Here is a 55,931-nt window from a genome sequence, read left to right on the forward strand (position 1 = left end):
GCTCTACAATTTCTATCTGTGAAAATGGGTCAAAAATTATCCACAAAAGCTACTGGCGTGAACTATTTTAGTATTCTGCCCTGCCTTCGGGCAGGGCACTCAGAGAGAACCAGATGTATAAAATACGTGCATTTACCTTAATTGAGCTGCTGGTCACCATTGCGATAGTCGGCATACTGCTGACTGTTGGCGTACCATCCCTCAGCACAATGAACATTAATAGTGCAGCAGACCGGTATCGCGATGATCTACTGCGAGATATCAGCTTTGCCAGAGATTTCGCCGTCAATAATGTAACAACCATTGATACTGTATCGATTAGCCCAATCAACAATGACTGGAGTAACGGATGGCAGGTCATTTCTGATGGTGATGACGGTCTGGTTGTTCGTATACAAACAGGAAGCGCAACCACGCCTCTTGCAGCAACGGGCACTATAACCTCAACCTATACTTCAGGTACGCCTCTAGTATTTGACGATCAGGGACGGGTTACCAGTGCAGCTGGGAGCTTTACTATTAATGTTCCGAATTGCACGGGTAACCGGGTGAGAACCATTTCCATTACATTTATGGGGCAGGTTCTGGTTCAGGAGGCAGCATGTTAGAACAAAAAGGCATCAGCCTTATTGAAGCGATGGTCGCCGTTGCCGTAACCTCCGTAGCTTTGGTTGGTTTAAGTTCTTTACAGATTGAGGCAAATAAATCTGCAATTGATGCCGGTGGAAAATCCCATGCGCTATTTATACGGGAAGGAATTATCAGCAGGGTCCAGTTTAATTCAGAAGCCGCGGCCAACTATGACACTGCCGCCATCCCCCTGAATTGCAATGTTCCTGCGAAAATATGTTCAAATTACCACGATGGTCGCAATCGGGTTCTGGCAGATCCTAGCTGTACTGCAGAAGAAATGGCGACATATGATCTCTGGGAGGTCCGCTGCAATATGGGAATCAGTGTACCGGGCAGTATCACCACACGGGCGCAATCTATCAATTTTCTGCCAAACCCTATTATATCGGTAACTGTCGATGGAACAGACATGGTGGCAACCGTCACCTGGGACTCAACTACAGAAAGACAGGATGCAAACGGCAATAAAATTTACGCAAGCAACAGTCCACTTGCCACAGAAACCAGAAGAGCCAGTGTGAGTGGGAGGTTTGAACCATGAGAAGTTCTTTCAGAAAGAACCGTGGCCTGGGATTAATGGAACTCTTGATCGGGGTATCCGTCGGCATGATGGTCACTTATTTCGTGATGAATATAATGGTGACCTCTAACCGCAGCGCTAATCAATCAAATTCTGCAGCACAATCTCAGGAAACCGGTCGGTTTATATTGCACTGGTTAACCAAAGAAATTCATCGTGCCGGCTATACTCCGAATGAACAAGAAGGCCGTACCACTCCTATGGCGCCATTATGCGGTGGTGCAGCAATACCTCCTGCTGCTGGAGCAGCCTGCAGCTTTGAAAGCACAGATCTGAGCGATCGCCTTGCACTCAGACGCCTTTACAGAGGCGCAACAACACCACGCGATGCACAAGACTGTACCGGTGTAAATCTGGCACTGGCGGATGACACTCCTTTGGTCGATGTTTATTGGGTTGAACCAAATTTTGCCGGTGCTGGTATAGATGATAACTTTAATGATGTATTCCGCTGTGTTACCTACAATGAGAACACAGGCGCTGTCGTTGCTCCGGCGCAAACACTGGCGGTCGGAGTTGAAAATATGCAGATACTCTATGGTGAACGCGATGGGACGGGAAGACGCTATGTATCAGCGGATCAGGTCAATGACTGGAACAATGTTCATGCGGTCAAACTCAGCATTCTGACACGATCTTTTGCCGATCAGGCACAGCGTGCACAGATACGCAGCTTCGTCTTACTGGATGCCACACCATTAACATTCAATGATACTATTGCACGGCAAATACAATTGACGACGGTGTTTTTGACGAATGAAAATTAATCTAGGCACAACCGGCAAAAATAAATACTCTGGCTTTACCCTGATGGAGTTGATGGTAACCATTGCCATTATCGGTATTCTTGCGGGAGTTGCATTACCCACTTATTACGAATATATGCTCAAAAGCTATCGCACAGAGGTCGGCACAGACGAACTGGGGCCAATTTTATCAGCTCAGGAGGAGTTTCGTCGCGATACCCTGACTTACACAACGAACCTGATGGATCTGGGGCTGCCGAGCAACCCCTATACTACACCGAATCAACGTTTCCGTATCAGTGCCCGACAGTGTGTACTCAATGGGAATGCAATGCCATTGACGCAGTGCGTTGAAGTCGAAGCAACCGCCTTAGGGGACCAGGTGGACGATGGTGATGTTATTTTCAACACCTTAGGCACAAGAAATCACCGCCTCAAAGGCGGTACTCTTGAAGAGTTTTAAATTTCCTGTAACCGCAACTCTTTCGGCAACGAAAACACCACATTTTCCGGGCGGCCCTGCATTTCCTGCGGGGCTTCTCCGCCCAGAACAACCAGCTTGTTAACCACTTCACGCACCAGTACTTCCGGAGCTGATGCTCCCGCGGTAATACCAACGGCTTTCACATCTTCCAGCCACTGTGGTTGGATTTCTGCGGCGTTATCAATCAGGTAAGCTTTCGCTCCCATACGCTCACCCAGCTCACGCAAACGGTTCGAGTTGGAGCTGTTCGGAGAACCGACCACCAATAACAAATCACAATCGGCGGCCAGATTTTTCACTGCATCCTGACGATTTTGCGTGGCGTAACAGATATCATCTTTACGCGGCCCCTGAATATTGGGGAACTTTACCCGCAGAGCATCAATTACACGCGCAGTGTCATCCATAGATAACGTCGTCTGCGTTACATACGACAATCTGTCCGGATTATTTACCGACAGGGCTTCCACATCTTCTTCGTCTTCGACCAGATAAATATGTCCGCCCTGAGCATAATCATACTGCCCCATTGTGCCTTCAACTTCCGGATGACCTTTATGGCCAATCAGAATGCACTCACTGCCATCGGCGCTGTAGCGGCTGACTTCCAGATGTACCTTAGTCACTAATGGACAGGTCGCATCAAATACGCGCAAGCCACGATCTTCTGCGGTTTTTCGTACCGCCTGAGACACACCATGGGCAGAAAAAATAACAATGCTGTTATCCGGCACCTCATCCAGTTCATCGACAAAAATAGCACCACGTTCGCGCAGGCCATTCACCACAAATTTGTTATGCACCACTTCATGGCGCACATAAATCGGTGGTTCAAATAAATCGAGCGCACGGTTAACAATATCGATAGCGCGATCAACACCAGCACAAAAACCCCGTGGATTAGCGAGTTTAATCTGCATTCTGAACCTCAAGAATCTGCACTTCAAACTGCAGGGTTTTACCCGCCAGCGGGTGGTTGAAATCAACAGTTACCCAATCGCCTTCCACTTTGCTGATAACGCCTGGCAGTTCTGCTCCCTGAGCGTCAGCAAAAGAGACCATTAAGCCCGGTGCAACCGGCATATCAACAGGGAAGCTGTTGCGCTTCATTTCCTGCATATTCTGCGGATTCGGCTGACCAAAGGCTTTTTCCGGCGGCACGCTGAAGGTCTTATGATCGCCGGTTGCCAGTCCCAGTAAATACTCCTCGAAACCTGGCAGCAGATTACCATCGCCCAAAACAAAGTTAACCGGGCTACGTTCAAAAGTTGAATCAACAATCTGTTCATCGTCGATTTTCAACGCAAAGTGCATTGTGATTTTACTGTCTGCTGCAATGATTCCGACGGACATAATAACTACTCAATAAAAACTATATTTCAGGAAGCCTGACGACGTTCCTGCCAGGTCTCGCGCACAACATCCAATGCCATCATCACAGCACCGACGGTAATTGCCGAGTCAGCCAGATTAAAAGCCGGAAAATACGAACGATCCCAATGTACGGAAATAAAATCGATCACATGACCATACACCAGGCGATCAAATAAATTGCCCAAAGCACCGCCTAAAATCAGCGCCAGCGCAACCGGCATCCAGATTTGTGTACGCGGTAAACGTTTCAGCCAGACAATCAGCATGACACTCACGCCAAGTGAAACAGCGGTAAAAAACCAGCGCTGCCAGCCAGACTCATCAGCGAGAAAACTGAAGGCCGCCCCACGGTTATACAGCAGGGTAAAATCCAGTACGGGCAATAAATATACCGGACGGCCATACGTCAGCATCATTTCGGCCAGCTGTTTGGTGGCGATATCCAGTACGAATACCGCCAGTGCCAACCAGAGCCAGATTAATGCTGAGCGGGACTGCTGAGAATTCGGCATTTATGCAAAACGACGGACTTCGCCATCGCCCTCCACGTTTTCCACACAACGGCCGCACAGCGTCGGATGCTGAACATTCTGACCAATATCATCGCTGTGGTGCCAGCAGCGCTCACATTTGTCATGTGCAGACGCTTTAACCTGTACTCGCAAACCTGTCAGCTCGGTTTCAACACCGGCTTCGGCGTTGAAATCCAGCACCTGAACACCGGAAGTAATGAGCACGAAACGCAGTTCATCACCCAGTTTTTCCAGCTGAGTTTTCAGTTCAGGCTGCGCGTAAATTTCTACTTCGGCACTCAGGCTGGCACCGATGATTTTATCGGTACGGGCTTTTTCCAGCACACCGTTCACTGCGATTTTAGCGGCGATAATATCGCCCCAGAATGCATCATCAAAGGTGCTGGCTCCGGTGTCAGGGAAAGCGTTGTACCATTCGGCCAGCATAACCGATTCCTCGCGCTCACCGGCCAGACAGCTCCAGATCTCTTCTGCTGTAAATGACAGAATCGGAGCAATCCAGCGGCTCATCGCTTCCAGCACGTGGTACAGAGCCGTCTGCGCACTACGGCGTGGCAGACCATCGGCTTTACAGGTGTACTGACGGTCTTTAATCACATCAAGATAGAAACCACCCAGCTCCGTCACACAGAAATTCATCAGTGTTTTGGTCAGGCCTTTAAAGTCATAGTTGTGGTAGTAACCAATAACTTTGTCCTGCAACTGGCGGGTATAATTCACCATCCAGGCATCCAGCGGCAGCAGTTCATTTCCGGCAACCATATCGGTCTGCGGGTTAAAGCCATTAATATTGGCCAGCAGGAAACGACAGGTATTACGTACACGACGGTATGAATCCGCGCTGCGTTTGAAAATGTCCTGAGACACCGTAATTTCACCGGTGTAATCAACATCACCAACCCACCAACGCAGAATATCGCCCCCGTATTGTTTAATAACCTCGGCAGGCTCGATCGTATTACCCAGCGACTTGGACATTTTGTGGCCATTACTGTCGACCGTAAAACCGTGCGTCAGCACACTTTTATAAGGTGCTTCACCGTACGCGGCGACACTGGTCAGCAAGGAGCTCTGGAACCAGCCACGATGCTGGTCTGAACCTTCCATATAAAGATCAGCCGGTGCCCGCAATCCTTTACGCTGACGCAAAACCGCGCTGTGAGATACACCGGAATCAAACCATACATCCAGCGTATCGGTGACTTTTACATAGTGTTCGGCATCAGCGCCTAACAGCTCAGCGGCTTCGAGTTCAAACCAGGCATCAATACCTTTTTCTTCAACTTTCAGGGCCACTTTTTCAATCAAGGCCGCAGAATCCGGATGCAGTGCACTGGTTTCTTTATGCACAAATAACGCAATCGGCACGCCCCAGGTACGCTGACGGGAAATACACCAGTCAGGGCGGTCGGTCATCATGCTTTCGATACGCGCCTGACCCCAGCTTGGCTTCCACTCGATATTTTCATTCACTTCATGCAGGGCTTTTTCCAACAATCCGGCCTGATTCATGCTGATAAACCACTGCGGCGTGGCGCGGAAAATAATCGGCGTTTTATGACGCCAGCAATGCGGATAGCTGTGAGTAATTTTCGCTTTTTTCAGCAATGCGCCTTTTTCTGCCAATAACCCCAGCACACGGAAATTACCTTTATCGGCTGTACTTAATCCTGCCAGCTCCAGCGCATCCAGAGCCGCGTTGCTGATAAAGTTACCGGCGCCATCAACCAACATATCGTCAGATTTAACGTCAAAACGTTTAGACACCACAAAGTCGTCCGCACCATGCATAGGTGCGGTATGCACAGCTCCGGTACCGGACTCTGCTGTTACGTGATCACCGGTAATGACAGGCACATATTTCGCACCGCCGTCTGCCGCGGGCATAAACGGGTGTTGTACAACGAAAGGAGCTGTTGCCTGCCCATCCAACTGGCCAAAAACCGAACCTTTAGCCGTGGCTATCACTTCAAAACCATCGGCCGCGATACCGTAGCGCTGCATGGCATCGTTCACCAGATCGGCGGCCAGCAGCAGAATTTCATCCTGTTCTTTCAGCAATACCAGCGAGTATTCCAGCGTCGGGTGTACAGATACGGCTTCGTTAGCCGGCAGCGTCCATGGTGTGGTGGTCCAGATCACAATACTGATCGTTTTTGCCGCCAGAGATTCATCAGCAGCAAAAGCCTGCAGCAATGCAGTGCTGTCCGCAAAGGCGAATTTCACATCGATAGCGATGGATTGTTTATCCTGATATTCCACCTCAGCTTCGGCTAGTGCAGAACCACAGTCAGAACACCAGTTAACCGGTTTAAAGCCTTTGTGCAGATGGCCGTTATCGATGATTTTACCCAGCGTACGGATGATGTCGGCTTCGAATTTAAAATCCATGGTCAGGTACGGGTTTTCCCAGTCCCCCAGTACCATCAGGCGTTTGAAATCGGCGCGCTGGCCATTCACCTGTTCCATCGCATATTCACGGCAATGCTTACGGAATTCACTGGCGCTGACATTCACGCCAACCTTGCCGACTTTTTCTTCTACTTTTAATTCAATCGGCAAGCCGTGACAGTCCCATCCCGGTACGTAAGGTGAGTCCTTACCGCTGAGCGTCTGCGACTTCACGATGATGTCTTTTACGATTTTATTAATGGAGTGACCCAGGTGAATCTTGCCGTTCGCGTACGGCGGGCCATCGTGCAGAATAAACTGATCACGGCCGGCACGGGCTTCACGAATTTTCTGGTACAGGCCAATCTGCTCCCAACGGGCGAGCATTTCCGGTTCACGCTGTGCCAGATTTCCGCGCATCGGGAAGTCGGTATCGGGCAAATTCAGCGTCGCTTTATATTGGCTTTCCACTTTATCGTTCATAGCTGCGTCACTTTTCTGAAAGTCTGAATTCGGTTCAAAATCGGGATGAATCAGGCAAGGCGGCAAAATAATGTCTGGCCGCTGTTTTATCGGCCGCAATGGCCTGCTTTAGTTCATCCAGACCAGAAAATTTCTGTTCTTCACGGATTTTATGTAAAAACTCCACCGTTAAATGGCGGTGGTAGAGATCGCCCTGAAAATCCAGCAGGTGTACTTCCAGCGAAGGTTCCGGCTCTCCGCTGACGGTGGGCTTAACGCCGCAATTGGCCACGCCCTGATATTTCTGCCCTGTAGCCTCATCAATAGTGCACACCGCAAATACACCACTGAGCGGTAATTTACTGCGCCGCACCATCACATTGGCCGTTGGCGTATCCAGCATACGGCCCAGCTGACGGCCAAAGGCGACACGGCCCGACATGCGGTAAGGGTGTCCCAGCAGATGCGCGACACGCGCCAGATTATTCGCGGCCAGCTCGCTGCGTATGCGGGTACTGCTGACCCGCTCGCCGTCCACCTCAAAGGTGGAAGTATCCTGCACACAAAAGCCATGTTCTTTGCCGGCCAGGGCCAGCGCCTGATAATCACCGCTGCGGTCACAGCCAAAACGGAAATCATCGCCGACGATCAGGTGCTTAACGCCTAAGGCAGAAATCAGAATATCGCGGATAAAGGCATCCGCCGGCATAGAGCGCAGTGTCTGATTAAATGGCAGGCACAGCACATAATCCACGCCCTGAGCGGCCAGATCCTGCAGTTTCTCACGCAGATTAGCCAGACGTGGCGGTGCCACCTGAGGCGCAAAAAACTCCTTCGGCTGGGGCTCGAATAACATCACCAGGGTTGGCACCGAGTGTTGCTGCGCGACCGCTTTAAGCGCCCGCAGAATCCCCTGATGGCCAAGATGCAGGCCATCGAAATTACCGATCGTAACCGCACAACCGCTGAAGTCTTCCGGAATGTTATGAAGCCCACGCAATAAGCGCATCTACAACCACTACCCGCCGAATACAAAGGGCCGGATTATAGCCAAATGACTGCTCAGGGAACAGCCATTTGGCCAGCCCTGTGATTTCAGAAAACTTCGCCGCGCAGATGGCGCAAACGCAGACCCGCTGCAATCAGCAGAGCAAAATACAGGGCAATACCGGAGACAACGATCAGCGCCATCCAGCCGGCACGCAGTGAAGGCGACCATTCCAGCCAGCTCTGCGCCGGCCCCATCAGCCACCACATAAGTGTCGCCAGAGCACCATTAGCCAGCGCTAACTTGCCGGCAAAAGACCACCATCCAGCCTGCGGCTGATAGACCCCCTGCTTTCGCAGGCCGCGGTACAGCATATACACGTTAAAATAGGCCGACAGCGAGGTCGCCAGCGCCAGACCCGCATGAGCGAACGGGAAAACCAGAATCAGGTTCAGCACCATATTCACCACCATCGCCTGAATACCGATTTTTACCGGGGTTTTCGTATCCTGACGGGCGTAATAGCCCGGCGCCAGCACCTTAATCATCATAAAGGCCAGCAAACCACTGCCGTAAGCCTGCAGGCTCAGACTCATCTTGCCGACATCGTAGGCCGTCACTTCTCCATGGAAGAAGATGGTCGACATCAGCGGCGTCGCCAGCAGCACCAGCGCCAGCGCTGCCGGCAGCGCAATCAGAAATACCATACGCACCGCCCAGTCGAGGGTACGGGAAAAGCTGTCCTTTTCATCCGCAGCATGACGACCCGACAGCGCCGGCAGAATCACCACACCGATAGCGATAGCAAAAACGCCCAGCGGCAGGTTGTTCAGGCGATCGGAATAATACAGCCAGCTCACCGAGCCGCTCTCCAGAAAAGACGCCAGCAGAGTATCCAGCAGCAGATTGATCTGACTGACCGATACACCAAACAGCGCCGGCACCATCAGACTGCCGATACGCTTAACGCCTTCATCTTTGGGCTGATATTGCGGGCGCACCAGCAGCCCCAGCCGCGCCACAAACGGCAGCTGAAATACCAGCTGCACCAGACCAGCCAGACACACACCCCAGGCCAGCGCAAACAACGGCTCTTCAAACCAGTCGGTCATCACCAGCGTGGCGAAAATCATGCACAGATTCAGCAACACCGGAGTAAACGCCGGTACCGCGAAACGGCCGTAACTGTTCAGTACGCTGGAAGCAAAGGCCGTCAGCGAAATAAACAACAAATAAGGAAAAGTGATACGCAGCAGATCGGCGGTTAAAGCAAATTTTTCCGGATCATTACGGAAGCCCGGCGCAAAAATCCAGGGCAGATAATCCGCAAACAACAGCGCCAGCAGTGTCACCGCCAGTAGTGCCGTTCCCAGCACACCGGAAGTACGGGCAATCAGCAGCTGCACTTCTTCCAGCGGCCGCAGGCGGCGGTATTCGCTCAGCACCGGTACAAAAGCGACGGAGAAAGCCCCTTCGGCAAACAGACGGCGGAAGAAATTGGGAATTTTAAAGGCAACAAAGAAAGCATCGGCGCGGGCACCAAAATACTGCGCCACTACCACATCACGGATCAGCCCCAGCACCCGGCTGAGCAGCGTCATCAGGCTGACAATCGACGACGAACGCAGCAGGCCCAGACCTTTACCGGCTGGCTTCTGTTCGGCGGGAGTAGAGTCTTGCGGTTGCGTCATACGAGTCTCCATTTACCTGCGCGTATCATACGCAGCTACACCGGAAAGTCTGTAGGAAAGTCAGCCGGGCCTGGCCATATCCGCGCAGCAAACGACAGAAACAAAAAAACCCGCAAAAGCGGGTTTTTCGTCCGAACCGGAACGTTAATCAGAGATTAACCTTTCAGTGCGAAAACCTTAGCATTCAGACGACTCTTGATACGTCCAGCAGTATTCTTGTGCAGAATACCTTTGTTCACCATTTTGTCGATGTAAGGTTGAGTCTTAGTAAACGCAGCCTGGGCTTGGTCATAGTCGTTAGTCGCAACAGCAGCGTGTACTTTCTTAATGTAAGTACGCACCATTGAGCGCAGAGCTACAGTACGAGCACGACGTTTGATAGCCTGACGGGCGCGTTTACGAGAACCAGCGGAATTTGCCACAGTCGGCTCCTCAAAATTGGTTTATCAATCAAATCTAAGAGGGCCGGGATTATCCAGACATCCCGCCCCAGTGTCAACAAGGGCACCGCTTAAAAAGCAGCCCCTTCCCTTAATGATCAGTCGATGATCACTTTTGCAAAAGACTTCACCAGCGAATCCACGGCTTTCATCTGCTCCAAATACACTTCCAGCTTATCCAGCGGTAAGGCACAAGGGCCATCACACTTGGCTTCAGCCGGATTCGGATGCGCTTCCAGAAACAGACCAGCAATCCCCAGAGCCATACCGGAACGTGCCAGCTGGAACGCCTGCTGACGGCGTCCATCGGCAGAATCGGCACGGCCACCAGGACGCTGCAACGCGTGCGTGGCGTCGAAAATAACCGGCGCCATGGTCTTCATATCGTCCATACCCAGCATATCCACCACCAGGTTGTTATAACCGAAGCTGGAACCACGCTCACATAACATGACGCGCTCATTACCGGCTTCAGCAAACTTCTTGATGATATGGCGCATTTCATGCGGCGCCAGGAACTGCGGCTTCTTCACGTTAATGGCCGCACCGGTTTTGGCCATAGCCACCACCAGATCGGTCTGACGCGCAAGAAACGCAGGCAGCTGGATAACATCCACCACTTCAGCCACAGGTGCGGCCTGATAAGGTTCGTGTACATCGGTGATCAGTGGTACGTTAAAGGTCTTTTTGATTTCTTCAAAAATCTTCAGACCTTCTTCCATGCCCGGACCACGGTAGGAATTGATCGAGGAGCGGTTAGCCTTGTCAAAAGATGCTTTGAACACATACGGAATACCCAGCTTTTCCGTTACTTTTACGTAGTGTTCACAGATCTGCATTGCCAGGTCACGGCTTTCCAGCACATTCATGCCGCCAAACAAAGTGAAAGGCGCGTCATTACTGACGTTAATACCGGCTACGTTTACGGCCTCGATCATGTTATTCCTCTGCTTATTTTTACTTTTGCTTAACGCACAGCCCAAGTGCTGCGCCAAAGTTACAAGACTACCAGATTATCGCGGTGAATAATCTCCGGCTCGGCAATATAACCCAAAGCCTGCTCCAGCTGCGCTGTCGGTGTGCGCACGATTTTCTGCGCATCAGACTGGTTGTAGTTAACCAGACCTTTAGCCACCAGATTGCCCTGCTCGTCTTTACAGGCCACTACCTGGCCACGTTCAAACTTACCACCAACCGCCACCACACCAATCGGCAGCAGACTGCGACCACCTTCGCGCAAGGCTTTAATCGCCCCGACATCCAGCACCAGCTCACCATGGGTCTGTAAATGCCCGGCAATCCACTGCTTACGCGCCGCCACCGGCTCTTTATCAGCCAGTAACATAGTGCCCAGCACTTCACCGGCCCGCAGACGGGTTATGACGTTATCAATGCGGCCACCGACAATCACGGTGTCCGCTCCGGAACGCGCCGCCAGTTTGGCCGCACGGATCTTGGTGATCATGCCACCACGCCCCAAGACACCGCCGCCACCGGCCATCGCCATATACTGCGGATCAGAGGCACGGCCTTCGGCGATCAGCTCAGCATCCGGATCGGAACGCGGATCAGCGGTAAACAGGCCCAGCTGATCGGTCAGAATCACCAGCACATCGGCTTCCACCAGATTGGCAACCAGCGCCCCAAGGGTATCGTTATCGCCGAATTTGATTTCGTCGGTAACCACGGTGTCGTTCTCATTGATCACCGGCACCACACCCAGACTGAGCAACGTGCGCAGGGTACTGCGGGCATTCAGGTAACGTTTGCGGTCGCTGAGATCGTCGTGCGTCAGCAGAACCTGTGCGGTAGCGCGCTTGTGACCGGCAAAAGCCGTCTCATAGGCCTGCACCAGCCCCATCTGACCGACCGCTGCTGCAGCCTGCAGCTTATGCACTTCATCCGGACGCTTGCTCCAGCCCAGACGGGTCATGCCTTCTGCCACCGAACCCGATGATACCAGCACCACTTCGTGACCCTGCTGCAGCAATGCTGCAATCTGATCCACCCAGCTCTGCATACCTTCACGATTCAGACCACGGCCATCATTGGTCAGCAACGCGCTGCCAATCTTAATGACCCAGCGCTTCTGTTGCGCCAGCTTCTGCCGGGTTTCCTGCCACTCCACAGCCGTCATTGCTTTCTGCCTGTTGCTCTCTGCGACTGCTCTTTCGAGCGTTATGGTTAGCCGCGATTATTCGCGGGTATAAATAACTTCCACGTCGTAATCGTCATCATCATCGTCATCCTGATCCAGCTCACGCTGCTGACGACGGCGCTCGTGCAGATACTCGATATGCTCACGCGCTTCGGCCTCAACTTGTGCACGCTCTGCCTGTAACTGCTCGGCAAACTCTTCATCTTCCTGGGCACGTAAACGACGCTGCTCAATGTATTCCATGATGTCGCAGCTGATTTTAAACGTACCCTCGCGGTTAATCGCGGCAATACGGTATACCGGCCCCTGCCACTGCAGGCGGTCGATAACGTCCTGACAACGCGCTTCGCGTTCTTCTTCCGGCACCAGATCCAGCTTATTCAGCACCAGCCAGCGGTCACGCTGCGCCAGACCAGGAGAAAACTGCTCCAGCTCGTTGCTGATGGCCTGTACGTTTTCCGCAGGATCGGAGTCATCGAAGGGTGCCATGTCGACGATATGCAGCAATAAGTGAGTACGCACCAGATGCTTGAGGAAACGCGTCCCCAGACCGGCACCATCAGAGGCCCCAGGAATCAGACCCGGAATATCCGCCACCACAAAGCTACGGTGCGCTTCGACCGATACCACACCCAGATTCGGCACCAGCGTGGTAAACGGATAATCCGCCACCTTTGGCTTGGCTGCAGAAACGGCACGGATAAAGGTCGATTTACCGGCATTCGGCAAACCCAGCAGACCTACGTCAGCGAGCACTTTCAGCTCCAGCTTGAGGTTGCGTGATTCACCCGGCTGACCCGGCTTGGTTTGGGTCGGAGCCTGGTTGGTACTGGATTTGTAACGGGTATTGCCCAGACCATGGAAGCCGCCACGGGAAACCATCAGCAACTGACCATGTTCGGTCAGGTCGCCCAGCGTTTCACCGGTGTCTTCATCAATAGCCGTCGTTCCGACCGGAACTTTCAGATAGAGGTCAGCACCTTTATAACCGGTACAGTTACGGCTGGAACCGTTCTTACCGTTTTCGGCCTGATAATGGCGCGTGTAACGGTAATCGATCAGGGTGTTCATGGCGTCATCGGCTTCCAGAAAAACCGAACCACCATCACCGCCGTCACCACCGTCCGGGCCACCTTTAGGGATGAACTTTTCGCGACGGAAGCTCATACAGCCATTGCCGCCCTTGCCCGCCTGAACGGTAATTCGCGCCTCGTCGACGAATTTCATGCCTTATATCCTCTTGAATGCAAACAAAAACGCCCTGACTTCAAAGTGAACTTTGCAGCCAGGGCGCTCGGGTAAGTCGTGCAGCGATTAAGCGGCTGGAACGATACTTACAAACTTACGGTTTTCCGGACCTTTTACCTCGAAGGTAACAACGCCGTCTGCAGTAGCAAACAGAGTGTGGTCACGGCCAACTTTAACATTGGTACCAGCGTGGAAACGGGTGCCACGCTGACGAACGATGATGCTGCCTGCTTTTGCAGCCTGGCCACCAAACAGTTTGACACCAAGGCGTTTACTCTCGGAATCACGACCGTTACGGGTAGAACCACCAGCCTTTTTGTGAGCCATTGCTTTTCTCCTGTTTTGGGGTCACTGCAACACTGCGGATGCGGCGGTTTGGCAAACCGGCACGGACCCCGGACTTAATTCAGATAATTAGCCAGCGATGCTGGTGATTTTCAGTTCAGTGAACCACTGACGGTGGCCCATTTGCTTCATGTGGTGCTTACGACGCTTGAACTTCAGGATCTTCACTTTCTTGTGACGACCGTGAGCAACGACTTCAGCAGTCACTTTAGCGCCTGCAACAACAGGAGCACCGATCTTAACGTCATCGCCGTTACCGATCAGCAAAACTTTTTCCAGAGCAACGGATTCGCCGGTAGCGATTTCCAGTTTCTCAACTTTCAGGGTCTGGCCTTCTTCAACACGGTACTGTTTACCGCCAGTTACTACTACAGCGTACATACTGTAATCTCCACATGAGCCCATAAACGGGCACTTACTTGGCTGCTACTTTCACGACCTGCTTCTACTGGCAACGCTCTGGTTTCCATATGGCAGGGAGCAGAATTTCGGGGCGCGAGACTATACCCCAGCTTATTCACGCGCGCAAGTCACAATCCTATTGGGCGGTAAGCCTGCCATCCGGCTGACATCAGCAGCGAAAACTCCCGGCCAGCGGCGACAGCAATTACAGGCCAAAAAGTAAAAATATGCTGAAAAGCCGGTTTCAGGCGGCCAAAAACTGACTTTTTCACCCGCTATCGTTGTCAGCCCTTCCAGTACATCGCTACACTGCACGCCTTCAGCCGCTCCGGTTCTGCCTGCAAGCTCCGCCGGAGTCGAGCGCCGTTTTTTATAAGGCCCTTAATTCATGCAGATACAAGATATTCTCGCTGTCGTCAGCGACGAATTTCAGGCGGTGGATCGCCTGATCCATACCCAACTGGCATCGCGCGTTCCCCTGGTTGAAAAGATCGCCGACTACATTGTCAGCAGCGGCGGCAAACGCATTCGCCCGCTACTGGTACTGATGACCGCCAAAGCATTCGGCCAGTGCAACGAGCAAGCGGTTAAGCTGGCCACCGTGATTGAGTTTCTGCACACCGCCACCCTGCTGCACGATGACGTGGTCGATACCTCGGACATGCGCCGCGGCAACCCGACCGCCAATGCCAAATGGGGCAACGCTCCCAGCGTACTGGTCGGTGACTTCCTGTACAGCCGCGCCTTTACCATGATGGTTGAACTGGGCTCTCTGCCAACGATGAGCATCCTGTCGAATGCCACCTGCGTGATCGCTGAAGGTGAGGTTCTGCAACTCACCAACGTAAAGAACCCGGACACCAGCGAAGCGCAGTATATGGATGTTATCCATGGCAAAACGGCGATGCTGTTTGAAGCCTCAACCCATGCCGCCGCCGCTCTGCTGCAGTGCACTCCCGAGCAAAGCCGTGCCATGCAGGAGTATGGAAAGGAATTGGGCATGGCTTTCCAGCTGATTGATGACGTGCTGGATTACGAAGGCGATGCCGAAGCCATGGGTAAAAACGTCGGCGACGATCTGGCCGAAGGCAAGCCAACCCTGCCGCTGATTCACGCCATGGCTCAGGGTAACGAACAACAGCGCAGCCTGATCCGCTCGGCGATCCGCAAAGGCGGCCTTGACGATATGGCCGACGTACTGAATGCCGTACGCGAACTGGGCTCGCTGGAATACACCCGTCAGAAAGCCTATGACTGTGCTGACCGCGCCCAGGCGCACCTGCAACTTTTGCCGGATTCAGAGGCCAAAGAGGCCCTGCGTGCGCTGGCGTTACTGGCGGTGAAGCGTAATACCTGACAGACGGACAATGACCCGGAGGTTATCTGTGGCGAAGTGGTTACTCTTGTGTATTTCTCTGTTCTGGCTGCCGGCGCAGGCTGGCTTGCTGGACAGCCTGACCGGTAACGACGAGCCGGACTTTCTGCCGGTCGAGCAGGCATTTCCGCTGACCACGCTGGTCGATAATGGCCAGCTACACGCCAGCTGGCACTCCGCCGATGGCTATTACCTCTACAAGCACCGCATCTTTATCCAGCAGGGTGAGCTGAAGGCCGACCCGGTGTACTACTCTCATCCGGGTAAAGAGAAAGAAGACGAAGCCTTTGGTCTGGTCACTGCATTTTATGGTGAGCTGGATACCCGCTTTGACCTGAGCCGGTTTCAGCCCGGCGAACTGGTATTGCATCATCAGGGTTGTGCCGACGCCGGCCTGTGCTATCCGCCGCAGCGCTCTCGCCTGACCATTACTCAGGCCGATATTCAGGCTGCACAAAACACAACGGCCAATGCCAACTCCGATACGGCGTCAGGCAACAGTGTCACAGACAGCACTGGCAACTACAAAGCGAACAACCAAACAAACGGCGCAGCAGACAGCTGGTTCAGCAACCGCTCCTGGGGCGCCGTTGTCGGTTTGTTCTTTCTGCTCGGGCTGGGGCTGACCTTTACCCCCTGCGTGCTGCCGATGGTGCCCATCCTGACCACGGTTGTTCTGGGTCAGAAGAATACCTCCGCCAGCCGTGGCTTTATGCTGTCATCCATCTACGTGCTCGGTATGGCGCTGACCTATGCCGCCGCCGGTCTGACCGTCGGTCTGCTGGGTGCCGGAGCCAATATTCAGGCCTGGATGCAAACGCCCTGGGTACTGATTCTGTTTGCCGTGCTCTTTGTGCTGCTGGCGCTGGCCATGTTTGGCCTGTATGAGCTGCAACTGCCTTCTGGCCTGCGTAATCGTCTGAACCAGCTGAATCAGAACCAGAAAGGCGGTCAGTGGCTGAGCGTCTTTATCATGGGTGTTCTCTCCGCTCTGGTGGTATCCCCTTGTGTGTCTGCTCCACTGGCGGGCGCGCTGGTTTATCTGAGCACCACCGGCGACGCTGTTTTGGGAGGCAGCGCATTACTGGCGCTTGGCCTCGGTATGGGCGCACCACTGATTGTGCTCGGCACCACCGGCGCTTCGTTCCTGCCTAAGGCCGGCGGCTGGATGAACCAGATCAAGGCATTCTTCGGCATTCTGCTGCTGGGCGTTGCCATCTGGCTGCTGAGCCGCATCCTTCCTGAGAGCATCAGCCTGCTGTTGTGGGCCCTGCTGGCACTGTTTTACGGCATCAGCCTGGGCGCACTGGAACCGGCCGCCAGCGGCATACAGCGGCTGGTTAAAGGTCTGGCCTGGGTGTTTTTACTCTACGGCATCAGCGCCTTTATCGGCGTATTACAGGGTAACAGCAACCCGCTGCAACCACTGAGCGGCGGTCTGGTTGCGGTTAACACTAACAGCACAACAGCGCACAGCTCAGCGTTCTACCGCAGCGATTCCGTTACCGATATCGAGCGCCGGATTGCTGCCAGCCAGCAACCGGTGATGCTCGATCTGTACGCCGACTGGTGCATCAGCTGCAAAGTGATGGAAGAAGAAATCTTTGCCGAGCCCGATGTGCAGCAGATGATGAAGAACGTCCTCTGGCTGCAGCTCGACGTCACCGATAACAGCGCCGAACAGATTGCCTTTATGCAGAAGCACGCGATCTTCGGCCCGCCAACCATTCTGTTTTTCAATCAGCAGCAGGAAATGCAATCCGCCCGTATTGTCGGAGAGCTGGACAAAGCGGCCTTCCTGCAGAAGGTTCAGGCCGCCGGTCTTACTCAACCCTGACTCAAGAAAAACAGAGCTCTTCTCCGTCCTGCGGAATATGTAAGCGTTCCAGAATACCTGCCCGACGTGCTGCCAGTGTCAGTGACTGGCGTGTCACCGGGCAGTGATCCAGAGCCTCCAGATGGTTTGCCACCACCACTCCCTGACTGAGGCGTGCAGCTTCCAGCGCTTCTTCCTGTCCCATGATGATATCGCCACCGATATCAAACCGTGCCCCTCCTGCCGGAATCACCGAAACCTGCGGCTGCTGCTCCGTCAGACAACGTTTCACTTCAGCTGTCAGCAGTGTATCACCTGCTATATACAGACTTGGCTCCTGCGGATAGCGAATCAGGTAACCAAAGCCATGGGCCATCATGCTGCCCACAATCCCGCGGCCGTGCACGCAGGGAACCGGCGTAATTTCGCCTTCCAGAAAAGACTGTGTTCCGCTTTGCAGCGGCTGAACGTTCAGCCCCTTACTGCGCAGAAAATCAGCATCTCCAGTCATACAGAATACTGGTATACCGCGCTCACGCAGCCAGCGGCTGCCAGCCCGGTCAAGATGATCAAAGTGCCCCTTCTGGCAGTGGGTAATCAGACAATGGGTCACTTCATTCAACCAGGCAGGGCTGCCATCCGGCAGCTCAACCAATGGGTTACGCCGACGGCTGAAGGTTGCATATTTCAGCGCAGGGATAGCCCCTTTGGGAGCCAGCATGGGGTCCACCAGAATGCGCTTGTCGCCCAGCTCAACAATCATGGTGGCATTACGGATCTGTCGTATTTTCATAGCGTTCTCCTCTCTGATTAAGGGCATTGTAGAGGGGGCCTGCACGCGCTAGCATGGCAAAAATCGACATAAAACAGACATTCTTAAGCAGATGAACATTGGATTACTGCTCTACCCTGATTGCATCCCTGCCGGCCTGTTCGCCTTTGCCGACCTGCTGACTGCCTGTAATCTGCGCCTCGGCAAACGGCAATTCCGTATAACCTGGCTGAGTGAACCCGGCGGTGCATTGCCGGTCGCCAATGGTCAGACGCTCGACACTCTGGCACTGGCGGCAAACCCACCGGATGCCCTGCTTATCCCCGGTGCCTGGCGTGATCGTCATCAGGTCATACAGGCAAGTGATCAGGCGCTGGTTCACACCCTGCAGCGGCTGCCGGACAACACACAATTATGGAGCTACTGTACCGGCGTTTGTCTGCTTGCCAGCAGCGGACGTCTGGATCAGCACAACGCCACAACAACCTGGTGGCTGAAAGATACAGTCAGTCAGGCTTTTCCACAGGTTCACTGGAGCCTGCAGCACAGCTGCCTGTTTGACGAGCATCTGGCAACGGCCTCGGGAGTTAACGGCTATCTGCCCATCGCGCTGAAGCTGATCAGCCGCCACTGCGGTGCTGCTCTCGCCGAAGAGATCCGTCGCTATATGGTGCTGCCGCGACCGAATGAACAGAACAACCCTTTTCAGCAACTTCCTCTGTTACTGCAACAAAGCGAGCTGTTACGCCGCATTATCCAGTGGGTGGAGCAAACTCCGGCACAACAGGTACAAACCTCTGCGCTGGCCGACCATCTGCACCTCACCCCGGCCACACTGGCACGCAGGGTTAAGCAGGAAAGCACAATGACCTGTGCGCAGTTGCTGCGGCTGATCAAACTGAATCAGGTCAGTGATCAGTTACAGACCAGCAACCGCAGCATCAGCGAAATCAGTCATATGCTGGGGTTTGTTGATGACAGCAGCCTGCGCCGCAGCTTTCGCCAGCTGACCGGCCTGACGCCAGGCGAGTATCGCCGGCAATTCGGCTGAGCCCTTGAAACTTCATTACCGAAGACGCATATAGATGGCATGTTTTCGCGGAGATTCCATCATGCATTACACCTGTCCATCCTGTGCGGCCATTAACCGCATCCCTGAAGATCAGCAACAAAAGCTGCAGGCCCAGTGCGGGCGCTGCAAACAGCCCTTATTCAACGGTCATCCGGTGGAGCTGAACGACAGCAATTTCCAGCGTTTTCTGCTGAAAAATGATCTGCCGGTGGTGGTGGACTTCTGGGCCAGCTGGTGCGGCCCGTGTCAGATGATGGCGCCGGTATTTACCCAGCTGTGCGGACAGATGCAACAACAGATGCGCTTTGCCAAGGTAAACACCGAACAGGCGCAGCAAACCAGCGCGCAACTCGGCATCCGCAGTATTCCGACGCTGATTGTTTATCATCAGGGAAAAGAAATTGACCGTCTGGCCGGAGCCTTACCGGCACCGCAGCTGCAACAGTGGTTGCAGGCGGCGCTGAATAAAATTCACTGATCTCAGACAGAGTCTTTGGCAGGCAGGCGCTTTCCGGCAATATCAGCCAGCGCCTGCAGCACCGGCTGCAGCGGGCCAGTGACATCTGCGCAGTTACGATACAGGCGCTCCAGCTGACCCATATGATTACGCACCAGCTGCGTCAGATGCTGCTCCTGATCCGGATCGAGATTCAGCAACAGCAGCTCTTCTGACAACTCCAGCTCCAGCTCCTGCACGGTTTCACGCGCACTGTTTAACCCCTGATCCTGACGCTGCTGCAAATGCTGCAGGGCATATTCCACATCGTCCAGTGCATTCAGCAGCGTCTGTTGCTGATGCAGTTTGTGCTCAGTCGCCAGCGACTGCAGCCTTGCATGTACACTGCTCATAAGAACGCACAGGTGATCTTTTATCCGGCCGTAGCGTGCCTCCTCCTGCCAGGGCACGTTCTTGATCAGCACGGATGCATTACCAAAGTTCACTATCATGCGTTTTTCCAGCTCGATAATACGCGCGCCTTCGCGGCAGCTCAGCAACAGCTCCGCTTCCAATGGCCGCACCTGCTCAGCATGCGAGACAAAACAGAACTCCGGCCCCGTCCAGCAAGCCAAAACAGTATTCAGGCCAAAGTTTTTCAGGCTGGCAATCAGCACAGAGGCCAGCTGCTGGCGGTTTTTACAGCCCATAACCTGCTCGATAAAGCGACTGATCTCTCCCTGCTCCGCCGAGTGAGTCATGGCTTCAAACGCCGCCTGGCGGGCATAATCGGCCGATGATTGCAGAATTTCCCGCTGCTCACTGCTGAGCAGAGCGCGTTCAACCTTGGCGCGCATCTCGTCAATATTAAAAGGTTTGCTGATAAAATCGTCGGCCCCGGCAGCATACCCCTGCAGACGCTGGTCAAGATCACTCTGACCGGAGACAAACAGAATCGGCGTATGGCGTGTTGCTTCACGAGCACGCAACAGACGACAGATTTCATAGCCATCACGGCCCGGCATCTGAATATCCAGCAGAATACAGTCCGTCTCCGGACGCAGACCATTCAGAAACCCTTCCGGATCGGTAAAGGACTGAACATCGTAGTTATCCAGCGCGCGCTCAAGCAACCTGACCATGCTGATCTCATCATCCAGCAGCGCAACGTTGTTACAACTCATATCCCTCTCCCTGAAATAATTAACGATTTGATCTGCATCAACTATAGCAAAGCCCCTGCAAACGACAGGGATTCGCCTGATCTGTATCAAGACGCTTTCTGCCAGAGCAGGCAATCTGAAAGCATCTGCAAAAGGAGGCCTGATAATGACAATTGAACACCACGACCTGCACAGCGAATTTCCGGACATGGGCGACCAGATCCGTTCCCTGAAAATGAAAGACCGTCACTTTGCCCGTCTGTTTGACGAGTACCATGAAGTTGACCGCGAAGTACGTAAAATCGAAGAAGCCGTTGAAGCGGCCTCCGATGAGCGCCTGGAAGGCCTGAAAATGCGCCGTCTGCATCTGAAGGACGACCTGTATGCGATGCTGAAAAGCGCCTGAACATTTCTGCCAGACACAAAAAAGCCCGGATTTTCCGGGCTTTTTTGTGGATAACGCATCACTTATCAGAAGTTTTTGCGTACACCGATAACGAAATTCAGATCGGAATCGTCTTTATCGTTATTGTCGCCATAAGGGGTGTCATCGCTGATAAAGTCAGCAGCGATAAACAGATCAATCTTGTGGAATTCAGGGAAATCGCGGGCCACTTCAACACGGGCAGTCAGCGCTTTATCGTCAGCGTCATCCACCATCAACATACCAACGGCTACGTCCAGGTACAGACGCTGCGGCAGGTGTTTTTCGAAAGTGACTTCCGGATACCAGTACTGAGCCTTTACGCCACGGTGCATATTGACAGACAGACCCTTGGCCGGGCTGGTACCCAGTTTGAATTCGGTTTCTTCACGACCCACATCGAACAGGGTGTTGTAAGTACGCACGCCCATATCGAGGTTAAAACCATCGAACTGGTTGTTGTAGCCGAAATACACGTCCATCTCGACCGGCATACCTTCGGCGCCATCCGGCTTATCAACATTGGAGAACCAGGCACCGGCATAGGCATTACCGTTTTTAATATCCGCACCACCCTGCAAGGCCGGACCATCATCAGTCTGGCTCAGGCCACGGAACAGGTAGTTTGAGACAAAAGCGGCGTTATACGTCACAGTGGCGGCGGATGCCGCAGACGAGAGTGCCAAAAAAGCCGGAATGGCCAGCAATGTAGTGCGTTTCATGGGGTTCCCTCAGTGAATTAAACAGGAACCCCTTGTCTACCACAGAGCGATTACAGAATCATCGCCCAGCGTTTCACAATCCAATAACGCTCACAGAAAGAGCCGCTACAGAATCACGGCCCACAGCATTTTACAATCCGCCAACGTCTTCCCCCTGCGCCTGCAGATCCGCATGGTAAGACGAACGCACCAGCGGGCCGCTGGTCACACGCAGGAAACCCAGACTCTTGGCGATATCACCCAGCTCTTTAAACTCTTCCGGTGTAGCAAAACGCTTAACCGGTGAGTGATTTTTACTCGGCTGCAGATATTGCCCCAGCGTGATGTGATCAATGTTATGCGCGCGCATATCCTTCATCACTTCAATCACTTCTTCGTTGGTTTCGCCCAGACCCAGCATCAGACCGGATTTAGTCACCACCTCAGGGCGGCGGGCCTTATATTCTTTCAGCAGCGTCAGAGACCACTGGTAATCAGAACCCGGACGGCATTCTTTGTACAAACGCGGCACGGTTTCCAGATTGTGGTTAAACACATCCGGTGGCGTTTCGCTGAGAATATCGAGGGCAATTTCCATACGGCCACGGAAGTCCGGTACCAGGGTTTCAACCTGAATCGCAGGGCTGTGCTCGCGGGTCAGGCGGATACAATCAGCAAAATGCTGGGCGCCGCCATCACGCAGATCGTCACGGTCTACCGAGGTTATCACCACGTATTTCAGGCCCATATCGGCAATGGCGGTAGCCAGATTGATCGGCTCATCCACATCAAGCGGATTCGGCCGGCCATGGCCCACATCGCAGAACGGACAACGGCGGGTACAGATATCGCCCATGATCATGAACGTTGCCGTACCGCCACCAAAACACTCACCGATGTTCGGGCAGCTGGCCTCTTCACACACGGTGTGCAGCTTGTGCTTGCGCAGCTTCTGTTTGATGTCGTTAATCTTCGGTGAGGCCGGAATACGCACGCGGATCCAATCGGGTTTACGCGGCAACTCTTCGGTAGGGATGACTTTGATCGGGATACGGGCGACCTTTTCAGCACCACGTAATTTTTCTCCCTGAACCACTTTCGCCTTATCTGTCATATCACGCTCCGGGCGCATCGCTGCCGGCACTCAATTCAGCCAGCAACTGTTGTTGTAAGGAAGCAATCACCGCCTCAATGCTCAGCGGCAGATCGGTTTCATTGCGCATCTGCGTCATCTGCATGCCGGCATAGCCGCAGGGATTGATACGCTGAAAGGGCTCCAGATCCATATCGATATTCAGAGCCAGGCCATGAAAGGAGCGGCCATTTTTAATACGCAGCCCAAGTGAGGCAATCTTGCGCTCACCGACATAAACACCCGGCGCATCTTGGCGCGGAGCAGAATCAATCTGCCACTCGCTGAGAGTGGCCACGATCGCACGCTCAATTGCCGACACCAGTGCCCGCGGTCCCCAGCCAAGGCGTTTGATATCCACCATCAGATAGACCACCAGCTGACCCGGCCCATGATAGGTAACCTGCCCGCCACGGTCACTCTGCACCACCGGGATATCGCCCGGCATCAGTACATGTTCGGCCTTACCGGCCTGCCCCTGGGTAAACACCCGCTCATGCTGCAGAAACCAGAGCTCGTCAGCTGTCTGTTCATCGCGCGCGGCGGTAAAGGCCAGCATATCGTCATACACGCGGGTGTATTCCTGCAGGCCCAGCTCACGCACAAGCACAGCCGTCATCAGATCACCATATGGATATAGTCATGGGCCAGCAGGTCTTTGTGCAAAGCCTGCAGCTGTTCGATCCCTGTGGCCGTGATATATACGGTCAGGGCACGGAAACGGCCATTGGAACTGTTGCGGATCTGAATGCGTTCAACATCGCATTCAGGCGCATGAATACGCACAATCTCCAGTACAACCTCGACATAGTCATCCTTACCATGACCGAGAATTTTTACCGGATAGTTAGCGCAGGGGAATTCAATTTTTGGAGCTTCAGGCTGACTCACGTTTATGGCCTCTCTGTACATCAGAGCCTTATATGGTTGTAACCCATACGAAATTCAAGTGCCATCGGACTTTGGCCAAAGACGCCACATTATTCAGCAGCCAGAAACACAAAAGCCAGCCTGAGCCAAAACCCAGACTGGCACGTATCGGCCGCGTTCAATCAGGCAAACAGGCGGGCAAAGAACAGCTTGATACTGCCCCACAGACGACCAAAGAAACCAGCTTCTTCAACATCAGACAGTGCAATTAACGGACGCTCAGCCTGTACTTCACCTTCCATGCTGACGGTCAGGGTACCAACCACCTGGCCTTTAACGATGGGGGCTTCAAGAAATTCATCGGTCAGGATATTCACTTCCAGCTCGCCTTTCATGCCGCGCGGCAGGGTCAGGTAAAGCTCTTTTTCCAGACCAATATCAGCGGTTTCGGTTTTACCCAGCCACACCGGATTAGTTTGCAGTACCTCTTCAGCGTTATAGACCTTACGGGTTTCGTAATAACGGAAACCGTAAGCCAGTAATTTCTGGGTTTCACGTGCACGGGCTTCTTCGCTGCGGGTGCCCATAACAACGGCAATCAGACGGGTGTTATCACGCACAGCAGAAGCCGCCAGACAGAAACCGGCCTCATCGGTATGACCGGTTTTCAGGCCGTCTACGGAAGGGTCACGCCACAGCAGCTTGTTGCGGTTTGGCTGACGGATGTCGTTGTATTCGTAATATTTTTCGGCGTACAGCTTGTAATAATGCGGATGGTCTTTAACGATATGCAACGCCAGCTTGGCTATATCGCCAGCGGTAGATAAATGCCCCTCAGCCGGCCAGCCGGTTGCATTTTCAAAGTGGGTATTGGTCATACCAAAACGTTCAGCGTACTGATTCATCCAGCCGGCAAAGGCTTCTTCCGAACCGGCAAAGTATTCGGCCACCGCAACGGATGCATCGTTACCTGACTGCACGATAATGCCACGCAGCAGATCAATCAGCGCAACTTCGGTACCTTCGCGCACGAACATTTTTGAGCCGCCTTTACGCCAGGCTTTAACACTGATCGGCACCTGAGTCTGCTCAGTGACATTGCCCAGTTCCAGCTCATGCACAGCAATATAGCTGGTCATCATTTTAGTCAGACTGGCCGGCGGTAAACGTTCATCAGCGTTATGTTCAACCAGAACACGGCCACTATCGGCATCCATCAGCACATAGGCACTGGCATCCAGATCCGGCGCTTTAGGCACGATTACTTCTGCCTGCACGGCAGAGGCAGTGATGGCAGAAATCATTACAGAAACTATCAATAGCAAATAACGCATAACAAATATTTAACCGTTGGGTAAACACGGGCGCGCATTGTAACACGCTGAACATTTTTTGCAGGGGGCAGAAAGAGTAACGACTGCTCCTGCTCCCTCCAATGTTCGTTTGCCCCTGTCGGGTGAATTAGCCGGGCCGCTGCCCGACCATGAGTGACCGTAAAAACCGGTGTTTGGTTCCATCGCCACAGACGAAAAAACGATATAAAAAAACCCGGCAAAAAAAACCGGGTTTTTATCTTCAGCGCGTAAGTTTAATCCCCTGCCTGACGCACCAGAGAGACTTCACGCGTTGGGTGCAAAGTCACAAACGGAGCGTTGTCAGCTACAGCCTGATAGCTGTGACGCAGACGGAACGACTTATCCAGACGGCGCAGACACAGTGTCAGGCGTACCGTCAACCAACGGTAATCCGCTTTATCCTGAGTATGAACAACCACCGATGCATCGTTATCCAGAATGGCTTTACAGACCGGCTGCAGACTATCGGCGATATCACGGTCACGGCTGGCAATCTGCTCGGCTGAAACCGGATAGCTGGCCATAGGCGCGGTATCTTCTTTCGCTTCACTCCACAACTCAGAAACTTCATTACTGCCGGCGCTGGCTTTTACCACAGGCTTAGGCGCTACGGGTTTAGCCACGGCGACAACAGGAGCAGCTTTAGCCGCTGGTTTGGCATCCGCTTTAGATTTAGCAGTGTTGGCCTTTTCTGCATCAGCCAGACGTTTTGCAGCGGCTGCTTTTTCGGCTTTTTCCGCTTCAGCACGACGCTGACGTTCCTCTTCCTGACGACGAAGACGCTCCTGCTCGGCTTTCTTCTTGTCCGCCGCAGCCTGACGTTTTTCTTCTTCCGCCTTACGCTTACGCTCGGCTTCTACCTTGGCTTTTTCTTTTTCTGCAGCTTCGGCCAGTTGTTTCTGACGCGCCAGCTCTTCTTTGCTCGGGCCTTTTTCTTCAGCACGGGCAACCACGTTCGGAGCACCTTTATAAAGCTTATCCAGTTTATCCTGGCTTTCTTCCAGCCCCGGAGTCAGTGCTGCTACCAGCCAGACTTTATCCAGATACCCCTGAGCCTTATCGTACTCTTTGGCTGCGATGGCTTTGTTTGCCAGCGCCACATAGGCTTCGCCCCACTGATAGGCCAGTGGCACAACACGGAAATCATAGGGAGCCTGCTCACGGAAAGCGTCGATACGCTCCAGCGCGTTATTGCCCGCCGGGCTGGATAAACGCTGTGCAGCAATATCGGCTTTGATGCTGCTCAGCAGCTGATCCAGGTTCTGGGTAGCGGCCTGGGAATTCATGGCCAGCAGTAGAGCAGTTACGGTAATCAGTCGTTTCATAATGAGCAGCTTTATTTTGTTATCGTTTTGTCGGGCATAAGCGGAGCCTGTTCATACTGATTAAACAGGCCTGTTATCGACTAAAAATATCTCAGGCAAGGCGCTGAGAGTGTGGCCTAACAGGTTAAGCGAACGAACAGCAACGCGGCATGAGTAATTTTTAGCCATAACCCTTCGGGCTGAGGCCGGTTTCCCCCATAAACCTCGTCGTTCGTCATTCATTTAGCCCGCTAATATCAGTCCTCTCTCCTTGTTCTGAGGAAAACTGGCTCTCAGCAGGCCTGATTCAATTAGTGTGAACAGGCCCGAGGCTGGTAAGATGCAAAGAATCGCCCTCTGATGTCAAGTTCCATCTGTCATTCACCTGTAATACGCGGAGAAAAAAACATGTGGCTACGCCTCGGTTCACTGTTATTTGCCGTTCCCGGCATTATTTTGCTGACACTGTACGGAATCGAAATGTCGGCCGTGACTGAATGCAGCCAAAGCGGTGGCTTTTACGACTTCATCAATGCCCGCTGTGCCGATCAGCCGCAACCACAGAGCAGTTACTATCAGCGCCACAGCACGCTGGTAAACCTGATGATGCTGCTGTCCGTACTCGGCACTTTTGCCATGGTTTGGGGCATGTTGTTAAAAGGCATGACCCGTCCGCAGCAACCATCCTGACAGGCCTTTTATCCGGCGCCCGATATCAGTATCAGGCGCCGCAACACTTCTTGTATTTCTTCTCGCTGCCACAAGGGCAAAGGTCGTTACGCCCCGTCTGCAGCGGCTGAAAATCAGCCTTACCATCCACATAACGCCAATGGCCATCGTCCGCTAAAGCAAAAGCAGAAACTTCGCTCAGGCTGAACCAGTCTTTGCCTTCGCAGAAACGCGCACTGAAACTGACCGTCGCTCTGTCGCCATCCTGCTGTGAATCATGCACCGTTAAGCCAAACCAGCGGGTATCGTTATCCAGCGGTAATTCTGCCGGGCGGGTGCGGCTGTCCCAGCTTTCGAGCAGATACTCCTGCAAGCCAAAAACAAAGGCGGTGTAACGCGAGCGCATCAGGGCTTCAGCGGTTGCAGCAGGCTGCCCCTGATGCAACGGCTGACAACAGTCACCATACAGACGGCCACTGCCACAGGGGCACAGAGCTTCTGCCTGACCGCTCATTGCAGACGCCCGCTGTCACCCTGACGCGCCAGCGACAACAGCTGACCAATCGCCTGCGCCAGCGATTCACTGCGCTGCGGAGAACGGAAGACTTCCATAAAGCGCTCGCGCATACCCGGTAACGCCAGCAAATCGGCGACCAGCGCATTAAAGGCACTGATGCCCTGTTCGTTAACCGCCAGGCATTCGAGATAAGCCAGCAGCAGTCCGCCCTGCAGATCACGCCAGCAACGGCTGCCCAGCGCGGCCAGCAACTCGACCGAACGGCTGTGCGGATGTTGCAGCAGCAATTGCAGCAACAGCACGCGCTGATCGGCATTAACGCTGTGCGATAACGCTCGGGCAAAGGCTGCCAGATCGGCCACCTCAGCACCACCAGCAACAACCTGTGACAGGCTGTCGTTAATCGCGGAGGTCAGCGCCTGACCCGGTGCGGCATTTTCAAGGAATCCCAGCACCACGTTGCGTGGCACTGCGGGTAAATGCGGCAGTGCATTACAGAGCAGCGTTTCGTTCTGCTCTTCCGCCAGGCGTGCAACCACTTCGGCCAGCCCCTGCAGGCCAAGCTGCTGCCAGTTGTCCCAGCCGATATCACCGCTCAGGTAAGCACGGGCGGTCGCGTAGTATTGGGTCGTCCCCTGCCCCAGCGCCTGCAGCGCCAGTGCATGAAAGTAGGCCATACGGTTAGCATCCGGTTTGTAGCTGCAGGGCGCATCGCCGTGCTTCTGATCCGGATACTGGGCAACCCGCAGCCAGTGTTGCAGGAAGGCATCACGCGGACCTGGCTGCAGAATGTTCTGCTCATCCAGCGGCAATTTCACAAACCAGATATTGTGCTGTCCCGGCTCATCGGGATTCCAGCTGAGAATGCCCAGCCAGGCATGTTTCAGATAGGGTACCGGATAGGGTTTCTGCATCTGTTCAAAGGCTTTGAAATCCGCCAGTGGCACTTCTTCGATGCGTCGCCCAAGATCAAATACGCGCATCTGCGCGCCACTTTTGGCTACCAGTTCAGCAATGGTCACAACTTCGCTCCACAACAATGGGCTGATGGCGATCAGCCCACAGAAAATTCAACGGCGGGCAGTTTACCAGTTTTTGCCCGGCAGCCGGGTATATCCGCGCTAATTCCGATAAACTGACGTTTTACCCCGCATAGCCTCAGGGCCACAGGAGTTGTTATGGGTCTCATTTTCGCCATTATGGCAGGCATGATTATTGGTGGTGCCCTGGTGGCATACCGGCTGAGTAAACGCTGGCAGCAGCAAGTAAAAGATGCCGAAAAAAGTCTGCAGGAGATTGCCGACCAGCATCAGCAGGAAGTGGCCGCTGCGCGCGAACTGAAACAGAAAGTCGCCGACCTGCAGTTTCAGCTTAATGAGGCACGTAACGAAGTACGGGCATTACAGGATAAGCAGTAAGACCTGTTATCAGCGGCCTTTCCGGCGCCGCAATACGCGACTGAGCAGCAGCGCGACCAGCGTTGCCAGTCCCAACCCCAGCAATAATTGCCAGGGTTGCAGTACGGTCAGGGCCGCCTTACCAAACCAGTAAACCGGCAGCAGATAAAACGCCGCCCAGGCGGCAGAAGACCAGCTGTTTACCCACCAGAAACGCCGTACCGGCATCCCGCACACTCCGGCCACCGCCGGTACCAGAGGGCGCAACGGGCCGATAAAGCGCCCAAGCGCAATACTCCAGACACCATAACGGGCAAAAAAGTGCTCAGCTGAGGGAAGCCAGTCAGAATGGCGGCGGAAGATATTCCAGTGCGCCAGCCGCGGGCCATACCAGCGGCCAATATGAAAACTCAGACCGTCACCACAGAATGCCCCCGCGGCTCCGGCAAGCCACCACCAGACAACGGGCACCCCCTGCTCAGCAGCCAGAATGGTTAACGCCACCAGCAGGGCCACACCGGGAATCAGTAAGCCGACCACCAGCAGCGATTCCACCAGCGCCAGCAGAAACACCGCCGGCAACAGCAGCCAGCCATGCTGCTCAATAATACCGGGGAAGTCTGCGAAAAAACCGGATAGTGCCGATTCCATCACAACCGCCCGGGCTGTTGCCGGTTGACCACGCGTGGACGCAGCAGGGTATTCCCCTGTATTCTCGTGTGCGTACACAACAACAATAAAAGACAGCTCATGACCTCTTCCACTTCCGCCACCGATACGTCCCGCATCAGCATCAGCGCTCACTATACCGGCTACATCTGGTACAAGCACGGCCTCTCCGCCCCCGGGTTTATTACCGGTATGGGACGTGTCGCCAACGCTGCACTCAGCCCGGTTAATGCCTTTTTACGTCTGGTGGCCGGTGCTGATATCGATACATTTTTACTGCAGCGGCACTCTGTTATTGATCATCAGGTCGAGCGCCTGATTGAAGAAGAAGGTGTGGAGCAGATTGTTGAAATCGCTGCCGGTCTATCGCCGCGAGGTTATCGCTTTAAACAGAAATATCCGCAGCTGACTTATATCGAAGCCGATCTTCCCGGCATGGCCAACCGCAAACAGGCACTATTGGCGGCCATTGGCCAGGCCAGTGGCCACAGCGTTCGGGCCTGCAATATTCTGCAGCAAAGCGGTGATGACTCTATTTCCGCCTTGCTGGCCAGCCTTGATCCGGCGAAAAAAACCGCCATCGTTACCGAAGGGCTGGTGAATTATTTTGATCTGACCACCATCCGCAGTGTCTGGGCACGAATGGCGGAAGGTCTGAAAGGATTTTCCGGCGGATTTTATGTCACCGATTTATACCCGGATTTTGCCGATCATCCGTCATACCGCTACGTAAAATTCGCGCAGAAACTGGTGGGATTTTTTACCCGCGGCCAATGGCCACTGCACTATCCATCGGATGCTGCCATTAAAGAAGGTTTTCAGCAGGATGGTTTTAACGAGGTACGGGTACACGACCCGGCGGAATTTTACGGCAAGCTGAACCTGCCACAATCAAAAACAAAAACGCTGGTGCGGATTATCCGCGCCAGCGTTTAAGTCACAGGCAACAACCGTATTGAAACCCTGTTAATCGGCAAACGCCGCCAGTTGCAGACTGGCGCGTTTCTGTTTCTTAAGTTTTGCCGATAAACGTTTTTCCAGATCTTTACTGTCTTCCCCACTCTGCAGACCCACCGCCGATGCGCTGATGGAAATCTCCGCAAAGGGTTTCCATGCCTGTTGCTGCAATGTGCGCTTAACCCTCTCCATCAGCACAATGGCGCCATCTTCCGGACAGTTCGGCAGCACCAGTACAAACAAATCATCGGCCAGACGGAATATTTCATCTCCGGCACGGATCTGGCGCTGAGTGCGTTCTACAAAGCGCGGCAGAAACTGCGACATCACCCGGTTGCCGTGAATATCAATCAGCTGACGGTAATCATCAATCACCAGTCCAATCAGGCTGACACTGTGACGGGTCGATTCACTGCGGGCAATCTCACGGGTCAGGGCATGAAAAAAGTGTCTGCGGTTATAAGCGCCGGAAGTCTGATCGGTCAGGGCCAGACGTTTCAGCGACCAGCCTTTTAACAGCGTTAAATAGGCAAAACACCAGGCAGAGCCGAGCAGCAATGAGTAATTGGTGCCGGTACGCAGCGCCAGCATAAAACCATGATCAAGCCACAGCAGCAGCGTCATCAGAACCGCGACCACCACATTAAATACGGTGGCCGGATACAGCGGCAGGCAAAAATAACTGAACAGCGGTAAGGCATATAAATAATGCGTCATCAGCTGCGGGTACTGCGGCAACTGATACAGCGCCAGTCCGGCCAGGGTAAAAATCAGCGGATAATTGACCCAGGAGAAGCTGTCACGGTCGCGGTTGATATAAATAAAAATGGCGCTGAATACAAACGCCGGGATGGCTATAGCGTTACTCAGCACCAACGGGTACAACCCCTGCCGGTACTGGTCGTACATCAGAATTCCAATGGCGACCGATGCCAGTAAATACACCACGGCCTGAAGTCTTGGCAGCAATTCGTCCTGTGATAAGTCAGCCAGCATGTAATGTCTCCATAACCCGGCGGATCAGACTGTGAGCATCGTCATCCGGTTGATAGGCCTCCACATGCACCGGCAGTTCTTTCAGTGCGGCAAACTTTTTATCGGCCATACAGCCCAGCAGCTGGGCTTTCAGCTCTTCAGAGTCCTGCGGATCACTGTGCGGCATAACAATCACAAAATCATCGGTATTCAGGCGGTAACAGGCATCGTATTTTCGCAGACACTTGCGCAGTTTGTTGCCGAGATAACTCAGTCGCTGTTCATAGTCTTCCACTTTCAGACTGTGCCAGGCCTCTGGTGTTGCCACCGCCATTAACATCAGGCTGCTGCGCTGACGGTCGGCACGGGTCATTTCTTTATTCAGATCCAGATATAACTGATGTTCGTTATAGACCTGCGTCAGAGGATCGGTATTCACAATTTCTGTCAGGGCACGGTTATTACGTTCGTTAATCAGTGCATACATCACCGAGAAGGTGTAACAGGCAGCGTAGGTAAACAGCATCTGCAAACGGCTGTAATTATCAAAGTCTTCCAGTACCAGTAATACCAGCACCGCGCTGTACGCGAGGGTAATGTAGCTTGCCAGACGGAAGGGAAACAAAAAGTAGGTGTACACCGGCACAAAATAAATCCAGTGCGCGACCTGTGCACTCTGATGCATACCAAACAGGGTAAACACCGATAACAGCCCCACCAGCACCCACTCCGGGTACGGTGAAGAACGCTGCTTACGGCGCAGTAGCAGGTAACCGGCATAAATCACCAGCGCCAGCGAAAAACCGGCGGCAATCATGGCGAACTGTTTTTTATCTTCGAGCAGATCGAGGGCAGCAATAATGCTCAATCCCAACGCCGCCAGCAGGCAATAAAGAACCTTCACCTGCAGCACGACCAGGCTGTGAAACTGCGTTTTTTCCATAACAGAGAGAATCCGTAGCTGAAATTACTGCACCGCAGAGGCTGCGGACGCTTTCATTGTAGTTGTTGGTGTATACTAGCGCACTTTCTCCCGCTACAGACTGTTCAGGTGTGATCGATGGATGTAATCGAATACATGCAGACCCTGGGTCAGAACGCCCGCCAGGCCTCCCGTGCCATGGCCCGCGCGTCGACTCAGGACAAAAATAAGGCGCTGCTGGCCATTGCCGACGCCATTACCACCCAGCGCGATGCTATCAAGGCCGCCAACCAGCGTGATATGCAGCGCGGCCGCGACAATGGCCTTGAGGCTGCCCTGCTCGATCGCCTGGAACTGACCGACGAGCGTATCGATACCATGATCGAAGGCCTGCATCAGGTCGCCACCCTGGCCGATCCGGTCGGTGAGATCACCGATCTGAAATACCGCCCAAGCGGTATCCAGGTAGGCAAGATGCGTGTGCCTCTGGGCGTTATCGGCATCATTTATGAAAGCCGTCCGAACGTCACTATTGAGGCCGCCAGCCTGTGCCTGAAATCCGGCAACGCTGCCATTCTGCGTGGTGGTTCCGAAGCCATTGAAGCCAACCGCACCCTGGCCGCCATTATCAGCGCCGGTCTGGAAGAAGCCGGCTTGCCGGCCAGTGCCGTGCAGGTGGTGGAAACCACCGACCGCGCCGCGGTCGGCGCGTTAATCACCATGCCGGAGTACGTGGATGTGATCGTGCCGCGCGGTGGCAAAGGCCTGATTGAGCGTATCAGCCGTGACGCCAAGGTGATTGTGATCAAGCATCTGGATGGTATCTGCCATGTGTATATCGACGAATTCGCCGATAAAACCAAGGCCATCAATATCGCCATCAACGCCAAGACACACCGCTACGGCACCTGTAACACCATGGAAACCCTGCTGGTGCATCAGGCCGTGGCCGCCGACATCCTGCCGGAGCTGGCCGAAGCCTATGAAGCCCTTGGCGTGGAACTGCGAGGCTGTGAGCGTACCCGTGAACTGCTGACCGATATTAATGCCGCGACGGAAGAAGACTGGCATACCGAATATCTGGCGCCGGTACTGGCGGTGAAAATCGTCGACGATATGGACAGCGCCATCGACCATATCAACCACTATGGCTCACACCATACCGACACCATCGTCAGCGAAAACTACACGCTGGCACGGCGCTTCCTGACCGAAGTCGACTCCAGCTCGGTGATGGTCAACGCCTCAACCCGCTTTGCCGATGGTTTTGAGTACGGCCTGGGCGCCGAAATCGGTATCTCGACCGATAAAATCCATGCCCGCGGCCCGGTCGGTCTCGACGGTCTGACCTCACAAAAGTACGTAGTGCTGGGTAATGGCGAAGTCCGTAAATAAGCCGCCCGCCACGCAGCCAACCGCCGGGCAATCGTCCGGCAGCCGCCGCAAACGCTGGGCACTGCTGGGCGGTACCTTTGATCCGGTTCATATCGGTCATCTGCGTATCGCCGTGCAATTGCGCGATCTCGGCTTCGAAAAAGTCCTGCTGATTCCCAACCGCATTCCGCCACACCGGCCCCAGCCACAGGCCAGCGCTGAACAGCGTCTGGCAATGCTGCTGCTGGCATGCCGCAATCTGGATGGGATTGAACCGAGCAACATCGAGCTTGAGCGTGATGACCTGAGCTACAGCGCCATCACCGTCGCGGCCCTGCGCGCCGCTTATCCGGACGTCGGCTTTACCTGGGTCATGGGGCAGGATGCCTGGCAGGGATTCGAACACTGGCATCAGCCGCAATCACTGCTGGATGAAGCCAATCTGCTGGTCATCAGCCGTCCCGGATTGCGCAATGTCAGCCACTGGCAGGAACAACAATTAGAGCAACGTGAGTGCTCACTGACCGATTTACTGGCCGCTGAAGCCGGTCATATCTGTCTTCATCACTGGCCGGAGCTGGATATATCCGCCTCCGACTTGCGCCGGGCTATCAAGCAGGGCGACAATGTGACCTTTCTGACACCGGACGCGGTGCTGGATTACATAACCCAACAACAACTCTATCGATAGAACTGAATGCAAACTGAGCAAATCAAATCTCTGGTGATCGACGCTTTGGAAGACCTGAAAGCGCAAAATATCACCGTTCTCGACGTCCGCGGCCGTACTTCGGTAACCGACTGGATGATCATCGCAACCGGTACTTCTAACCGTCACGTCACAGCTGTTGCCGCTAACGTAGAAGAAAAAGCCAAGCACGCCGGCCTGCGCCCTAACGGTACGGAAGGTCGTGCCGCCGCTGATTGGGTTCTGATCGACCTGATTGATGTGGTGGTACACGTTATGACCGACCAGTCCCGCCACTTCTACGATCTGGAGCGCCTCTGGGGAGAACCCGGCGCAGAGACCGGACAATCTGAGGCATGAAACTGCGCCTTCTGGCGGTAGGTCATAAGATGCCGGCATGGGTGGAACAGGGCTTTGCGGAATACGCCAAGCGCCTGCCTGCCGACTGCAGCATCGAACTGGTGGAAATTCCGCCGGGACACCGCGCCAAAAACACCAGCAAAGAAAAAGCCATGCAGCAGGAAGCTGACGCTCTGCGTAAAGCAATCCGTCCGCAGGATCATGTCGTGGCGCTGGATGTAAAAGGCAGCAACTGGTCGACCGAGCAGTTGTCACAGCAGCTGGAAGGCTGGCGCATGCAGGGCGGCGATGTGGCCCTGCTGGTCGGCGGCCCGGATGGCATGACTGCCGAAGTACTGGCACTGGCCAGACAGCGCTGGTCATTGTCAGCACTGACTCTGCCCCACCCGCTGGTGCGTGTACTGCTGGCCGAACAGCTGTACCGTGCGTGGAGCATCCTGCAGGGCCACCCTTACCATAAGTGAGTCGTTTATGTGGGAGCATTCATTCAGGGATAAATCGGCAGAACGGAGGCTGTTCCGCTCCCGCGCATTAACACTGGCCATCTTTATTTTCCTGATGCTGTGCATACTGGCCTGGCGCATGGCCTATCTGCAGATCAACCTCTACGAAAAATACAAAGACCTGTCGGAAAACAACCGTATTCAGCTGCGTCCTATTGCACCTAACCGCGGTCTGATTTACGACCGCAACGGCATTCTGCTGGCCGAAAACATCCCCTCTTACAGTCTGACCCTGGTACCGGAACGGGTACGCGATATGGAGCAGACCATCGCTTTCCTCGATCAGCTGATCGGTATCAGCGAACGTGACCGCGAGCAGTTTGAAAAACGTCAGGGCTTCCGCCGCCGGCCGTTTGAGCCTGTAGTGCTGCGCCACCAGCTGAGCGAAGACGACATTGCCAAAGTGATGGTCAACCGTTTCTACCTGCCCGGTGTCGACGTTGAAGCCCAGCTGGTGCGGCATTACCCGCAAGGTGAAACCTTTGCTCATGTACTCGGCTATGTTGGCCGGATCAACCAGCAGGAGCAGGCCACCCTCGACACCGACCCGGAAACCAAGCGCCGTTACAGCGCGACCCAGTTTATCGGCAAGCTCGGCGTGGAGCGCCGTTACGAGCAGGATCTGCACGGTGAAGTGGGCTACCAGAAAGTAGAGACCAACGCCCGTGGACGGGTTATCCAGATTATTGAACGTCAGGACCCTGTGCCCGGCCAGGACATCAGCCTGCACCTCGACAGCCGTTTGCAGAAGCTGGCAGAAAAAGAAATGAAGGGGATGCGTGGCGCCCTCGTTGCAATCGAAGTGGCAACCGGCGGTATTATCAGTCTGTACTCCAACCCGAGCTTCGATCCGAACTTATTTGTTACCGGAATCTCACACAAAGATTATTCAAGCCTGCGTGACAATCCCGATCTGCCATTGTTTGACCGGGCAATCCGTGGCCAGTATCCACCAGCCTCCACTCTCAAGCCTTTCGTTGGCTTAGCGGCACTCAATTCCGGCATTACCAGCTGGAACGAGAGCATCGATGATCCGGGCTGGTATCAGCTGGAAAATGACGAACGCCTGTATCGCGACTGGAAGCGCAGCGGCCACGGCAAAGTAAACCTGCAGCGTGCCATTGTTGAATCCTGTGACACCTATTTTTACGACGTCGCTGTACGGGCCGGTATCGACAATATTTCACCGTTCCTCGCTCAGTTCGGCTTTGGCCGCAATATGACACTGGACATCAGCAACGCCCTGCCGGGTTTATTGCCCGACCGCGACTGGAAACGGGCCAAAAGAAAATCCTTCTGGTACGCCGGTGATACCGTCAACCTCGGTATTGGTCAGGGCTTTATGCTGGTTACGCCGATGCAGCTGGCCACCGCAACCGCAGTACTGGCCAATCGTGGTCAGTGGCAGGTACCGCGTCTGATTCTGGCGCATAACGATATAGCTGACGAAATTCCGCATGGCGATATTGCCGATATTCAGCTGAAAAACCCGCAGGACTGGGAGCAGATGTATCACGCCATGGAACAGGTGATCAGCGGCAGCCGTGGCACAGCCCGGCGCCTGCTGAGCAAACTGCGCTACCCGATAGCCGGTAAAACCGGTACCGCGCAGGTCGTGGGCATCAAACAGGATGAAGAGTACGACTCCGAATCCCTGCGTGAGCGCTGGCGTGACCACGCACTCTTTATTGCTTTTGCTCCGGTGGAAAAGCCAGAGATTGCCATTGCCGTGGTGATCGAAAACGGTGAATCCGCCGGCCGTACCGCCGGCCCGATTGCACAGAGCATCATTAACGAATACCTCGGAGGCGCAGAAGGCTAGTGGCTAATACCGATTTCAGCCGCACCATGGGCAGCGGCCATCACCAGCATGGGTTCGATCGCAGCCGCGCCTGGTTTGAGCGCATGCACATCGACCTCATTCTGTTCCTGCTGATTCTGCTGCTGGCCGGTTGCGGCCTGCTGATTCTGTACAGCGGCAGCGGCCAGGATATGACCATGGTCAAACGTCAGGCGCTGCATTTTCTGATCGGTTTTATCGTCCTGATTGTCGTGGCCCAGTTTCCTCCGCGCTTTTATCAGACAGTGGCTCCCTGGGCCTTTGCCATCGGTGTTATTGCGCTTATCGGCGTACTGGTCATGGGCGTGGGTGCCAAAGGCGCACAACGCTGGCTGGAGCTACCCGGTCTGCCGCGTTTTCAGCCATCAGAGCTGGTAAAGCTGGCGCTGCCGCTGACGGTCGCCTGGTATATGTCGACCCGTCCTGTACCGCCGCGTTTTTTCGACCTGATTAAGGCCATGATAATTATTGGCCTGCCCACCATTCTGATTCTGAAACAACCCGATCTCGGTACATCCATTCTGATCAGCGCGTCCGGAATTCTGGTGTTGTTTTTTGCCGGTATGTCCTGGGCATTAATACTGTCGATGATAGGTATTGTCGCAGCCTGTGCACCACTGATGTGGTTTTTTGTGATGCGTGAATATCAGAAACAACGGGTGCTGACTTTTCTCAATCCGGAAAGCGATCCGCTCGGATCCGGCTGGAATATTATTCAGTCAAAAACGGCCATTGGTTCAGGCGGCATTGATGGCAAGGGATTTTTACAGGGCACTCAGTCGCAGCTTGAGTTTCTGCCGGAAAGCCATACCGATTTTATTATCGCCGTACTGGCAGAAGAACTCGGCCTGATTGGCGTACTTGCCCTGCTGATATTGTACTTTCTGATTATTATGCGTTGCCTGTATCTGTCTTCCCGCTGTGAAACTTTATTCGGTCGTTTGTTGTCCGGTAGTCTGGCCGTTACGTTTTTTATCTATGTATTCGTAAACATAGGTATGGTCAGTGGCATATTACCAGTGGTCGGCGTACCCTTACCGTTGGTGAGCTACGGTGGCACCTCGGTAGTCAGTCTGCTGACGGCTTTCGGTTTAATTATGTCCATGTACACCCACCGGCAGAATTAGGATACAGATTTATGCGTTTTTTCCGTGACACCCTGAGTAAATTAAGCAGCGCTTTATTGTTATGTGCAGCCCTGCCTGTTTCTGCAGCTTATGATCAGCATCCGCGCAGCGACGAATTTATTGCTGAAGCCAGCAAAGAATACAAAATTGATCCGGCCGAAATCCGCGCCTGGCTGACCCATGCCGAAAAGCTCGACTCCGTTCTCGAAGCCATTGCCCGCCCGGCCGAAAAAGTAAAAGAGTGGGACGAATATCAGGATATATTTCTGACCTCAAAACGCATATCTGCCGGTAAAGCATTTTTGCAGGAACATGCCGAGCTGCTGCAACAGGCCGAACAAAAATTCGGTGTTGATAAACACATTATTGCTGCCATCATCGGCGTAGAAACGTTTTATGGAACCCGTCAGGGAAATTATCGCGTACTCGATTCCCTCGCCACACTGGCCTTTGATTATCCGCAACGGCCGCTGTTCTGGCGCGAATTAAAAGCCTTCTTTGCTCTCGCCCGCGATGAAAAAATCGACCCGGCCAGTGTCAAAGGTTCGTATGCCGGCGCGATGGGTTATGGTCAGTTTATTCCTACCAGTTTTCTGAACTACGCCGTTGATGCCGACAAAGACGGTAAGCGTGATCTGTGGGGGAATCCTGCGGATGCGATTTTCAGCGTCGCCAACTACTTCAAACGCCACGGCTGGCGCACCGGTGAAGCCGTAACCCAACGCGTTCGGGTCAGCGGTAAAGACTATGAAGAAATCATCAACGACAGCCTCAAACCCAAATGGACCGTCGCCGAATTAAAAGCACTGGGCGTGGAACCGACCAACAAAGTCGCCGAAGACCGCCCCGCGAACCTGATCCGTCTGCAGGGAAAAGTCGGCGCAGAATTCTGGCTCGGTGAGCACAATTTTTATGTTATCACCCGCTACAACCACAGCCGCATGTATGCCATGGCCGTCTATCAGTTGAGTGAGGCGCTGCGTTGAGAGCGGTTACCCTTCTGCTGGCACTGACACTGGTGCTGGCAGGCTGTGCGACCTCGCGTTATCAGCACGCCAACGACTTCACTCCGGCAACCGTTGCCGATATCCACAATCTGCCGGAACCGGAACCTAAAGCAGAGCCCCGCAGCAGCATGGGTAATCCGCGCAGCTACCAGGTATTCGGCAAGGAATATCAGGTGATGGACAAGGCCGATAACTACAAAGAACGCGGTATTGCTTCCTGGTACGGTATGAAATTTCATGGTCACCGCACCTCAAACGGCGAAGTTTACGACGTCTATCAGTTCAGCGCGGCCCACAAAACCCTGCCTCTGCCCAGCTATGTCCGTGTTACCCGGGTTGATAACGGCAAATCCATTATCGTGCGGGTCAATGACCGCGGGCCGTTCCACGAAGGCCGGATTATTGATCTGTCCTATGCTGCTGCCGTTCGCCTTGGCATCAATAACATGGGCACGGCCGTGGTTGATGTTGAAGTTGTCACCCCACCCCATGCCCACAGCGTACGTTGGGTGCAGGTCAGCGCGTTGTCAGATGCCGCCGCCGCGCAACGGCTGCAGGCCAGCCTGCAGCGCTCACTGGCGCCCATGACCTGGCCGGTCAGCATCAGCACTCAGGATGGCGGAGCCGGTTTACATAAAGTGCGGATCGGACCAGTGCCCGAGGGTGATGATCTGCAGGCCGTACTGGACCGGCTTAATCAGCTGAATATCCGCCAGCCACTGCTGCTGGCTGCTCACCAGCTGAACTGATCACGACAAAGAGACAAAAAAAGGGGCCATGACGATCAACGTCAGGCCCAGAGGCAAGGTACTCAGCGCAGAAACAGTAAAACTAAAGCGTGTTGGCCCGGCTTATTCACCAGTACCGTGTTTTTCGATGTCTTTCTTAACAGCCCAGTAAACGCCGCCAAAGAAGGCGCAGGTCAGGGCAACAATAATCAGGCCGGAAAATACAACTTCATCCATAAACATAGTGCTCACCTCTCAGTTAAGCCGTGCAGTTCGGAGCGGCAATGGCTGCGTTGGCTGCTTCATTGCGCTTGGTATGAAGTCACTTTAGCAAGGGGCCGGAAGGCAGAATTGATGTAAATCAACGAAAAAATCGCCCCTGAAAGAGGTTGATACGGAGCTTGATGCACATCAAATAACCATACAGTTATTATGACTAATGGTGTAAACCTTGCTACCTGAACATGCTGAGCATCAACAATCCTGCGCAGATCCCTTGCAGCCATGCAGCAGACAGACACTGCGCAATTATTGGTATTTATCGTCAGTCAGTGCACACTATGTAAACCGGCGACCATAAAGGACTGAGCAAGGTGAAAGGACCAATTACACAAGCTGCTTCACTGCTGCTGTGCGGATCATTGTTCTCTGCGGCCCTGCTGCAGGCGGAAGAACAACCCGCCGCCGGAACGTCCTCTGTGACAGAGGCAACGGCAGAAGTTCCGGCAGACCAAGCCACACCGGCCCTGACGCCTGTTACACCAGGTGCAGCGCCCGAAGCAGATACCACAACACTGGCACGAACCAATCAGCAACTGTCACAACTGATCCGGCAGCAGGACTACCAGAGCGCCTATCAACTGGCACAACCACTGCTCAGCCTTTACGAAGGCGACCCGTCATTTGATTTTTATTACGCATTCAGCGCTGCCCAGCTTGGATATTTCAATGAAGCCTTATTCGGCTTCGAGCGCCTCAGCAGCAACTACCCGGCAGTTGCCCGCTACCGTCTGGAGTTAGCACGTGCTTACTATTACCTTGGTAATCACGATGCTGCCGAGCAGGAGTTCAGCCGGGTTCAGAGTACCAACCCGCCTGCGCAGGTCCGGGAGACCATTGCACAGTTCCTGCAACGTATTCAGGAGCAGCGCCAGAGCGTGATGCCTGCCTGGGGAGGTTTTGTGTCCGCCAGCGGCGGTTATGACTCCAATTACAATACCGCCACTGATCTCAATGAGGTCGACCTGCTCGACGGCCTGCTGACCGCGCGCCTGAGCCGTGATCAGCGCGCTAAAGGCAGTGGCTACTATCAGCTGCGGGCCCAGGGCAGTTATATCAGCCCACTGACACAGCGCAGCGCCATCGACCTGCAGTTAGGAGCCAGCCGCAAAGACAACGCCGCCGATGATCTGTTTGATCTGGATAACCTCTACGCCAGCGGCGGCATGCGGATGGTCCGTGGACGTCACAATCTGCGGCTTGGCGGTCGTTACAGCCACTATTGGCTGGGCCGGGATGATCTGCTGTCAGACCTGTCGGCGAATCTGGAATGGAACTACCAGCTGGCCAGCGAATGGCAGAGTCAGACCCGTCTGACACTGAGTAGCCAAGACAATAAGCTCAATGATGATCTCGACCTGCTGCAGGCCGAAATTCAGGCGGGTGCCGCTTTTTCAGCCGGATCGCTCTCAGCCCAGTTTGCACTGGTGCTGGCCACCGATGACGGCGAACAGGAGTATCAGGCACGGGACACGCAGGGTATTAACCTGAGTGCTCAGCAACTGCTGAACATTCACAGCAGTCTGTACGCCAGCCTGATTCTGCGCGATTACCAGTTTCAGGGAGCATTTCCGGCGGACAATCTGCTCGCCGCCGGCGAAACCCGTGCCGAGCAAATGATCCAGCTGGTACTGGGCTACGGCTATACCCTGTTACCAGCCCTGACCCTTTACACCCAGGCCAGCCAGGTCCGTTACAACAGCAATCTCCCCTTGTACGAATATGACCGCACGCTGCTCGAAGCGGGCATCAACTGGACATTCTGATGGAGGCCATCATGCACCGGATTACACGTTCAGCCTGCCTGTTTCAGGCAATGGTTATTCTGCTGATGATGTTCACACTGAACTCAGCCCGGGCAGCCGAACTGGCCGGCCACATCATCATGGTAAAAGGCGATGTCACTGCGCAGGCAGCCGATGGCAGCAGCCGCAATCTGAAGCGCCGCGATGAAATTTACCCCAGCGACACCATTCGTACCGGTACCGGCAGCCGCGTACAGATCCGCTTTATCGATAACGCCCTGCTGGCTTTGCAGGAAAACAGCCAGCTCAGTATTCATGCCTACCAGCAGGCCGATGCCGATGGCAAAGGGGGCAAGGTGCTGATGGAACTGGTAGAAGGTGGGTTCCGCACCCTGACCGGCAGTATTGGCAAAGGCAATAAAGAGGCTTACCGGGTCGACACCCCCGTTGCCAGCATCGGTATCCGTGGCACGCTCTACAGCGCCTTACTGGCCAAAGGCCAGCTGATGGCGGGAGTCTGGAAAGGAGGCATTACGCTGTCCTCAGATCAGGGCGATTTTAATCTTGGCCAGAATGCTGATTTCAACTTTGGCGTACTGGGTAACACTGGCTTTCAGGGAATGCTGGAAGCACCGCAGGCACTGGATAATGCTGATTCTGACGTCATACCAGACAGCATGAGTACAACCGGTTCAGAAAATCCGGATGGCAGCACACCACCTCCCGGAACAGCCACTACCAGCCCGGCTACAACGGTACTGAATAACACCAGCGGCGATAACAAAGTTCCGCCACCTCTTGATCAGGATGCCGACAGTGGTCATGAAGATACCTTAAAAGAAGCCGGTAATCTGATTGATAACACCCCTCCTGATGGCGGAGACGGTGGTGATGGTGGCGACGGCGGTCCTGTGATCACCTCACCGGATCTGCGCCTGAGTTCGGAAGAATTCACCGCCTTTCTCACCAGTACCAGCGTCGGCAGCATTATTGTTAATGGCAAGGCGATTCCTGTATCCGCCTTCCGTGACGAGCGTGGCGAGCCGGTGTTTGTATCCGTCGACGACAATAACGGTATTGATATCACCCGTTACAGTGGCACAACCGACAGTACATTGCTGCCGGAGATGGCGGATATTGCCGGTATTGAATGGGGCATCTGGAACGGCAGCGCAGAGGCGCCGGTTTCACAGTTGCTGGAAGAAAGTTCGCTGGTTGTCACCGCTGTCGAATCGCCGGTTATGTGGGTGATTGCCAATCCCGCCCTTGAAGGCAATATCCCTACCTCTGGCTCGGTATATTTCGGCGGCACTCAGGCCCTGGGAACAGACAGCAAAGGGAATGCTCTGCTCAGTGCCAGCGGCAATTTTGATCTGGATTTTTCTACCGGTATCGTCAGCAATGGTTTTCTGAGTGCTGACTATGCTGATGGCAGTGGTGGCCAGAGTATCGGCGGTAATTTCTGGAACGCCGACTTTACCGGTACCATCCGTGCGGGTGGCGCCAACGGTAAAAATACAGCGCTGGTTCAGATGCAGTTCGGCACAGGTTATCACGGCGAAAGCTCTGCGCTGGACGCCGTCGCCAGCCAGTTCAGTGGCGTACTGGTCGCTCCGTCAGGCGGCGTATTTGCCGGCAGTTTCAACCTGATCGATATGGACGGCAACAGTGCCGCCGGCATTGTTGTCTGGCCACAACAGGTGCGGACAGGTCAGTTCTGAAGCTGACCTCTGTCTTCCGCTTACTTATCGGTATGGCGGAAGACACCATCCCAGTCCTCAGCCAGCGTCTGCTGGCGCAGGCTGCCGATACGCTCGATATATACCTGATATAAACGCCGTGGCTGTTGCTGCCATAACTGCGTAAAAATCAGCACCGCTTCATCCCAGCGGCGGGCAAAATAATGCTCGGTTCCCTGCTGCTGCAGTGCCAGCTCCTGCTGCGTTGCCTCATCAACTTCACCTGCTAGGCCCAGTGGTTCATAGACGCGGATAGGTTCGTTTTTACCTTTTACCTGAATACGGTCGACATAGCGGTAAACAAACTCCGGTGCCTGGGCATGGGTGTTCTCACCGACCAGAATCTTCACACCATAAAACTTGGTAATGCTTTCCAGCCGGGAACCCAGATTCACCGCATCCCCCAGCACGGTATAGGCACGGCGGTAGGATGATCCCATATCGCCCACATTCATCGGACCGGTATTAATGCCAATGCCGATTTCAATCGCCGGCCAGCCACGGGCAATAAATTCCTCACGCAGCGAGGCCGTAACGCGCTGCATACTGAGCGCTGCCTGTACCGCATGACAGGCATGACGTTCGTCATCCAGTGGAGCGCCCCAGAAAGCCATCACCATATCGCCGACGTATTTATCGATGGTGCCTTCATTATCAAAAATCACTTTGGTGATGGGCGTGAAGTAGCTGTTAAGCAGTGCCTTAAGATCAGCGGCCGACAGATTTTCAGAGATATTGGTAAAGCTGCGGATATCGCTGAACAGTACCGTCAGCTCTTTGCTTTCCCCGGCAAACTGATAGGCAGTAGGGTCATTCATCATCCGCTCAATATGCGCCGGCGGCACATACTGGTCGAACATCCCTTTCAGTAAGCGACGGCTGAGATTCTCGCTGACAAAGCCATACCCCAGATTAACGATGGTCAGCCCGCCAACCAGCAGCAATACCGCTGCCAGCGGTAAATCGAGGTTCTGATAGGACCACAGATAAAAATTGCCACTGATCACCAGTACAACCGCCAGACCACTCAGCAACATGGCACTGAAAGGCCCAAGCCGTGGCAGCCAGAACGACAGCACTATGCCAAACAACAACAGCTGGGCAAGCAGCGCACCCGCTTCCCATTCCGGACGGTATGGGAATTCATCATTAAGCAGGGCTTCGATCACATTGGCATGTACTTCCACCCCCGGATACTGCGTACCAACCGGCGTGGCACGCAGATCCGATAAGCCGAGGGCTGAGGTGCCCACCAACACAATGGCACCTTCCAGCGCATCGTCGCTGATATTGCCATTGAGCACATCGGTGGCAGAAAAATAGGTAAAAGTACGCTTTGGCCCTTTATACGGCACAATAACCCGGCCAGCGGCATCGGTACGTGCCAGCTGTCCCCCGACACCAGCATAGCGCAGTACATCAACATCGCCCAACGCAACCGTTTCCAGTTGCAAGGTGCGGTCGAACAGATAAGCCATCACCGTCGCCAGTGCCAGCGATGGGTACAGATCGTTACCATAGCGGATAACCAGTGGCGCCCGGCGGATCGCGCCATCAGCATCGGCAAAGGTGGTGACAAAGCCAGCACCGGCGGCAGCATCCTGCAGCAGTGGCAGATTGGCAGCATAGCCCGGCTTGGCGATCACCACCGAACGTCTGGCAGCCTCCACCGGCAACCGGTAGACCGGAGCCGGTAAACGACCCACGCTCACATTGCCCTCATCAAGAAAGAAAAAACCCAGCACCGTATCGGTCGCCGGTAATTCCTGTGCAAAATGAGTATCGGCATCAACCTGCCGGCGCCATCCTTCGGGCGCCTGCCAGCGCTCACCATCAACCGCCAGGCGCTTGCGGATATCGTCCACCGGGTTACGTTCCGCCTCAGAGAACACCACGTCAAAGGCCACAACCACTGCGCCATACTGCGCCAGTGTGGTTACCAGATCGGCGAGTTTGTGCCGGCTCCAGGGCCAGCGGCCTTCATGGGCAAGGGATTTTTCATCGATGTCGATAATGATAATTGGCTGCTCGCCACGTTCGGGCGGATGCCAGTCGAGTGCAGCGTTAAAGCGCAGGTCGTAAAGCAGAAAGTCGAGTCGTTTCAGCCAATGGCCGGGACTTTGCCCGGGCTGCAGGCTCAGCAGAATAAAATAAGCGGTCAGTAACACGCCCAATAAAATGGGCAGACGCGTGCGAGACAATGATCCCCAGCGCATAGAGTCCCTCAGAAACGTCCCTGCATTGGGCGAACACTAGCACAGGCGCACTTTAATGTCGCACCAGCCGCAGTTCAGGCCATCACCACCTGACCGCGGTACACACGCTGGGTACGTTTGCTGACCCGCTCAGAATCATCCATCAGGCGCTGGCTGCCACGGTATACATGGCTGATTTCATGCAGCTCTGGTGGCTCCTGGGTTGGCAGAAACTCTTCAATCAGGGCCAGCAAATCACGGCTGACGCCGCTTTGCACCAGAACACGCAGGTCATGCTCAAGGGACGGTGAATCAAAGTGAATCACGCATCCCTGTTCGTCTTTCGCCAGTCGTTTGATCTTTTGCAGCAAAGCGATGTTATGACGGTTGAATTCCATGCAATCATCTCCGGTTAATAGCTACTATCAGAAGTCTCAGTTAAACGAAGTATTGCAACCCTCATACCATAGTTTGAATCTGTTCAGTTTTATTCGGCGCAGCCGCTCCGGTATGACGGCTAGCCAGTGCAGCAAATTGCTCTGCCACACTCTGCCAGCTGGCACGCTCAGCCTGAAGACGAGCCGCGATGCCCATGGCCTGAAGATCACCACCAAAAAGACGCGATGTCGCAGCAATAAACGCCTCATCCGTATCGTCCGCCGCCAGCTCACCATTAACCCCGGGTTGCACATGCATCTGCGCGGCAGCCATATTGAACGCCACGACCGGCAAACCACTGGCCATCGCCTCCAGCGTTACCAGGCCAAAAGTCTCTGTCTGGCTGGGGAAAATAAATGCATCTGCTGAAGCAAAATAACGCGCCAGTGTTTCACCGGTTTGCACGCCGGCAAAAATAATCTGCGGATGTTCTCGCTCCAGCTCCGCCCGCATAGGACCATCACCCACCATGATCAGACGGGCATTGTTCCCCTGCGCCCGCAACGCCTGCCAACTGCGGATTGCCAGCGGAATATTTTTCTCAGCGGCAATGCGTCCGACATACAACAGCACCGGTTCAGCGCCAACCTGCCACTGCTGACGCAAAGCAATGCTGCGCCGGCGCGGATGAAACAGCTGGCAATCAACCCCGTGAGGCAGCACCGAGACATTGCGGAAACCTTCGCTGCTTAATGCGCTTGCGATTTCACCCGCCGGCACCAGCGTGGCCGCCGTGCGGTTATGAAAACGCCGCAGCCAGGCCAGGGTCAGTGTTTTGATCCAGCCAAGGCCGTAATAGCTGCTGTAGCGATGGAAGTTGGTGTGGAAGGCACTGATAACCGGAATACCCTGCTTACGGGCCTGGCGCAGAGCAGAGTTACCCAGCGGGCCTTCGGTCGCAATGTACACCAGATCCGGCTGGAAACTTTGCCAGGCTCTGGCCACCCGGCGCCGGGCTGGTAATCCAAGCTGCAGATCCGGGTACATCGGAATGGTCAGGCCGCGGCACCAGATCTCTTCGGTTTCAGGCAGCCAGTCGCTGCGCGGTGCCGTGCGGACAATCTGAATACAAAATTGTTCAGGGTTCAGTGCACTGAGGAGCTGGCGCAGGGAATTGGCAACGCCGTTAACGTCCGGAACATAGGTTTCCGTGACGATCGAAATGCGGATCTTGGCCATGGTTAAGCGGCACTCTGGTGATTATTCCACCAGTGTGACGCTTAACCCATGACAGTTTTATGAAGAGAGGAAGGAGTGTCAGCACTCGCCGGAAAGTTTGGACAAGCGATAACGCAGCTGACGCGGCGTCAGGCCGAGCACTTTCGCTGCCATGGTCTTATTTCCGCTGCATTTGGCAATTGCCGACTGAATGTCACTCAGTTCATCGGCCTGTACCCGCTGGTAAGGGCGGGCATAAAGTGTTTTGAAATTCGGCACCACCTGGGTGGCCAGCATATGGGCAATCTGCGCACCAAGAAAATTCACCAGCGCCAGATCGATATGGTCTGCCCGTGCACCACGCAGATCCATCACCAGCACCGCCAGTACCGACTGACGCAACACCAGAGGCACCAGCAGACAGCGATCTTGCTGACACAAAGAATCGATAAAAGGTTCGAACCGCTCAGGGCGCTCGCTGCCATCTTTAATCACCAACCACTCACGTGATTCAAACTGACGGCACAGGGCATGCTGTACGGCGAAACTGTAAACACCGTTACTGACTCCGGTGGAACAGTACTGAGCTTTAAAACGGCTGGGAGAATCCGGTAAGGCTACGGAAACATTATTCAGTCCGCTGTTTTCGGCCACCAGCAACAACAGCTGCTGGATACTATCCTCATCGTGGTAACGGCTTTCAATAATTTCGGTCACGCTGTTCAGCCAGGCCGATGGCATGGATGAAACGGGCATAACGGGCTGACGGTAATCCTGAATATCGGCAATTTTATACATAGGCTGCTCCTCCTGATAATCAGCCTTTCGCAAACTCCGTACCATGTTTTTATTTTGTTCAGGATGCGCTTAAAAACGGCTGATTACGGCTGGAAAGACAGAAAAAAGAAGGATAAAGCGTGAAAAAATGCGCTATTTGTAAACAATGGAATATGGATATGTTCCAAGGCGGTGCACCTCCGGAACTGCAGTACCGGAGGCCACTACGGAGAAAGCGCCGCCTCAGGCTACGCCCGGATCATCACTCGGCAGGTATTCTTTCTGCAGCCAGCGGGCAAAGCCGCGGCAGGCATCCTGACTGGTAAGGATTCCGGCCAGACGATCATTACGCATAATCAGCACCGCATTAACATGCTGTTCTGCCATCCCCATAAGAACGACATCCAGCCGGGTATGCAGATCAACCTGTTTAATCTGCCGGCGACACATATCGCCGGCACTCAGGTCTCCGAGATCGCTGGAGGTATGACCCGGCTGTTGTGCCAGTTTGAGGTCTTCGATGGTCAGTAACCCGACAACCTCATGTTCGGCCATAACCGGCAGGTGATGGCAGTTATGAGATTTCATCAGTTCCGCGGCTTCGGCCAGTGGCAGACTTTCTTCCACATGAACCGGAAACGCCGTCATAATTTCTGCAATCGTAGGCATATGGCGCATAGCTGTTCCCTCAAAACGAATTCCGCAGGTCGCTGTACCGGATACTGACGCCGGCACACAACGTACAGTACCCGGTACAGCGCTCAGACGCCAATGCGCCCCAGCGTATCCACTATCTGATGCAGAATACCCGCTAAGGTCGGATGTTCCTGCTCAAAACGAATCGCCTGCTCCTGCACCCGCTCGCCGATATCAGCCGCATCACTGTTCTCCATGGCATTGATATCACGGGCAATGCTGTGCAGTAACTCCAGACTGCTGTCGTCCAGCTGGGGATTCTGTTGCAGGGTCTCGTGCAGCTGTTGCAGTTGTTGTTTGAGATCTTGTTGAGGCATAAAGCAACTTCCTTGGGTTAAAGCCTGTTCATACTGTTACTGTCAGTCTAACAACTGCAGCGCCTCAGGTGCTAATCCAAATCAAGAAAGCCTGTTCAGTAGAGCGCGTGAAAGCAGAATGGCATACCGCAGGCTTCAGCCATGGCCTTCATAGGTTTGCGGTTAGCGTTGTCGCCCACATACAGCAAAGATGAATGATTCAGATCCAGCCTCACAGCTTCAGGCAAAATCAGGCGCAGCGAATGCAGGATCGCGCTGTGGCTGGTCGACACCGGCACCCAGATTTGCGCCTTACCGGACATTAACTGCAGCAATTGCAGCAAACGCGCAGCATTAGTGCCGATCTGATCACGGGGGTTCACGTAGAAAAGGTAAATCGGGAGTTGTTCCGACAGAGACTGGCGTGCAAGCAGGTGCCAGACAAGAGGCATAGCATCTTCAATCAGTTCACTGAGCTGAGGCGTATAGCCCACGATTCCCAGAGAAGCGGAATCTGCCGGCAGATTAACGATATAAACACAGGCATCTGCACGCCCGCTGAGGGTTGATGGAACCCGCTGGATTCCTGCTCCGCCCCGCTCTGGGGACAATAGCTCCAGACTTGGTGCTGCGCTGCATGCAACCATAACCACTCCCTGTTGTTATTATTGCCGGACTCCTCTGCCGTTAGCAGATAAACAGAAGATATCCTTTATACTTTTAAGGTATAGACAAACAACAAGGCTGGCGCTAGCACCAGACAGACATTACTGCAGGAATTCACACCAGGTTCTTAAAAAATCTGGTGTTTTGGTCAGATGCCGGATGGCTCAGAGATCAAGCACTTCAACCAGTACGGTTTTAATAATAAAACCAACCATACCCAGCCCCAGACCAATCAGCAGAATCATCATCCCGAACTTACCGGCGTTGGCGCGCTTACCCAGATCGTAAATAATGAAAAACATAAAGCCGATCAACAGTGTGACGCCAATATTCATTGCCCAGGTTTCAAACAGCTCTGCATTCATTCCGCGCTACCTTCCGGTGTACAGCTAAAAAGTGCGCGTATGGTACTCAGAGGCGGGCTCTGGCACCAGCCCGCAAGGCAATGCTGCGCCTGACTTGCTACCGCATCCCAGACGGTTATCATGGGCGGGCAGATGACCTGCATAATAATAAACAAAGGTCCTGATTATGTTTTCTAACGCTTCACGCCACCTGTTAGTCCTTTTTGCTGTTCTGCTGTGCAGCCTGTCTTCCGCCCATGCAGATACCGTCAAACGTACCTTCTGTGTATTCGATCCGGTCGGTGCCAAAGGGCCGATATTCGACGCCATGCGTGATTACCAGACCAGCGCCCTGTCCTGGGGAACCGAACTGGAATTAAAGGCCTATACCAACGAAGCCGTCGTACTGGCCGATTTTAATGCCGGCCATTGCGATGCTATGGGCGTAACCGGCACCCGCGTTCGTCCCTACAACGCCTTTACTGCCAGTATCGAAGCGCTGGGCGGCATCAGCGATTATCAGCAGTTACAGGATTTAATCGGCATGCTCGCCAAACCTCAGGCCAGCAAATATATGCTGCAGGGTGATTATGAGGTGGCCGGTATCATGCCTGGCGGAGCGGTATATATTTACGTACGCGATAAAGCCATCAACTCAGTCGAGGCAGCAGCCGGCAAGCGCATTGCCACTCTCGATTACGACAAGGCTTCGGTAAAAGTGGTGGAACATGTAGGAGCCACCATGGTGCCATCCAGCGTCGCCACATTTGCACCGCGTTTTAATAATGGCGATGTTGACGTTGCCTATGCACCCGCCATCGCTTATCAGCCTTTCGAAATGTACAAAGGGCTGGGGGAAAACGGAGGTATTTATCGCTTCAGCATGGCGCAGATGAATTTCCAGCTGCTGATTCACAGCAAGCGCTTCCCACCACAATTTGCACAACAGAGCCGTGAGTTTGCCTTCCGTAATTTTGATAAAGCGATGGAACATATCCGCGTCGCGGAGGCCGGAATCCCGGAGAACTACTGGATCGACCTGCCGCAGAAAATGATGGATGAGTACAAAGAAATGTTGCGTCAGATCCGTCTGGAACTGACCGCCGAAGAGGTTTACGACCCACGGATGATGAAGCTGATGTTCCGTCTGCGCTGCCGTGCTAATCCTGGCCATTTTGAATGTGCTGAAAAGGCTGAAGGCTGATTCCAACCCCATTAACAGGGATTCGCTGCGTGCGGTGAGCATTAACAGTTACCGCACGTCCCCTTGGTCCGCCATGAAGGCATCTTCATACGCGCGGATATCCTTTACAATTCAGCCAGCCCCCTGATTCTGTACTCTACCCGACCCGGCCACATCATGGTGATTTTCAGCCTATGACAGACTTCGATTACTGCATTATCGGCGGCGGTGTTATAGGCCTTGCCTGTGCTTATGAACTCAGCCACCACGGCTCTGTCCTGCTGCTGGAGCAAAATAACCGCTTTGGCGCAGAAACCAGCAGTCGTAACAGCGAAGTCATTCATGCCGGTCTTTACTATGCACCAGGCTCACTGAAAGAACGTCTGTGCATCGAAGGCAAGCAGCGCCTGTATCGGTTCTGTGAAGCCTTTGATGTTCCCCACAAAGCTATCGGTAAACTGATTGTCGCCCCCGAAAGTGGTCAGGAACAGCTGACACAGCTGCTGCGCAAAGGCCGTAATCTGGGGATTCCCCTGCAGTCGCTTGATCAGCAGCAGCTGCAGGATATGGAACCTCAGGTGCGCGGTTATGCGGCACTTTACTCTCCCACGACGGGTATTATCGACAGCCACAGTTATATGGAGCGTCTTACCCAGCAGGCTGAGCAACGCGGTGCCCTGCTGCTCAAACACTCGCGGGTTGTGTCCGCCAGCGAGCGCGATAATGGCTGGCAGATTGAGGTATGCAGCATGGATGGTGTAAGCAGTATCCGCTGCGCAGCACTGGTCAATGCCGCTGGTCTGCATGCCCAGAAGATGGCCCACGCACTGGGCATTAAAGAAAGCCGGATTCCAAAGCTTTATCTCTGTCGCGGGCATTACTTCAGCTACCAGAGCAAAAACCCTTTCCGGCATCTTATCTACCCGCTGCCGGAAAAGAATCTGGCAGGACTGGGCATTCATGCCACCCTCGACCTTGGTAATCAGCTGCGCTTCGGCCCTGATACCGAATATCTGTCAGACGACACCCCGGATTACCGGGTAGGCCCGGCGCTGGCGCCCGCGTTCGCCAGGGCCATTCAGCGCTACTTTCCCGGCCTGAAAGAACAACACCTGCAGCCAGATTACGCCGGTATCCGTCCCAAACTGCACACAAAGCATGAGACTGCAGCCGACTTCGATATCCAGCGTCCTGATAACCGTGCCCCCGCGGTTCATCTGTTTGGGATAGAAAGCCCGGGCCTGACCGCTTCTCTTGCTATTGGCACTTTTGTAACAGAAATGTTACAAAAGTAGGTTCAGGTGTTGCCAAAAACGCCCTGCACATGGCTACGGGCCGAAGCAATTCATCTAAAAAATCATAGAGTTATACGATCTGATGCAGTTAGTACGGCGGATTGTGCATTTATGTTACAGCCAAACTACACTGTAATCCGACAAGCCGCAGATGATGAACAATCGGCTTACGAATGCTCACCATAACTCCCTGATACGACACAAGCATGAGACAACGAACTGCTAATCTGAAGAACAGTTGTTAAGACAAACAGTTTGAATGAACAGGGGAACCCTATGAGTCAAGCGCTGCCTGTGAAACAAGCAGAGGTCAGCTACGGAGATGTCAGCACAATTTTGTCTGCCAAAGTGATGATCCCGATAAACTGTGACCACTGCCAGCAGGACACCGACATCAGTATCGAAACGCTGAAAAGCAAACACGGTATTCTGTGCGAGCACTGCAGTAATGTCCGCACCTTCAGCACCACAGAAATGCGCCTGATGCGCATGCTGCTGGCTCAGGCCGGCTACCACTTCGCACTCTGAAAGCGCTTTGCCCGGCCTCAGGACAAAGCGCAGAACCTCAGACTGCCAGCAACCTCGGCAGCAACAGAGACAGGTGACGGCGCAGGGTGGCTGACACTTCTGCCAGATCCGGCTCTTCTTCATTTTTCAGCAAAGCGCTGTACTCCAGCGAATGGAATAAGCCCAGCAAAATTTCAGCATCAGCTTCCGGCGCATCTGAGTTGGCCACATTGCGGAAAAACTCTGCCGCTTTCTCAAACAGCGCTTTACGATGCATCTGTGCCAGCTTGCGGATACTTTCATTAACGATGGCTTCATAACGGAATGCCTGTTCGGCAATCAACATATCGCGCTGACCGATAATCTGCTCATGCATATACACCGTGAGCTGTTCCACCATAAAGTCCACCAGCGCCTTCTGGCCTTCCGGACTGCTGATATCTGTGCCTGCCATACTGGCCATCGGCTGATAAAACTGGTGAGTGAATTCGTTAACCACTTCCAACGCCTTCTCCGTATACAGGGTGAAGGTGTCGATAATCAGTTCCTGAATATCCTTAAAGTAATAAGTGGTCGCCGCCAGAGGAACGCCGGCTTCTTTCGCAACAGCGCGATGACGGATCCCACGAACCCCCTCACTGATTACAATACGTAATGCTGCTTCCAGAATAATCCGACGACGCTGCTCGCTCTTGGCCCGGCTGGCTTTTCGCCCCTGATATTGTAAGGGCTTGCTTTTATTTATTGCTGTTTCAGCAACCAATGCCATGTTCGTCTCTCCGAATGTTTCACAGATATAGCCATTATTATGCGGATTGTCCGACGAAAGAAAAATGGCAAATATAAGCACCAAGGTACCACTTGAGCATATTTCATACTTTAGAGTGGCAGGATTTGTCCCACTCAAAACTGTACTTTGGTACAAAAATTGGGTTTTATAAGCACAATAATAATAATCTCAGGACCCAAGTATGCTCAGCAGCCTCAACCTTCGGCAAACCTCTTTGCAGACCCTGACACTTCTCTCGCTACTGAGCTGCACCGCAGTCCAGGCAGATGAGCAGGCTAAACTCGCCTTTCTGCAGCAACAGTTTGATCACAGCGCCAGCCATTCCCGCCTGTGGCAGGATGGCTGGTTTGGATTATTTGCCGGTGTAACCGCCCTGAACGGCATTGCCTATACGCAAACCGACGGCGAGCACAACAAATATGACCGTGCTGTAGGCTTTACGACCAGCTTCCTCGGTGCTGCCGATATGTTGCTTAATCCGATGCAGACCCATCGCTTTGCTGAGGATCTGAAAGCCATGCCAGAAACGGATAATACGGCCCGGCAGGTGAAGCTGGCACAGGCCGAGCAATGGCTTAACACCGCTGCCGAGCGTGAAATCTATGAACAAAGCCTGCTGAATCATTTTCTGGCCGGCCTGGTAAATGGCCTTGCGGGTCTTGCCGTTGCCTACGACGACAAACGTCCGGCTGATGGCTGGATGACCTTCGCCACTGGCATGATCGCCTCCGAAGTGAAAATTTACACCTCGCCGCAGACAATGACGGCAGCGCGCGAACAGTACCGAAATGGCAACCTTGAGGCAGCAACGGCAAAGTCTGACGCACCTTATTGGCAGGTTGCCGCTTTCGGGCCTGTCTTGAGCGCTACTTACCACTTCTGAGAACCCGCTAACCGCTCCGTAAGTCCCGCCACTCCCGGCGGGACTGCTGTTTGCTCAGCGCCTCTTCAGTAGTGGCACAGCTTCTGCATTCTCCGTTTAACGCCGGAGAATATGATTTATGCTTAACGCCCTTACCAGCTACCTGCAACAACAGTCGCCCCTGATTCCGGATCACAATCCGGCAGACAGCGTTGCGGGCGGACAGATCGGAGCCACCGCAGCCGTATCTGCTGCCAATACTGGCAATGCAGAAAGCACCGCCGGAGCCCACCCATATTCTCCTTCGCAACGCGCGTTAATGGTCAGTGCTGT

Annotated in this window: 62 protein-coding genes (1 of these 62 running past the window's edge); 27 read left to right on the forward strand and 35 right to left on the reverse strand. The window is 54.0% G+C overall.

Going from position 1 to position 55,931, the window contains the following annotated elements:
- Positions 1-113: 113 nt before the first annotated feature.
- From LGT44_RS11365 to LGT44_RS11385, 4 genes are read left to right on the forward strand one after another with little or no spacing between them, the layout of a single operon-like run.
- Complete coding sequence (locus tag LGT44_RS11365) at positions 114-608, forward strand: GspH/FimT family pseudopilin (RefSeq protein ID WP_230332715.1); 495 nt, start codon at positions 114-116, stop codon at positions 606-608.
- Positions 602-1,174 carry a type IV pilus modification PilV family protein gene (locus LGT44_RS11370; protein ID WP_230332714.1) on the forward strand — a complete coding sequence of 191 codons (573 nt, stop codon included), beginning with the start codon at positions 602-604 and terminating at the stop codon, positions 1,172-1,174. Before LGT44_RS11365 ends, LGT44_RS11370 begins: the two co-directional genes overlap by 7 nt.
- The gene (locus tag LGT44_RS11375) at positions 1,171-1,980 is read left to right on the forward strand and encodes a PilW family protein (protein ID WP_230332713.1); all 810 of its coding nucleotides are present in this window, start codon (positions 1,171-1,173) and stop codon (positions 1,978-1,980) included. The genes LGT44_RS11370 and LGT44_RS11375 overlap by 4 nt, the downstream gene beginning before the upstream one ends.
- Positions 1,970-2,422, forward strand: a complete 453-nt coding sequence (locus LGT44_RS11385) for a type IV pilin protein (RefSeq protein WP_268866445.1) — start codon at positions 1,970-1,972, stop codon at positions 2,420-2,422. The genes LGT44_RS11375 and LGT44_RS11385 overlap by 11 nt, the downstream gene beginning before the upstream one ends.
- On the opposite strand, the gene ispH is transcribed toward LGT44_RS11385, so the two are convergent.
- The 12 genes from ispH to rplU form a co-directional block, all read right to left on the reverse strand.
- On the reverse strand, positions 2,419-3,363 hold the full coding sequence (gene ispH, locus LGT44_RS11390) for a 4-hydroxy-3-methylbut-2-enyl diphosphate reductase (protein ID WP_230332712.1): 945 nt from the start codon (positions 3,361-3,363) through the stop codon (positions 2,419-2,421). The genes LGT44_RS11385 and ispH overlap by 4 nt on opposite strands.
- On the reverse strand, positions 3,353-3,796 hold the full coding sequence (gene fkpB, locus LGT44_RS11395; RefSeq protein ID WP_145469718.1) for an FKBP-type peptidyl-prolyl cis-trans isomerase: 444 nt from the start codon (positions 3,794-3,796) through the stop codon (positions 3,353-3,355). The genes ispH and fkpB overlap by 11 nt, the downstream gene beginning before the upstream one ends.
- 26 nt (positions 3,797-3,822) lie before the next feature.
- Positions 3,823-4,329, reverse strand: coding sequence for a signal peptidase II (gene lspA / locus LGT44_RS11400; protein ID WP_145469719.1), 507 nt, complete (start codon positions 4,327-4,329; stop codon positions 3,823-3,825).
- Positions 4,330-7,224, reverse strand: coding sequence for an isoleucine--tRNA ligase (gene ileS / locus LGT44_RS11405; protein ID WP_230332711.1), 2,895 nt, complete (start codon positions 7,222-7,224; stop codon positions 4,330-4,332).
- A gap of 34 nt (positions 7,225-7,258) precedes the next feature.
- Positions 7,259-8,212 carry a bifunctional riboflavin kinase/FAD synthetase gene (gene ribF / locus LGT44_RS11410; RefSeq protein ID WP_230332710.1) on the reverse strand — a complete coding sequence of 318 codons (954 nt, stop codon included), beginning with the start codon at positions 8,210-8,212 and terminating at the stop codon, positions 7,259-7,261.
- An 86-nt stretch (positions 8,213-8,298) separates the two neighbouring features.
- Entirely contained in the window at positions 8,299-9,882 is a 1,584-nt protein-coding gene (gene murJ / locus LGT44_RS11415) for a murein biosynthesis integral membrane protein MurJ (protein WP_230332709.1), read from the reverse strand.
- A gap of 155 nt (positions 9,883-10,037) precedes the next feature.
- Positions 10,038-10,304 carry a 30S ribosomal protein S20 gene (gene rpsT, locus LGT44_RS11420; protein WP_145469723.1) on the reverse strand — a complete coding sequence of 89 codons (267 nt, stop codon included), beginning with the start codon at positions 10,302-10,304 and terminating at the stop codon, positions 10,038-10,040.
- Between the two features lie 116 nt (positions 10,305-10,420).
- Positions 10,421-11,260, reverse strand: a complete 840-nt coding sequence (gene kdsA, locus LGT44_RS11425; protein WP_145469724.1) for a 3-deoxy-8-phosphooctulonate synthase — start codon at positions 11,258-11,260, stop codon at positions 10,421-10,423.
- 59 nt (positions 11,261-11,319) lie between these two features.
- Positions 11,320-12,459 carry a glutamate 5-kinase gene (proB, locus tag LGT44_RS11430; RefSeq protein ID WP_230332708.1) on the reverse strand — a complete coding sequence of 380 codons (1,140 nt, stop codon included), beginning with the start codon at positions 12,457-12,459 and terminating at the stop codon, positions 11,320-11,322.
- A 57-nt stretch (positions 12,460-12,516) separates the two neighbouring features.
- Positions 12,517-13,707 (reverse strand): Obg family GTPase CgtA, encoded by a 1,191-nt coding sequence (gene cgtA / locus LGT44_RS11435; protein WP_225692213.1) that lies wholly within the window; start codon positions 13,705-13,707, stop codon positions 12,517-12,519.
- An 87-nt stretch (positions 13,708-13,794) separates the two neighbouring features.
- The gene (rpmA, locus tag LGT44_RS11440) at positions 13,795-14,055 is read right to left on the reverse strand and encodes a 50S ribosomal protein L27 (RefSeq protein ID WP_145469726.1); all 261 of its coding nucleotides are present in this window, start codon (positions 14,053-14,055) and stop codon (positions 13,795-13,797) included.
- A gap of 87 nt (positions 14,056-14,142) precedes the next feature.
- Positions 14,143-14,454: a 50S ribosomal protein L21 gene (gene rplU / locus LGT44_RS11445; RefSeq protein ID WP_145469727.1), complete on the reverse strand. Its 312-nt coding sequence runs from the start codon at positions 14,452-14,454 to the stop codon at positions 14,143-14,145.
- 409 nt (positions 14,455-14,863) lie between these two features.
- On the opposite strand from rplU, the gene LGT44_RS11450 reads away from it, so the two are divergent.
- Positions 14,864-15,832, forward strand: coding sequence for a polyprenyl synthetase family protein (locus LGT44_RS11450; protein ID WP_230332707.1), 969 nt, complete (start codon positions 14,864-14,866; stop codon positions 15,830-15,832).
- 28 nt (positions 15,833-15,860) lie between these two features.
- Positions 15,861-17,687, forward strand: coding sequence for a protein-disulfide reductase DsbD (dsbD, locus tag LGT44_RS11455; protein ID WP_230332706.1), 1,827 nt, complete (start codon positions 15,861-15,863; stop codon positions 17,685-17,687).
- A 1-nt stretch (position 17,688) separates the two neighbouring features.
- Here the strand turns inward: dsbD and LGT44_RS11460 are convergent, their stop codons facing one another.
- Positions 17,689-18,459 (reverse strand): MBL fold metallo-hydrolase, encoded by a 771-nt coding sequence (locus LGT44_RS11460; protein ID WP_230332705.1) that lies wholly within the window; start codon positions 18,457-18,459, stop codon positions 17,689-17,691.
- 91 nt (positions 18,460-18,550) lie between these two features.
- Here LGT44_RS11460 and LGT44_RS11465 point away from each other — a divergent pair, with 91 nt between their 5' ends.
- Positions 18,551-19,489, forward strand: a complete 939-nt coding sequence (locus LGT44_RS11465) for a GlxA family transcriptional regulator (RefSeq protein WP_230332704.1) — start codon at positions 18,551-18,553, stop codon at positions 19,487-19,489.
- A gap of 61 nt (positions 19,490-19,550) precedes the next feature.
- Positions 19,551-19,988 (forward strand): thioredoxin TrxC, encoded by a 438-nt coding sequence (trxC, locus tag LGT44_RS11470; RefSeq protein WP_230332703.1) that lies wholly within the window; start codon positions 19,551-19,553, stop codon positions 19,986-19,988.
- Between the two features lie 2 nt (positions 19,989-19,990).
- On the opposite strand, the gene LGT44_RS11475 is transcribed toward trxC, so the two are convergent.
- Positions 19,991-21,130: a response regulator gene (locus tag LGT44_RS11475; RefSeq protein ID WP_230332702.1), complete on the reverse strand. Its 1,140-nt coding sequence runs from the start codon at positions 21,128-21,130 to the stop codon at positions 19,991-19,993.
- Between the two features lie 145 nt (positions 21,131-21,275).
- Here LGT44_RS11475 and LGT44_RS11480 point away from each other — a divergent pair, with 145 nt between their 5' ends.
- The gene (locus LGT44_RS11480) at positions 21,276-21,515 is read left to right on the forward strand and encodes a YdcH family protein (protein WP_145469734.1); all 240 of its coding nucleotides are present in this window, start codon (positions 21,276-21,278) and stop codon (positions 21,513-21,515) included.
- 65 nt (positions 21,516-21,580) lie between these two features.
- On the opposite strand, the gene LGT44_RS11485 is transcribed toward LGT44_RS11480, so the two are convergent.
- From LGT44_RS11485 to LGT44_RS11510, 6 genes are all read right to left on the reverse strand, one after another.
- Positions 21,581-22,255 carry a TorF family putative porin gene (locus LGT44_RS11485; protein WP_230332701.1) on the reverse strand — a complete coding sequence of 225 codons (675 nt, stop codon included), beginning with the start codon at positions 22,253-22,255 and terminating at the stop codon, positions 21,581-21,583.
- A gap of 130 nt (positions 22,256-22,385) precedes the next feature.
- Positions 22,386-23,348, reverse strand: coding sequence for a lipoyl synthase (gene lipA, locus LGT44_RS11490; protein ID WP_268866447.1), 963 nt, complete (start codon positions 23,346-23,348; stop codon positions 22,386-22,388).
- A gap of 1 nt (position 23,349) precedes the next feature.
- Complete coding sequence (gene lipB / locus LGT44_RS11495; RefSeq protein WP_230332700.1) at positions 23,350-23,985, reverse strand: lipoyl(octanoyl) transferase LipB; 636 nt, start codon at positions 23,983-23,985, stop codon at positions 23,350-23,352.
- Complete coding sequence (locus tag LGT44_RS11500; RefSeq protein ID WP_225692204.1) at positions 23,985-24,257, reverse strand: YbeD family protein; 273 nt, start codon at positions 24,255-24,257, stop codon at positions 23,985-23,987. Before LGT44_RS11500 ends, lipB begins: the two co-directional genes overlap by 1 nt.
- A gap of 161 nt (positions 24,258-24,418) precedes the next feature.
- The gene (locus tag LGT44_RS11505; protein WP_230332699.1) at positions 24,419-25,570 is read right to left on the reverse strand and encodes a D-alanyl-D-alanine carboxypeptidase family protein; all 1,152 of its coding nucleotides are present in this window, start codon (positions 25,568-25,570) and stop codon (positions 24,419-24,421) included.
- A 254-nt stretch (positions 25,571-25,824) separates the two neighbouring features.
- On the reverse strand, positions 25,825-26,916 hold the full coding sequence (locus tag LGT44_RS11510) for a hypothetical protein (RefSeq protein WP_145469739.1): 1,092 nt from the start codon (positions 26,914-26,916) through the stop codon (positions 25,825-25,827).
- Positions 26,917-27,303: 387 nt separating this feature from the next.
- On the opposite strand from LGT44_RS11510, the gene LGT44_RS11515 reads away from it, so the two are divergent.
- Entirely contained in the window at positions 27,304-27,585 is a 282-nt protein-coding gene (locus LGT44_RS11515) for a hypothetical protein (protein ID WP_145469740.1), read from the forward strand.
- A gap of 31 nt (positions 27,586-27,616) precedes the next feature.
- Here the strand turns inward: LGT44_RS11515 and LGT44_RS11520 are convergent, their stop codons facing one another.
- The gene (locus LGT44_RS11520; RefSeq protein WP_230332698.1) at positions 27,617-28,078 is read right to left on the reverse strand and encodes a YchJ family protein; all 462 of its coding nucleotides are present in this window, start codon (positions 28,076-28,078) and stop codon (positions 27,617-27,619) included.
- Entirely contained in the window at positions 28,075-29,103 is a 1,029-nt protein-coding gene (locus tag LGT44_RS11525) for a DUF3549 family protein (protein WP_230332697.1), read from the reverse strand. The genes LGT44_RS11520 and LGT44_RS11525 overlap by 4 nt, the downstream gene beginning before the upstream one ends.
- A 156-nt stretch (positions 29,104-29,259) precedes the next feature.
- On the opposite strand from LGT44_RS11525, the gene LGT44_RS11530 reads away from it, so the two are divergent.
- A complete protein-coding gene (locus tag LGT44_RS11530) occupies positions 29,260-29,499 on the forward strand; it encodes a hypothetical protein (RefSeq protein ID WP_145469743.1) in 240 nt (79 codons plus the stop codon).
- A 9-nt stretch (positions 29,500-29,508) separates the two neighbouring features.
- Here the strand turns inward: LGT44_RS11530 and LGT44_RS11535 are convergent, their stop codons facing one another.
- A complete protein-coding gene (locus LGT44_RS11535) occupies positions 29,509-30,129 on the reverse strand; it encodes a DedA family protein (protein ID WP_230332696.1) in 621 nt (206 codons plus the stop codon).
- Positions 30,130-30,228: 99 nt separating this feature from the next.
- Here LGT44_RS11535 and LGT44_RS11540 point away from each other — a divergent pair, with 99 nt between their 5' ends.
- Entirely contained in the window at positions 30,229-31,083 is an 855-nt protein-coding gene (locus LGT44_RS11540) for a class I SAM-dependent methyltransferase (RefSeq protein WP_230332695.1), read from the forward strand.
- Positions 31,084-31,113: 30 nt separating this feature from the next.
- Here LGT44_RS11540 and LGT44_RS11545 read toward each other — a convergent pair whose 3' ends face one another.
- Together LGT44_RS11545 and LGT44_RS11550 are read right to left on the reverse strand one after the other, a co-directional pair.
- Positions 31,114-32,100, reverse strand: coding sequence for a GGDEF domain-containing protein (locus LGT44_RS11545; RefSeq protein WP_145469746.1), 987 nt, complete (start codon positions 32,098-32,100; stop codon positions 31,114-31,116).
- On the reverse strand, positions 32,090-33,022 hold the full coding sequence (locus LGT44_RS11550; protein ID WP_145469747.1) for a GGDEF domain-containing protein: 933 nt from the start codon (positions 33,020-33,022) through the stop codon (positions 32,090-32,092). Before LGT44_RS11550 ends, LGT44_RS11545 begins: the two co-directional genes overlap by 11 nt.
- Positions 33,023-33,139: 117 nt before the next feature.
- On the opposite strand from LGT44_RS11550, the gene LGT44_RS11555 reads away from it, so the two are divergent.
- The 8 genes from LGT44_RS11555 to LGT44_RS11590 are packed head-to-tail and all read left to right on the forward strand — an operon-like array spanning position 33,140 to position 40,649.
- Positions 33,140-34,396: a glutamate-5-semialdehyde dehydrogenase gene (locus LGT44_RS11555; RefSeq protein ID WP_230332694.1), complete on the forward strand. Its 1,257-nt coding sequence runs from the start codon at positions 33,140-33,142 to the stop codon at positions 34,394-34,396.
- Positions 34,377-35,066, forward strand: a complete 690-nt coding sequence (nadD, locus tag LGT44_RS11560) for a nicotinate-nucleotide adenylyltransferase (RefSeq protein WP_230332693.1) — start codon at positions 34,377-34,379, stop codon at positions 35,064-35,066. The genes LGT44_RS11555 and nadD overlap by 20 nt, the downstream gene beginning before the upstream one ends.
- Before the next feature lie 6 nt (positions 35,067-35,072).
- The gene (gene rsfS, locus LGT44_RS11565) at positions 35,073-35,423 is read left to right on the forward strand and encodes a ribosome silencing factor (protein ID WP_145469750.1); all 351 of its coding nucleotides are present in this window, start codon (positions 35,073-35,075) and stop codon (positions 35,421-35,423) included.
- Positions 35,420-35,887: a 23S rRNA (pseudouridine(1915)-N(3))-methyltransferase RlmH gene (gene rlmH / locus LGT44_RS11570; RefSeq protein ID WP_145469751.1), complete on the forward strand. Its 468-nt coding sequence runs from the start codon at positions 35,420-35,422 to the stop codon at positions 35,885-35,887. The genes rsfS and rlmH overlap by 4 nt, the downstream gene beginning before the upstream one ends.
- A gap of 7 nt (positions 35,888-35,894) precedes the next feature.
- Entirely contained in the window at positions 35,895-37,748 is a 1,854-nt protein-coding gene (gene mrdA / locus LGT44_RS11575; RefSeq protein WP_145469752.1) for a penicillin-binding protein 2, read from the forward strand.
- The gene (gene rodA, locus LGT44_RS11580) at positions 37,748-38,893 is read left to right on the forward strand and encodes a rod shape-determining protein RodA (RefSeq protein WP_225692195.1); all 1,146 of its coding nucleotides are present in this window, start codon (positions 37,748-37,750) and stop codon (positions 38,891-38,893) included. The genes mrdA and rodA overlap by 1 nt, the downstream gene beginning before the upstream one ends.
- 11 nt (positions 38,894-38,904) lie before the next feature.
- On the forward strand, positions 38,905-39,879 hold the full coding sequence (gene mltB / locus LGT44_RS11585) for a lytic murein transglycosylase B (protein WP_145469753.1): 975 nt from the start codon (positions 38,905-38,907) through the stop codon (positions 39,877-39,879).
- On the forward strand, positions 39,876-40,649 hold the full coding sequence (locus LGT44_RS11590; protein ID WP_230332692.1) for a septal ring lytic transglycosylase RlpA family protein: 774 nt from the start codon (positions 39,876-39,878) through the stop codon (positions 40,647-40,649). Before mltB ends, LGT44_RS11590 begins: the two co-directional genes overlap by 4 nt.
- 102 nt (positions 40,650-40,751) lie before the next feature.
- On the opposite strand, the gene ccoM is transcribed toward LGT44_RS11590, so the two are convergent.
- Complete coding sequence (gene ccoM / locus LGT44_RS20175; protein WP_286716578.1) at positions 40,752-40,871, reverse strand: cytochrome c oxidase subunit CcoM; 120 nt, start codon at positions 40,869-40,871, stop codon at positions 40,752-40,754.
- A gap of 350 nt (positions 40,872-41,221) precedes the next feature.
- Here ccoM and LGT44_RS11595 point away from each other — a divergent pair, with 350 nt between their 5' ends.
- Both LGT44_RS11595 and LGT44_RS11600 read left to right on the forward strand, forming a co-directional pair.
- Positions 41,222-42,673, forward strand: coding sequence for a tetratricopeptide repeat protein (locus LGT44_RS11595; protein WP_230332691.1), 1,452 nt, complete (start codon positions 41,222-41,224; stop codon positions 42,671-42,673).
- An 11-nt stretch (positions 42,674-42,684) separates the two neighbouring features.
- The gene (locus tag LGT44_RS11600; RefSeq protein ID WP_230332690.1) at positions 42,685-44,373 is read left to right on the forward strand and encodes a FecR family protein; all 1,689 of its coding nucleotides are present in this window, start codon (positions 42,685-42,687) and stop codon (positions 44,371-44,373) included.
- 20 nt (positions 44,374-44,393) lie between these two features.
- Here the strand turns inward: LGT44_RS11600 and LGT44_RS11605 are convergent, their stop codons facing one another.
- The 8 genes from LGT44_RS11605 to LGT44_RS11640 form a co-directional block, all read right to left on the reverse strand.
- Positions 44,394-46,607: a CHASE2 domain-containing protein gene (locus LGT44_RS11605; protein WP_230332689.1), complete on the reverse strand. Its 2,214-nt coding sequence runs from the start codon at positions 46,605-46,607 to the stop codon at positions 44,394-44,396.
- A gap of 74 nt (positions 46,608-46,681) precedes the next feature.
- Positions 46,682-46,984, reverse strand: a complete 303-nt coding sequence (locus LGT44_RS11610; RefSeq protein WP_145469758.1) for a hypothetical protein — start codon at positions 46,982-46,984, stop codon at positions 46,682-46,684.
- 61 nt (positions 46,985-47,045) lie between these two features.
- Complete coding sequence (locus LGT44_RS11615; RefSeq protein ID WP_230332688.1) at positions 47,046-48,203, reverse strand: glycosyltransferase family 4 protein; 1,158 nt, start codon at positions 48,201-48,203, stop codon at positions 47,046-47,048.
- A gap of 78 nt (positions 48,204-48,281) precedes the next feature.
- A complete protein-coding gene (locus LGT44_RS11620; RefSeq protein ID WP_222428580.1) occupies positions 48,282-48,980 on the reverse strand; it encodes a helix-turn-helix domain-containing protein in 699 nt (232 codons plus the stop codon).
- A gap of 222 nt (positions 48,981-49,202) precedes the next feature.
- The gene (locus LGT44_RS11625; RefSeq protein WP_145469761.1) at positions 49,203-49,637 is read right to left on the reverse strand and encodes a CBS domain-containing protein; all 435 of its coding nucleotides are present in this window, start codon (positions 49,635-49,637) and stop codon (positions 49,203-49,205) included.
- 83 nt (positions 49,638-49,720) lie between these two features.
- Positions 49,721-49,972 (reverse strand): DUF4404 family protein, encoded by a 252-nt coding sequence (locus LGT44_RS11630; protein WP_145469762.1) that lies wholly within the window; start codon positions 49,970-49,972, stop codon positions 49,721-49,723.
- 95 nt (positions 49,973-50,067) lie between these two features.
- Positions 50,068-50,598 (reverse strand): hypothetical protein, encoded by a 531-nt coding sequence (locus tag LGT44_RS11635; RefSeq protein ID WP_145469763.1) that lies wholly within the window; start codon positions 50,596-50,598, stop codon positions 50,068-50,070.
- Positions 50,599-50,781: 183 nt separating this feature from the next.
- Positions 50,782-50,982 (reverse strand): DUF2788 domain-containing protein, encoded by a 201-nt coding sequence (locus LGT44_RS11640; protein ID WP_145469764.1) that lies wholly within the window; start codon positions 50,980-50,982, stop codon positions 50,782-50,784.
- Between the two features lie 166 nt (positions 50,983-51,148).
- Here LGT44_RS11640 and LGT44_RS11645 point away from each other — a divergent pair, with 166 nt between their 5' ends.
- The 3 genes from LGT44_RS11645 to LGT44_RS11655 all read left to right on the forward strand — a co-directional run bounded on the left by LGT44_RS11645 (position 51,149) and on the right by LGT44_RS11655 (position 53,967).
- A complete protein-coding gene (locus LGT44_RS11645) occupies positions 51,149-52,165 on the forward strand; it encodes a putative solute-binding protein (RefSeq protein WP_230332687.1) in 1,017 nt (338 codons plus the stop codon).
- A gap of 173 nt (positions 52,166-52,338) precedes the next feature.
- A complete protein-coding gene (locus tag LGT44_RS11650; RefSeq protein WP_230332686.1) occupies positions 52,339-53,439 on the forward strand; it encodes an NAD(P)/FAD-dependent oxidoreductase in 1,101 nt (366 codons plus the stop codon).
- 276 nt (positions 53,440-53,715) lie between these two features.
- Positions 53,716-53,967, forward strand: coding sequence for a hypothetical protein (locus LGT44_RS11655; protein ID WP_145469766.1), 252 nt, complete (start codon positions 53,716-53,718; stop codon positions 53,965-53,967).
- A gap of 37 nt (positions 53,968-54,004) precedes the next feature.
- Here the strand turns inward: LGT44_RS11655 and LGT44_RS11660 are convergent, their stop codons facing one another.
- Positions 54,005-54,715 carry a TetR/AcrR family transcriptional regulator gene (locus LGT44_RS11660; RefSeq protein ID WP_145469767.1) on the reverse strand — a complete coding sequence of 237 codons (711 nt, stop codon included), beginning with the start codon at positions 54,713-54,715 and terminating at the stop codon, positions 54,005-54,007.
- 202 nt (positions 54,716-54,917) lie between these two features.
- On the opposite strand from LGT44_RS11660, the gene LGT44_RS11665 reads away from it, so the two are divergent.
- Both LGT44_RS11665 and LGT44_RS11670 read left to right on the forward strand, forming a co-directional pair.
- Positions 54,918-55,619, forward strand: a complete 702-nt coding sequence (locus LGT44_RS11665) for a hypothetical protein (RefSeq protein WP_230332685.1) — start codon at positions 54,918-54,920, stop codon at positions 55,617-55,619.
- Between the two features lie 118 nt (positions 55,620-55,737).
- Positions 55,738-55,931: the beginning of a hypothetical protein gene (locus LGT44_RS11670; protein ID WP_145469769.1), read on the forward strand. 286 nt of this gene lie beyond the right edge of the window; only the first 194 of its 480 coding nucleotides appear in the window; its start codon is at positions 55,738-55,740; its stop codon lies beyond the right edge, outside the window.

The sequence above is a fragment of the Thalassolituus alkanivorans genome, assembly GCF_020447205.1.
Lineage (GTDB): Bacteria > Pseudomonadota > Gammaproteobacteria > Pseudomonadales > Oceanobacteraceae > Venatoribacter > Venatoribacter alkanivorans.

Bases quoted from the DNA above. Each gene is read 5' to 3' on its own strand.
- LGT44_RS11365 (WP_230332715.1), top strand. From the start codon at position 114: ATGTATAAAATACGTGCATTTACCTTAATTGAGCTGCTGGTCACCATT.
- LGT44_RS11370 (WP_230332714.1), top strand. From the start codon at position 602: ATGTTAGAACAAAAAGGCATCAGCCTTATTGAAGCGATGGTCGCCGTT.
- LGT44_RS11375 (WP_230332713.1), top strand. From the start codon at position 1,171: ATGAGAAGTTCTTTCAGAAAGAACCGTGGCCTGGGATTAATGGAACTC.
- LGT44_RS11385 (WP_268866445.1), top strand. From the start codon at position 1,970: ATGAAAATTAATCTAGGCACAACCGGCAAAAATAAATACTCTGGCTTT.
- ispH (WP_230332712.1), bottom strand. From the start codon at position 3,363: ATGCAGATTAAACTCGCTAATCCACGGGGTTTTTGTGCTGGTGTTGAT.
- fkpB (WP_145469718.1), bottom strand. From the start codon at position 3,796: ATGTCCGTCGGAATCATTGCAGCAGACAGTAAAATCACAATGCACTTT.
- lspA (WP_145469719.1), bottom strand. From the start codon at position 4,329: ATGCCGAATTCTCAGCAGTCCCGCTCAGCATTAATCTGGCTCTGGTTG.
- ileS (WP_230332711.1), bottom strand. From the start codon at position 7,224: ATGAACGATAAAGTGGAAAGCCAATATAAAGCGACGCTGAATTTGCCC.
- ribF (WP_230332710.1), bottom strand. From the start codon at position 8,212: ATGCGCTTATTGCGTGGGCTTCATAACATTCCGGAAGACTTCAGCGGT.
- murJ (WP_230332709.1), bottom strand. From the start codon at position 9,882: ATGACGCAACCGCAAGACTCTACTCCCGCCGAACAGAAGCCAGCCGGT.
- kdsA (WP_145469724.1), bottom strand. From the start codon at position 11,260: ATGATCGAGGCCGTAAACGTAGCCGGTATTAACGTCAGTAATGACGCG.
- proB (WP_230332708.1), bottom strand. From the start codon at position 12,459: ATGACGGCTGTGGAGTGGCAGGAAACCCGGCAGAAGCTGGCGCAACAG.
- cgtA (WP_225692213.1), bottom strand. From the start codon at position 13,707: ATGAAATTCGTCGACGAGGCGCGAATTACCGTTCAGGCGGGCAAGGGC.
- rpmA (WP_145469726.1), bottom strand. From the start codon at position 14,055: ATGGCTCACAAAAAGGCTGGTGGTTCTACCCGTAACGGTCGTGATTCC.
- rplU (WP_145469727.1), bottom strand. From the start codon at position 14,454: ATGTACGCTGTAGTAGTAACTGGCGGTAAACAGTACCGTGTTGAAGAA.
- LGT44_RS11450 (WP_230332707.1), top strand. From the start codon at position 14,864: ATGCAGATACAAGATATTCTCGCTGTCGTCAGCGACGAATTTCAGGCG.
- LGT44_RS11460 (WP_230332705.1), bottom strand. From the start codon at position 18,459: ATGAAAATACGACAGATCCGTAATGCCACCATGATTGTTGAGCTGGGC.
- LGT44_RS11465 (WP_230332704.1), top strand. From the start codon at position 18,551: ATGAACATTGGATTACTGCTCTACCCTGATTGCATCCCTGCCGGCCTG.
- trxC (WP_230332703.1), top strand. From the start codon at position 19,551: ATGCATTACACCTGTCCATCCTGTGCGGCCATTAACCGCATCCCTGAA.
- LGT44_RS11475 (WP_230332702.1), bottom strand. From the start codon at position 21,130: ATGAGTTGTAACAACGTTGCGCTGCTGGATGATGAGATCAGCATGGTC.
- LGT44_RS11480 (WP_145469734.1), top strand. From the start codon at position 21,276: ATGACAATTGAACACCACGACCTGCACAGCGAATTTCCGGACATGGGC.
- LGT44_RS11485 (WP_230332701.1), bottom strand. From the start codon at position 22,255: ATGAAACGCACTACATTGCTGGCCATTCCGGCTTTTTTGGCACTCTCG.
- lipA (WP_268866447.1), bottom strand. From the start codon at position 23,348: ATGACAGATAAGGCGAAAGTGGTTCAGGGAGAAAAATTACGTGGTGCT.
- lipB (WP_230332700.1), bottom strand. From the start codon at position 23,985: ATGACGGCTGTGCTTGTGCGTGAGCTGGGCCTGCAGGAATACACCCGC.
- LGT44_RS11505 (WP_230332699.1), bottom strand. From the start codon at position 25,570: ATGCGTTATTTGCTATTGATAGTTTCTGTAATGATTTCTGCCATCACT.
- LGT44_RS11510 (WP_145469739.1), bottom strand. From the start codon at position 26,916: ATGAAACGACTGATTACCGTAACTGCTCTACTGCTGGCCATGAATTCC.
- LGT44_RS11515 (WP_145469740.1), top strand. From the start codon at position 27,304: ATGTGGCTACGCCTCGGTTCACTGTTATTTGCCGTTCCCGGCATTATT.
- LGT44_RS11520 (WP_230332698.1), bottom strand. From the start codon at position 28,078: ATGAGCGGTCAGGCAGAAGCTCTGTGCCCCTGTGGCAGTGGCCGTCTG.
- LGT44_RS11530 (WP_145469743.1), top strand. From the start codon at position 29,260: ATGGGTCTCATTTTCGCCATTATGGCAGGCATGATTATTGGTGGTGCC.
- LGT44_RS11535 (WP_230332696.1), bottom strand. From the start codon at position 30,129: ATGGAATCGGCACTATCCGGTTTTTTCGCAGACTTCCCCGGTATTATT.
- LGT44_RS11540 (WP_230332695.1), top strand. From the start codon at position 30,229: ATGACCTCTTCCACTTCCGCCACCGATACGTCCCGCATCAGCATCAGC.
- LGT44_RS11545 (WP_145469746.1), bottom strand. From the start codon at position 32,100: ATGCTGGCTGACTTATCACAGGACGAATTGCTGCCAAGACTTCAGGCC.
- LGT44_RS11550 (WP_145469747.1), bottom strand. From the start codon at position 33,022: ATGGAAAAAACGCAGTTTCACAGCCTGGTCGTGCTGCAGGTGAAGGTT.
- LGT44_RS11555 (WP_230332694.1), top strand. From the start codon at position 33,140: ATGGATGTAATCGAATACATGCAGACCCTGGGTCAGAACGCCCGCCAG.
- nadD (WP_230332693.1), top strand. From the start codon at position 34,377: ATGGCGAAGTCCGTAAATAAGCCGCCCGCCACGCAGCCAACCGCCGGG.
- rsfS (WP_145469750.1), top strand. From the start codon at position 35,073: ATGCAAACTGAGCAAATCAAATCTCTGGTGATCGACGCTTTGGAAGAC.
- rlmH (WP_145469751.1), top strand. From the start codon at position 35,420: ATGAAACTGCGCCTTCTGGCGGTAGGTCATAAGATGCCGGCATGGGTG.
- mrdA (WP_145469752.1), top strand. From the start codon at position 35,895: ATGTGGGAGCATTCATTCAGGGATAAATCGGCAGAACGGAGGCTGTTC.
- mltB (WP_145469753.1), top strand. From the start codon at position 38,905: ATGCGTTTTTTCCGTGACACCCTGAGTAAATTAAGCAGCGCTTTATTG.
- ccoM (WP_286716578.1), bottom strand. From the start codon at position 40,871: ATGTTTATGGATGAAGTTGTATTTTCCGGCCTGATTATTGTTGCCCTG.
- LGT44_RS11600 (WP_230332690.1), top strand. From the start codon at position 42,685: ATGCACCGGATTACACGTTCAGCCTGCCTGTTTCAGGCAATGGTTATT.
- LGT44_RS11605 (WP_230332689.1), bottom strand. From the start codon at position 46,607: ATGCGCTGGGGATCATTGTCTCGCACGCGTCTGCCCATTTTATTGGGC.
- LGT44_RS11610 (WP_145469758.1), bottom strand. From the start codon at position 46,984: ATGGAATTCAACCGTCATAACATCGCTTTGCTGCAAAAGATCAAACGA.
- LGT44_RS11615 (WP_230332688.1), bottom strand. From the start codon at position 48,203: ATGGCCAAGATCCGCATTTCGATCGTCACGGAAACCTATGTTCCGGAC.
- LGT44_RS11620 (WP_222428580.1), bottom strand. From the start codon at position 48,980: ATGTATAAAATTGCCGATATTCAGGATTACCGTCAGCCCGTTATGCCC.
- LGT44_RS11625 (WP_145469761.1), bottom strand. From the start codon at position 49,637: ATGCGCCATATGCCTACGATTGCAGAAATTATGACGGCGTTTCCGGTT.
- LGT44_RS11630 (WP_145469762.1), bottom strand. From the start codon at position 49,972: ATGCCTCAACAAGATCTCAAACAACAACTGCAACAGCTGCACGAGACC.
- LGT44_RS11635 (WP_145469763.1), bottom strand. From the start codon at position 50,598: ATGGTTGCATGCAGCGCAGCACCAAGTCTGGAGCTATTGTCCCCAGAG.
- LGT44_RS11640 (WP_145469764.1), bottom strand. From the start codon at position 50,982: ATGAATGCAGAGCTGTTTGAAACCTGGGCAATGAATATTGGCGTCACA.
- LGT44_RS11645 (WP_230332687.1), top strand. From the start codon at position 51,149: ATGTTTTCTAACGCTTCACGCCACCTGTTAGTCCTTTTTGCTGTTCTG.
- LGT44_RS11650 (WP_230332686.1), top strand. From the start codon at position 52,339: ATGACAGACTTCGATTACTGCATTATCGGCGGCGGTGTTATAGGCCTT.
- LGT44_RS11655 (WP_145469766.1), top strand. From the start codon at position 53,716: ATGAGTCAAGCGCTGCCTGTGAAACAAGCAGAGGTCAGCTACGGAGAT.
- LGT44_RS11660 (WP_145469767.1), bottom strand. From the start codon at position 54,715: ATGGCATTGGTTGCTGAAACAGCAATAAATAAAAGCAAGCCCTTACAA.
- LGT44_RS11665 (WP_230332685.1), top strand. From the start codon at position 54,918: ATGCTCAGCAGCCTCAACCTTCGGCAAACCTCTTTGCAGACCCTGACA.